A 55,140-nucleotide genomic window follows, 5' to 3' on the forward strand; every position below is an offset into this window, starting at 1 on the left:
ATCGACCTCCGAACACAGTGTTTCGACGTCGGTGTACGCCTCGGCCGCCAGCCCGGACGCCTCGATGAACGGTTCGGGTCCGCTCGGCGAGGCGACGGCGGCGACCTCGACATCCATCTCGGCGTACGCGTCGGCGTGGGTTTCGGCCATGAAGCCGGCTCCCGCGATACCAACCCTCATGGCACGTCCTCCGCTCTGCCGAGCAATAATATTTCGGTACAGGGACAATCATGAATTGAACGCGCCCGTGTCGCGATCACGTCACAGTCGCTGTTTGTGTGTCTCGTCCGAGTGGGTGGGAACCACAATCGTTTCGGCAACGCGTCGTGAGTGGCCACCATGAGCGACGATCACAGCCTCCTGGTGGTGGGCGCCCACCCCGACGACTGTTCGATCAAAGCCGGCGGTATCGCTGCGAAGTACGTCGAGGCAGGGCGGGACGTGACGTTCCTCTCGGTCACCGACGGCAGCGCCGGCCACCACGAGATGGGGCGTGCCGAACTTGCGGCTCGCCGGAAACGCGAGACCGAGGCGGTCGCCGAGACGTTAGGAATCGACTACGAGGTGTTCGATATCCGCGACGGCCTGCTGGAGGCGACTCTCGAGAACCGCCGACGGCTCATCCGGTTCATCCGCGAGGTCGAACCGGACCTCGTCCTCGGTCCACGGCCGAACGACTACCACCCCGACCACCGCTACTGCGCGGCCGTACTCCAGGACGCCGCCTACACGCTGATCGTCCCGAACGTCTGCCCCGAGGTGCCCGCCCTCTCGGAGAACCCCGTCTTCGGCTACGTCGCAGACCACTTTCAGAAGCCCGCTCCCTTCGAGCCGGACGTCGTACTGGACGTAAGCGACGTCGAAGACCGGAAGGTCGAGGCCTTACACTGCCACGAGTCCCAGATGTACGAGTGGTTGCCCTACACCTTTGGCGAGCTCGGTTCGGTACCAGAGGGCGAGGCCGAGCGACGCGCATGGCTCGCCGACGACGGTCTGAGTCACCTCTCAGAGAACACCGAGATGAACGTCGCCGATCGGTTCCGAGACGAGCTCGTCGAGCGCTACGGCGAGGATGCAGGATCGGCGGTCGAACACGCTGAAGCGGTCGAAATATCAGAGTACGGCGCGGCGCTGACCAGCGAGTTGCGCGAGGACCTGTTCTTCTTCTAACCTCGAATCTGGCGGACTACCAGAGACGGCTTTTTGCTTCAGATGTGGTGGGTTCCCCGGATCGGCTCAGACGATCTCGATATCACCGACCATCGTTCCTTGGTGTGGATCGCAGACGTACTCGACCATCTCCTCGCTGGCCTCGAACTCGAGAGTTTGGGTCTCACCCGTTCCTGAGATGACGTCGGTTTCGTAGTCGTCGACGACCTCACCGTCTTCGTCTCTGATCTCGATGTTGTGCCCGACGCCGTCCTGGTTCTCCCAGGTGATCTCGTAGGTCTCTCCCTCTTCGAGAATCAGCGTGGGATTGTCCTCGCCGGCAATCTCCTCGGGCTCGACGCCCTCCCAACCTGGCGTCCGTCCGTCTAGTAGGATCTCGCCGGGCTCGATCGCGTCACCGTTTTCTTCGTCGTCCTCGTCCTCATCCTCCTCGTCCTCTTCCTCTTCTTCGTCTTCGTCCTCTTCCTCTTCCTCTTCGTCCTCTTCATCTTCCTCGTCTTCTTCATCCGGGTCATCGGTTTCTTCGTCCTCCTCATCCTCTGGGTCGTCTGTTGCTGGATCCTCTTCGTCTTCTGGATCGTCTGCTGGATCCTCCTCCGGGTCGTCACCGGGCCCTTCGTCCGTACAGCCGGCGATGAGAGCGCCAGCAGCAGCGATACCACTCAGTTCGAGCATACGTCGGCGGGAGAGCGAATCGTCTGGAGACATCGTTTCAGTGTGTTTGAGGGTTCTCAGACGCATAGGTAACTGGCCGTCACTTGCATGGTCCTCTAGCGCGGTAGACAGACGACGAGCAGACCGTTGCGGTAGCGTGACTGTCTCGATTGGGGCTACTAGCATCTTTGGAGGTGTGGTTAATGCGATCCTCCAAGAAAGACAGTATACGACCATGACTGCAATCGCAGATCTCGAACTTGCGGCGGGGACGGCGGGACTCGGCGAACTCTTTGACCGAGTGCCGGACATCAGATGCGAGATGGAACGCGTCGTCGCTTCCGGGGAACGGAATCTCTGGCTGTCGGGTCGAGATCGAGACGCGGTCGAAGCGGCGCTCGACCGGTCCGACCGGATTGTCGACTGGACCCACCTCTGTGAGCGAGACGATCGCCGACTGTACAGCGTCGCATTCGACGGCGAAACCGTCGACATCTTCGATCAGGTCGTCGACGCTGGCGGAACTGTCCTCCGAGCGACGGCCACTGACGGATCGTGGCAACTTCGGGCCAGGTTCAGCGAACGGGAACGAGTCAGCGATCTCTACGAGAGTCTTCGTGCCGCCGAAACACGACCGCGAATCGTCCGTCTGGTCGATCTCGATACGGCGGTCTCTTCGCGCGCCGGGCTGACGCCCCAGCAACACGAGACGCTCGTGGCCGCGATCGACCACGGCTACTTCGAGATCCCGCGGGAGACGTCGATGCAAGAGCTCTCCGATGAGCTCGGAATCTCCCACCAGGCCCTCTCAGAGCGTCTCAGGCGGGCGTATCGATCGATCGTCGCTGCCGAGCTGGACGTGACCGACGATCGACGCTCCACGCCGTCGATGCCGTCGGACTGAAGCGGTACCCGCGTTCCCACCCCGAGTCTTCGCATCGACACGCATGATGCGTGCGCCGAGATGTAACGTGAGACTACGTAGCACGGGAGGTGTCACACGCAAGCATCACCGGCTTGCCGCAGGTCGTCGTTTCTGTGTTTGCAATGTGTGCACAGTTCAGTGACGACGACGTTGGGAAAAGCGTCGTCAACGAGAACGGCGATGAAGTTGGAATCGTCACCGCAGTCGAACACGGTACTGCCCATGTCAAACCGGACCCAGGTGTGACGGACACGATCAAAGCAAAGCTGGGCTGGCAGGGGACTGACGACGAATCCTATCCCCTTCAGGAGCCGGCAATCGCTAGTGTGACCGACGATGCGGTCCACCTCCAGGGAGACCTCGGCGGGACGAGTACGGGCCGTGGCACCGATACGACAGGAAGCAGGGAGGGGACCACCTCGGTCGGCGACGACTCTGGAACGAGAACGGACGAACCGGGATCGATGACTGGACAACCCGGAATTAGCGACCACGATTCACAGACAACTGGAAGCGAAGCAGCCGGTGGCAGTAGCGTCATCAGTAGCGACGACGATGACAGCATGCTCGGCGATGACGATGACAGCATGATCGGCGACGACGATGACAGCATGCTCGGCGATGACGATGACAGCATGATCGGCGACGACGATGACAGCATGCTCGGGGACGATGATAGTCGTGTTGGAGACGATGACGACGGTCTCATCGGGGACGACGATGACAGCATGATCGGCGATGACGACGACAGCATGCTCGGTGACGATGATGATAGCCGAATTGGGGACGACGACGACAGCATGATCGGGGACGACGACAGTCGTGTTGGAGACGACGACGACGGTCTCATCGGTGACGATGACGACGACCTCATTGGCGACGACGATGACAGCATGCTCGGCGACGACGATGACAGTCGAATCGGGGACGACGATGACGACGACCTCATCGATGACGATACTCGATAAGACGAGTCGAGAATCACTCGAGTGACGGGAACGCGTGGACGAACTGGTTTTACGCGTGGGGCGTCGAGAGGGGTGTATGCACGGCGTGGTCACGCGCAACGCGGCGGAACTGGAGTGGGGATCGTTCGACCGCGGATTCTTCGAGGCCAAAGACGTCGCAGGCCGGCAGGAACAACCGGTCGAGAACGGCGTGAACATGGTCTCGTGTTTCGCCGACAACGCCGCCGCCGACGCCGAGCCGTCGCTCGTGCCGGTCGACGACGAGGGAAATCGAGCGACGCGCGAACAGCCCTACTTCGACTGGGCGTACATCTGCCCGAGCGATCCTGACTACCGTCGCGGACTGCTCGAGATCGTCGAGGAGTGTGGGGCAGCAAGCGGCGACGTCCGTCTGGACGACGTCGGCTTTCCGCGCGGAGAGTACTGCCACTGCGAGCGCTGCCGGGAGGCGTTTGCCGCCTCCGAGTACGACGATCGCCACGAGTGGCGCGCGAGCGTCATCACCGCTTTCGTCGCCGATGCCACAGCGCGGATTCCGGGTCGAACCTATCTCACACTGTATCCCGACCCCTATCCAGGCCACCTCTACGAGCGGGCAGGACTGGACCTGGAGGCGCTCTCAGCTCACGTCGACGAATTCATCGTTCCAATTTACGACACTCACTACGGAACGACCTACTGGCTCGAGACGATCGCGAAGGGGTTCCAGAGCGCCCTTTCGAAGCCGTTCAGCGTCGAACTCTACGCGGTCGACGTCGACATCGACAATCTGGTTCGCGCGACAGCCGTCGCCGAGGCGTACGCAGACGCCGTCCTCTTTGGCTACGATGCGAGCAACGCCCGCGCGACAATCAGGCGAATGCAGGCCGACGAGCGAGACGGCGTCTCTCATGGCTCACCGTCCTAACGGCTGTTACCCAACCAGCGATACTCGGCAGCGAAGAATAGTTCGAGCGCCACGCGACCGCGAACGGCGCGGGGATCGGGGTTACTCGGTCGGTTCGTATTCGACGTCGATTTCGGAGGGGCCGCTGAAGACGACCTTCCAGAGGACGGCAACTACCACCAGCGCGACCAGGATTTTGAGTGTCCGGGACATATCAGTTTAGTCAACGCAGCGAGTGTACTTAGGAATTCTGTTAGTTCACGCACGATGAGGGGCAGTCAGGCATCGATCAGCGACGCAAACGCCTCTCTGACGATCGTCCCACAGTACGCACAGCGGACGCCGCCCTCGAGGACGTCAAAGCGCGAGTCGACCGGTTCGTTGCCGCCGGTGATACAGCCGGGGTTCGGACACGAGAGGACGCCCTCGACGACATCGGGGCGCTCGACGCGGTGTTTCCCGACGACTTCGTACTCGCGGACGATGTTGATCGTCGCGTCGGGCGCGATCAACGAGAGAACGTCGACCTCGTCCTGGCTCAACTCGCGCCCCTCGACTTTTACGATGTCCTTTCGACCGAGTCGCTCTGAGGGGACGTTCATCCCCACCGAGAGCTCCTCACCCTCGCTGCCGTCGATCCCAAGAATCGCGAGTACGTTTAATGCCTGGCCGCCACGGACGTGGTCGATGACGGTTCCGCTGTGGATCTTGCTGACCCGCAGGTGCTCGTCGTCAGCGCTGTGTTCCTCAGTCATCGGAATCACCCAGAAGACGGTCGAGCAGCGCCATCCGAACGGGGACGCCGTTGTGTGCCTGATCGAAGTACGCCGCGTGATCGGTGTCGTCGATCTCGGGGGCGATTTCGTCGACCCGGGGGAGCGGGTGCATCACGGTCAGATCGTCGCGCGCTGATTCGAGCGAGTCGGCGTCGATCTGGTACTGGCCGGCCACGTCGTGGTACTCGCTTTCGTCGGGAAAACGCTCGCGCTGGATCCGAGTGACGTAGAGCACGTCCAGCTCGGGAAGAATCGCCTCGATCTCTTCGTGCTCTTTGATAGATGCGCCTTCCTGGTGGAGGTCGTAGACGACCTCACGGGGCAGCGAGAGACTCTCCGGGCTAATAAAGTGCTGCGTGGCGCCGAAGTTCGTGAGGGCGTACGAAAGTGAGTGGACCGTCCGCCCGTACTTCAGATCGCCCATGATGCCGATCGTCAGATCCTCGAGACCGGCGTTTTCCCGGATCGTATAGAGGTCGAGTAGCGTCTGGGTCGGGTGCTGGCCCGCGCCGTCCCCGGCGTTGACCAGTGGCACGTCGACGAACTCGCTGGCCATCGTCGCCGACCCCTGCTTGGGGTGGCGCAAGACGAGCGCGTCCGCATAGCCCTCGAGGACCCGTACCGTATCGGCCAGCGTTTCGCCCTTCGTGACGCTCGACGATTCGAGTGCGCCCATATCCAGGACATCGCCACCCAGGCGCTTCATCGCCGTCTCGAAGCTGAGCTTCGTCCGCGTGCTCGGTTCGAAAAAGAGGAGCCCGAGCAGCCGCCCCTCGTGGCGGGTCGCGACGGCCGAGGGATCCTCGGCGATCGCCGCCGCGTGGTCGAGGACGTCCTCGATATCCGCCCGCGAGAGTTGTTTGCTCGTGATGAGATCTTCGTGTCGCATTCGTTCGAGTAGGCAGGTCCAGTCACCTTCAATCCACCCGTTCGCAGTCGCATTCGTCCCAATGGACTCCCGCGCGCTCGGGCCACTGCCGAGCGCTTCTCTCAGTGGTTGTAGGGCGGCTTCGGGACGGATCGGCCGCGCACTAACGCACACCGTGAGCAAAATACTTGAGATCATACCTACATTTTTCCGTGTGAACGAGAACTCCGCTACTGACGAACGCGACGAACTCGCGGGACGGGTCGAAACGTTAGAAACGCGTATTAACACTCAAACCACACAATTGCGGATTCTCTGGGGGATTGTACTTCTCGTCGGTATGTTCCGTATCACACCTCCCGGTGTCTGGTGGGCGCTGTTTCTCGTGCTTGTCATCGTTTTGGGTCTGACTCACGCCAGGTCAGATATCGTGTAGGCCTGCTCCGAGGAGGATATCCGTCGAAAATCGGCGTACGGCCTCGTCACCCGTACCGACCATCGCTCGGACGGCGCCGAGAGGTGCTACGGAAGTCCCATACTCTCGTATCAGAGATTCCCCAACGTGCTGCCTGCGGAACCGTTTTTTGCCTCGCCTGCGACCGCGCCCGTATGGGAGACATCGTCGTCCTTCGACGCGGAACGCACGGCGCGCCGGTATCCGAGTACGCCGAGGAGTTGCGAACGCGCCTGCCCGATTCGACCGTCTCGCTCGCCCGTACCCCGGACGAGGAGCGCGAACTGATCGAAGACGCGCAGTTCGTCACCGGGATGTCACTCGATCGCGAGCTGCTCGAGCGCGCCGAGGAGCTTCGGGTCTTCGCCTGCGCGTACGCCGGAACTGGCCACCTTCCACTCGACGCGCTCGCCGAGCGCGACGTAACCGTAACCAACGCATCGGGCGTCCACGGGCCGAACATCGGCGAGCACGTTCTGGGATCGATTCTCTACTTCACGCGGCGCTTTCACGTCGGCGCGCGCCGACAGCGCCGCCGGGAGTGGCGCCACTACCAGGCTCACGAGCTCCAGGGGTCGACGGTCACCGTCGTCGGCCTGGGAGCGATCGGGCAGGCGGTCTGCCGGCGCCTGGAACCGTTCGGTGTCGAGACGGTCGGCGTCCGGTATTCGCCAGCAAAGGGCGGCCCAGCCGACGAGGTCCTCGGCTTCGACGCGATCGACGACGCACTGGCCAGGACCGATTATCTCGTACTCGCCTGCCCGCTGACCGAGGAGACGCGGGGACTCATCGATCGCGAGGCGTTTCTCACCCTTCCGCCGAAGGCTGTGCTCGTAAACATCGCCCGAGGGCCCGTCGTCGACACCGACGCTCTGGTTGGGGCGCTGCGATCGAACTGGATCCGCGGGGCGTCCCTCGACGTCACCGATCCGGAGCCGCTTCCGGAGGACCATCCCCTCTGGACGTTCGAGAACGTCCAGATCACACCCCACAACGCAGGCCACACCCCCAGATACTACGAACGACTGGCCGATATCGTCGCAGAGAACGCCGGCCGAATCGACGAGTCGGGGTGGGACGCGGACCTCGAAAACCGCGTTCGAATCTGAAGACGAGCGTCTCGCGTTGTGACTGTCCTCCCAGCCATCGGTCCGAAAGGGGGGCAGTAGATACCGGACCCAAAGCCCGAGCCGAAACCGGCTCGGCTTCGGAGCTCCCCTCGTGCGTCACTCACTGGAGCGATTGCCTGACCACCCTCCCCCCAGTGAGTATGCGACGTTCTCTCAGGAATCCCTTAATGTTCGCGGTCCCGGAAATTCGGTTGCAGTTATCGACGCGGCCATCTGCCGGCAGTACGAAAACACCTTTTACCCAGCGGTCCGCACTGCAGAGCCGATGGCCGACAGCCCCGATGATCGCGTCTACTACGTAATCAGCGACCTCCACATCGGCGGTGACGAGCAGCTAGAAGAAGTGGAGTTTCTGGACGAACTGCTTTCGTTCCTTCGCGGCTTAGAAGAGACCGACGAGAACGCGGAGTTGCTCATCAACGGCGACGCCTTTGGGCTCTGGGAACTCACCACGATCTCCGGACTCGAGAAGTTCGACGCCCTGGTAGAGACCTACCCGAAGCTCTTCGAACAGTTCCGTGCCACCGGTGAGAACGTACCGATCACGCTGTTGCCGGGGAATCACGACCACGAACTGGCGGCCTACGACGAATACGTCGAGCGGTTCACCGAGTACAACGTCGACCTCGTGCAGGAACAGACGCTCAGCCGTCCCGTTGGCGACCGGACAATCCATTTCGAACACGGACACCAGCACGATTCGAACAACCGGATCGAGGACTGGGAGAATCCCCACGCCTCGCCGCTTGGCTACTACTACAACACGCTCGTGACGAGCCGGGCGGGACAGCTCTCAAACCGTGGACGGTACAACTGGCTCAAGGATGTCCAGGCCGTAACGCCCACCGAACGGATGCCCGTCTGGCTGTTCTCGAAGTACTTCTACCGGGAGATGAACCCGTTACTTCGGTACGCGCTGGTCCCGTTTCTCCTGCTGTTCAACATCAGTGCGCTGCTCGCAATTGGGACCGGGCTCGATCTGGCTGGCGTCTGGGAGATGCCCGTCGAGCGAACCACGGAGCTACTCAGTGGCTTCGGCCTCGCTGGCACGGCGGTGTATAATCTTCTCGTCGTCAACGTCGTCGTTGCCGGGCTGCTGGTGTTGTTGTACATCCCGTACTTCTTCATCAAACACGACCTCAAACGGACTATCGAGCGCTTTGGCGTCTTCGAGACCGATCTGACCGTCGACCCCGAGACACCATACGAGGATGCCGCCCGCGAGGTCTTCGCGGAGAATCCGGAGACGGCGGTCTTCTGTTACGGACACACACACAGACCGAGCGTCCGCGAGGTTGACGGCGGCATGCTCGTCAACACCGGAACGTGGCTCAAACGCCTCCACCGTCGTGACGGCGTTACCGGCCTCTTACCGCCGGTGTTCTACCCGTCTTACCAGCTCTGTGCCGTTCGGATCGCCGCCGAACCCGAGGGGATCACGATCGAACACCAGGCGATCGAGAAGCCAAGCCCCGGCCCCGAGGAGTTAACGCTCACCGAGCGACTGCTGACCCTGGGGCGGACGCCGAATCCCGAGCTACCAGAACCTGCGGTACTCGAGCGCGAGTCGGCACCACAGGAACCGGAACCACCGGAGGAGCCATCCGGGGCGACGGCTGCTGCAAGCGAGCGTTCGGACGGAGCGGGGCGGTAACCAGGTCTTTTGTACGGGCTCCGTACCGACGCTCTGGCTGCTTTGCCCCTCGTGTTATTGCTCCTGGCAAAAGCGGGCCGGGCGCGATTTGAACACGCGACCGTCTGATTAAGAGTCAGACGCTCTGCCTAACTGAGCTACCGGCCCTATACCCAGAATGTTCCCGCAGGCATTGAAATACGTTTCCCTTGGAAACCGCTGTGCCACACCGCCACACCGCCTCCGTCTCCCGGTCGTTCTCGGAACCTTCCACTCTTCGGGAACGTTAAGTGTTGTGGGTCCGACCACACGATCAATGAGTACGGGGGTTACGATTTCGTCGATATCTGACTACGCCATTCTGGGTTGTGGGAGCGTCGGCTACGCGGTCGCCGAGGAGCTCGTCGAACAGGGGAAAGACGTTCGCATTATCGATCGCGACGAGAGTCGCGTCGAATCGCTTCGGGATCAGGACTTAGACGCACGGACTGCCGACATCCGCACGGCTGCCTCGGCCGAGCTGGTCGCCGATCGGGACGTCGTCCTTATCCTGGCCTCCGACGTCGAGGCGAACAAGCAGGCTGTCGAGCACATCCGTGAGGCCGACGCCAACCAGTTCGTCGTCGCCCGCGCCAGCGACCCCGTCTCCGGCGACGAGCTGTCGGCAGTTGGTGCCGACGTCGTGATCAACCCCTCGGCCGTCATCGCGGACTCGGCGCTCCGAGCGCTCGAGTCGGGCGAACTCGAGTACAATGCGACCCAGCTTGCAGCGCTCGTCGAGAACGCCTCCGACCGGCTCGCGATCGTCACACAGGACAGCCCCGATCCCGACTCTATTGCCAGTGCAGCCGCGCTGCAGGCGATCGCATCCCACCTCGGCGTCGAGGCGGATATCCTCTATCTCGGCGATATGGGCCACCAGGAAAACCGGGCGTTCGTGAATCTTCTCGGAATCGAGCTGGTACAGTGGGACGAAGTGGATGACATCTCGGTGTACGACACCGTTGCGCTCGTCGATAATGCGACTTTGAGCACCGTCGACGTCGACGTCGACATCGTCATCGATCACCACGAGCCAGAGGCCGATCACGAAGCCGAGTTCGTCGACATCCGACCGAACATGTCCTCGACGTCGACGATCATGACGAAGTACATCCAGGAGTTCGACGTCAACGTCTCCGAGGAGGTCGCGACCGCGCTGCTCTACGGTATCCGCGCGGAGACGCTCGATTTCAAACGCGACACCACGCCTGCAGACCTCACTGCCGCCGCGTACCTCTACCCCTTCGCTAACCACGACACCTTAGAGCAAGTCGAGTCGCCGTCGATGTCACCCGAGACGTTAGACGTGCTCGCGGAGGCGATCGCAAACCGAGACGTCCAGGGGAGTCATCTCGTCTCGAATGCCGGCTTCGTCCGCGACCGCGAGGCGCTCACGCAGGCGGCGAACCACCTGCTCAATCTGGAGGGTGTGACGACGACGGCCGTCTTCGGTATCGCCGACGAGACGATCTTCCTCGCAGCGCGCTCGAAGGACATCCGGATCAACATCGGCAAGATTCTGGGCGACGCCTACGGCGAGATTGGCGAGACAGCGGGTCACTCGACGCAGGCCAGCGCGGAGATCCCACTTGGCATCTTTACCGGTATCGAGATCTCAGAGGATACGCGATCGACGCTGCTTCAGCTAACCGAGGAAGCGGTCAAACGGACCCTGTTCGACGCGATGGGCGTCGACGGGACCGAAGGATCGAACGGAAACTGAGGCCGGTCAGGCGACGATCTCTTCGTGTTCTTCGTCCGGATCGCGAAAGCGCTCGACGACGTCGTTGATCAGGATGACGTCGCCGACGGCCCGGACCCAGCGGTAAGGGAGGATAATTCCCGTCGAGCCCTGTGATTCGGCTTCGAACAGCTCCGAATTCAGTTTGCCGAGCGCGAGGCCACTGACGGCCGCCCCCTCGATGTTCAGTCGCAGATCTTCGACTTCGCCGACGAAGACGCCGTTGTTCGAGTAGACCTCGCGACCGACGATCGAGGTGATCTCTTGTGGAGTATCGTCCATGGCGTGACTCTCTCGCGGCGGACTCTTAATTCTTAGTCAGACGGATCGGCTGGCATCGCCGAGGATGTCGTCGACGGCCGCATGGTCCGTGAGCAGCGACTCCATCCGATCGACGGTTCGTTCGTCACGCGTCCGACCGCTTCGGACGACCGCCTCTGCGCGATCGATGGTCGAGACCGTGTCCGTCTGCACCGAGAGGATCGGGACGCCCTTCTTCGCGGCGCGCCCGAGAATCGCCTCCGACGGGCGGTGACCGCCGGTGAGGATCAGACACCGGACGCCCGGTGCCTCGAGGGCCGCCGTCTGGATCTCTGCGCGGTCGCCGCCGGTGATGACGGCGGCGTCTTTCGTCCGGCGGAAGTGTCGCAACGCGCTGTCGGCGCCCATCGCGCCGACGGTGAATCGCTCGACGTACTCGTCTGCCCCCGCCTCGGCGAGGACACGCGCGCCGAGTTCATCGGCGAGTTCGCCGACGGTCACGCCCGCGAGCGTCTGCTCTCGCGGGAGCACGCCGTAGACCGAAATGCCGCGCCCCTCGAGGAAGGGAACGGCGTCGGTCTCGAGTTCGTCGTACGCTGCGTCGGCGACGTCGTTGAAGATGACGCCGTGGAGGCGATCTCCGAGTAGGCGAGCGGCCGCCAGCACGTCGTCTACATCGCCAGCGACCTCGTAGGGCGCGAGCAGCAGGATCTGTGCGTCGAGCAGGTCGGCGACGTCGGCGTCGGTGAGATCGACGATCCCGCCGACGTCGAGATTGCCGCCGCCCTCGACGAACATGCGGTCGGTTCCCTCCGCGAGCGTCGCGTACGCCTCGCGGACGCGCCCGTGGATCTCCGCGGGCGTCTCGCGGCCGCGGATCGCCTGTTCAACGAACGTCGGCGAGTAGACCACCGGCTCGAAGTCGTGTAACTCGGCCTCCAGGCCGAGTACCTCGCGGGCCAAAAGCGGGTCCGAGTCGACGATTTTCCCGACGTTGCTCTGTAAGCGCGTTCCCTTTGGCTTCATATAGCCGACGCTGTCGCCGTCCTCGCGGGCCAGTCGGGCCAACGCGAGGGCGACGGCCGTCTTGCCCGTCGCCTCCTCGAGAGAGGCCACGACGAGCGGTGTCGTCTCCGTCCCGTCTGCGTGATCAGTGTCTGTGCTGTCTGCCGTATCGGTGCTGCCGTCCGGATCGGTGTCGGTGTCTGTCATGGTTCCTCCGTATCCACGGTGAGTCTGAGGTCGATCGCCTGTACGCCCTCGGGGCCGACGACTAACGGATTGACGTCGAGTTCGAGGATCGAGGGGAAGTCGGTCACGAGCTGTGAGAGGCGCTGGATCGCATCGACGACGCCCTCGACGTCTGCGGGCTCACGGCCGCGAGCGCCCCGCAACAGCGGTGCCGCGGTGATCTCGTCGACCATCTCGCGGGCCTGGTCCTCGCCGATCGGTGCGACCCGAACCGACGTGTCCTCTAAGATTTCGACGAAGATACCGCCCAGTCCGAACAGCAACAGTGGTCCGAACTGCGGATCCCGGTTCATCCCGACGATGGTCTCGGTCGTCCCCTCCAGATCGAGCATCTCCTGGACCTGGACGCCCAAGATCGTCGCATCGGGCTGGTAGTTTCGTGCCCGGGTGACGACGTCCTCGTAGGCGTCGTACACCTCCTCGTCTTCGACACCGACGCGAACGCCACCGATGTCGGACTTGTGAGAGATGTCGGGGCTGACGATCTTCAACACCACGTCGCCGTCGATTTCGGCAGCGACCTCGCGGGCCGCCTCGGGATCGTCGACAATTTCGCCAGTCGGCGTCGGGATGCCGTAGGCCTCGAGCAGGTCCATCGATTCGACCCCGAGGCGGGTGTCGCCCCGGTCTCGCGCTCGGTCTATCACCGCACGAGCACGCTCGCGATCGACGTCGTCGAAGGCAGCCGGCTCGTCGACCCGTCGATCACGGACCTCGCGGTACTGGGCGAGTGCGTCGAGCCCGGAGACGGCCCGCGCCGGATCGAAGTAGTTCGGGATGCCGAACTCCTTGAGGACCTCGCCTGCGAGACGGGCGCGCTCGCCGCCCATCATACTCGTGACGACCGGCTTCCCGTGTTTTTCGCGGATGTCGATGACGACCTCCGCGAGGCGATCGTACTTGAGGACGGCCGTTGGCGCGGCGACGACCACCGCGCTGCCGACGTTCGGGTCGGCAAGCGCTGCATCGAGAGCCTCGCCGAACCGGTCGACGTCGGCGTCGCCGATCGCGTCGATCGGGTTATGCAGGTTCGCTTCTTCCGGGAGCGACTCTGAAAGGCGCTCGACCGTCTCCGAGGCGAACGACGCCATCCGCAGTCTGGAGTCGCCGACCGCGTCTGTCGTCAGCACGCCTGGGCCTCCGGCGTTTGTCACCACTGCCACGCCGTCGGAGTCGGGGACCGGCAGGCCCGAGAGCGCGCGGGCGTAGTCGAACAGTTCCTGGACCGACTGCGCCCGGACGACGCCGGCCTGTTCGAGCCCCGTCTCGTAGGCGCGCTCGCTGCCGGCGATCGCGCCGGTGTGTGAGGACGCCGCCTGCGCTCCGGCGTCCGTCCGGCCGGACTTGACGAAGACGATCGGCGTCTCGTCGCTCACCTCGCGTGCCACCCGGAGGAACTCGTCACCCCGGTCGATATCCTCCAGGTAGCCGATGATGACGTCCGTCTCGGGATCGTCACCCCACTCACGGACGAAGTCGGTCTCGTCGAGCACCGATTTGTTGCCAAGCGAGACGACGTCGCGAAAGCCGACGCCCTGCTCGTTGGCCCAGTCCAGGACGGCAGTGATGAACGCCCCCGACTGGCTCATAAACGAGATCGAGCCCTCGCGAGCGCCCTCGGGACCGAACGTCGCGTTCATCCCGACCGGAGTGCTCATCACGCCCAAGCTGTTCGGACCAACGACGTTCAGGTCGTACTCGTCGGCGATCTCGCGAAGCTCTCGCTCACGGCTCGCGCCCTCGCTGCCGGTCTCTGCGAACCCGGCCGTGATGACGACGACGTTCTCAGTTCCTGCCTCGGCGATCTCTCTGACTGCCGCTAAGACGATCGGTGGCGGGACGACGACGACGGCCAAGTCGGCCGCCGGTGCGCTGGCCATATCGGGATAGCAGCTAAAGCCGAGGACCTCTTCCCGGTTGGGGTTGACGGGGATCACCTCGCCGTCGAAGTCGCCTCGGAGATTCTCGAGGACGGCTCGTCCAACCGCGCCCTCGCGGTCGGTCGCGCCGACGACAGCAATCGTCTCGGGTGCAAACAGCGCCGATAACCCTCCCATCGTGTGAGCCGTGGTTCCGCGGGGTGTTAAACCCGACTCCTGTTCCCGCGGGGTCGGAACATCGAACCAGAAGACGGAACCGCCGTCCAGCGAATTATCGTGTCGAAAGCGGTGCGAACCGACCCGACGCCGCGATCGCGAGGAGGTAACAGGTGATTGCGGCGACGATGATCGAGCCTCCGGTCGGAAGGCTTGCGCGCAACGCGAACGCGAATCCAGCGAGGACCGCGAACTGACCGATCAGAATCGAGAGATACAGCGTCTCACGGAAGCTGCGTGCGATCTGCGTGGCGGCGGCCACGGGGATGACGAGCATGCCGGCAACGAGGATCACGCCAAGAATCTGCATGGCACCAACGACGACGACAGCCGTCATCACGACCAGTAAGGTGTTATATCGGTCGACGTCGAGCCGGGCGACTCTGGCTGCCTGTTCGTCGAACGTGATGAACAGCAGCTGTTTGTAGCTGAGGACGACGATAGCGACCACGACCACGCTCAGGACAGCCATCAGGCGCGCGCCGCTGGGTGTGACAACCGTGATGTTCCCAAAGAGGAATGCCTCGATATCGGTGGCAATCGTGGTGACCCCACGCCCCCAGCTGATGAGCAACGTCCCGACGGCGAAGCTCCCGGTCAGAACGATGGCGATTGGCACGTCGCCGTAGGTCCGGGTTCGATCGGCGAGCCACTGGACGCCGAGCGCTCCAAGGACGGCGACGACGAGCGCGACGAGCAACAGCGAGCCTTCCCAGCCGGTGACGCCGATGATCAACAGCCCGACGGCGACGCCGGCGAACGCCGTGTGAGCGAGCGTTTCGCCGATCAGCGCCATCTCCCGGTGAACGAGATAGGAGCCGACTAGTGGCGCGACGACGCCGATGAGCACCCCCGTCGCCACCGACCGCCAGATAAACGGGTGGCGCAAGGCGTCGACTCCCAGCGCGTAGTCGATCCATGCACCGGCGATGAGTAGCTGCTCGAACGCGATTCCGGCGGCAGGGTCGAGTCCTGTCGCTGCGTACACCGATTCGATCACTGGATGCGCATCGGCGTAGGGGTAGAGTCGGAGCCAGTCGAGGGCGAGAAACGCGATCATGACGGCTGCGAGGGCGCCGACGACGGCGAGTCCGAACAGTTCGACGCGTTCTCTGGTGTCGGTGGTCGGAAACCGACTCGCACGCTGGACGTCGCTTCGATCTGTCTCAGCGATGGGGTCTGAGCCGTCGGCAGTGTCTGTGTCGCTCATCAGTGGTGGTGGTGGACGACCCGTCCCGCCGCGCCGTAGGCTTCGCTCAAGGCGTCGCTCTCGACGAATGACTCGGTGTCGCCGTGGTGGTACAGTTCCGTGTTGATACAGGCTATCCGGTTGGCGCGGTCGGTGACGACGCCGATGTCGTGTTCGATGAGGACGATCGTGATACCGCGCTCGTTTAGCGAGTCGAGGAGTGCATAAAAGTCGTCTCTGGACTCGGCGTCGACGCCGACGGTCGGCTCGTCTAAGGCGAGCAGGTCGGCCTCCGACGCCAGCGCCCGCGCGATGAACGCCCGCTGGCGCTGACCGCCAGAGAGGTCGCCGACGCGGCGGTCAGCCAGATTGGTGACGCCGACAGTCTCCATTGCTTCTTCGGCGATCTCGTGGTCTCGTTCGGAGAGGCGGCCGTAGCCGGTATGGGCGAACCGCCCCATCCGTACGCACTCGCGGACGGTCACCGGCATCGTCTCGCCGCGGCTCGTGGCCTGCTGGGAGACGTAGCCGATGCGCTCGCCCTGATCGAACTCGTGGATGGGCTCGCCGAAGAGTTCGATCGAGCCCGAGTCTGGCTTGAGTAGACCGAGCATCAGGTGCAACAGCGTCGTCTTCCCGGAGCCGTTCGGTCCGATCAGGCCCAGGAAGTCGCCGGGCTCGATTTGCAAGGAGACGTCTCTGACGGCGTCGCTGCCGCCGTAGGCGAACGATACCTGATCCACGTCGACGACTGCGTTCACGGTCGATTCACCCTCCCCTCTGATGCCGACGGATTTAGTTCTTCCATCTCGCCGCTCGTCAGTTCCGCCTCGTGGGTCGGTACCGTCATGGTCTTCAGTCGGCACGCAGCGCCTGCCGGAGCGACGGGATATTGACTTCTTCCATCTGCTCGATCCAGCCCCAGTCGTTTTCGTCCCATTCCTCGGTCGTTCCCTCGACCGGTGTCAGCGGCGCGGCTTCGGTCGCATCGGTATCCTCGAGCAACACCTCGACCATCGGCGGATAGCTGCCGCCGTCGGTATCCTCGAACGGATCGTAGAGGATCGTATCGAGGTCGTTCTCGGAGACGACATCCATCATGTCGGTGATATCGGAAGCGGAAACGTCCTCGTCCGCAGAGACTCCCGTCGGGGTGTGGAGTTCGAAGTCGTACCGGTGTTCGACGTACTGGAAGGAGTCGTGGCCGGCGAAGACAGCAATATCCGACTCGGCGTCGGCCGCAACCGCTTCGAGTTCCTCGTCGACGGTCGCGAGTCGCTCGACGTAATCTGCTGCGTTTTCCTCGTACGTGTCGGCGTTGTCGGGATCGATGTCGGCGAGCGCCGCTGCGATCGTCTCGACGACGTCCTGAGCGATGACCGGGTCGACCCAGACGTGTGGATCCGGGGACTGTGGAGCCTCGCTGTCCTCGAGTTCTTCGACGACGTCGAGCGTGATGTTGTCGTTGCTGGTATCCCAGATCACGTCGCCGTCTGCGACGAGTTCGATGACGACTCGCGTTCGCCCCTCTTCGGTTGCCTCGAAGACGAGATGGTCGCCCCGGGCGTCGATCTCGACGACCTCGGCCGCGCCGTCGACGATGTAGGCGTCGACCTGGAACTGTTCGTCCTCGCCCAGCGGAAGCACGTTCCCATCTGCATCTTCGAAGACGGGAACGACGCGGGAAGACTCGTCACGAAGCGTCTCGGGTAGATTTCCGTGCCAGTGGTCGCCGTGCCAGTAGGCGATTTCCTCGTCGGTGCGTCCGTCATAAAGGTCGAGCCCACCGACCTCTACGGTGTCCGGGTCGAAGTCGTGGTCGTCGTCCGCCTCGCGGTCGCCGTTTCCACGCCCCATCGGTATCAGATGGTGCTCGAGGCCGGCCATCGCGTCGACGATCTCGACGTGGTCGTAGTCGGCTTCGAGCGAGGTAGCGGCGTCCTGTGCCCAGCTAAACTCCGGCGTATCGAGGTAGAGGAAGATGCCGGCGTCGGCGATGTTTCGCTGTAAGTCGCCTTCGGGCTCCCAACCGTGTCCCATTCGACCGGTCGGAACCGGATTCTCGAACTCCATGGCGTCGCCAGAGATTTCTTCGGCCCAATCCCATAGCGCAAAGAACGCGGCGTAGCCGCTGTCAGGCGTTTCCTCACCAAAGGGGCTGTCGAGGCAGCCGGCGACTGCGCCGAGTGCCATCGCACCGGCGCCGGTCTGGAGTAGTGAACGGCGTGAGTAATTCATATCAACTCATTCTGCTGGAGTGGGTAAAAGCGTTATTATCTAAATTAAGTTTTTTAATAACGAGTGTTGGTGGACGACATCCCCGCTAGTAACCGAACCGACGGTTCGAAGGAGTTGCACCACAAGCGGTTGCTCGGAAACACGAACAGTCAAATCGGAGAGAGGCGCAGGACAGCGGTCAGTTACGCGTCGACTGGAGGCAGATCAGTGGTCGTCGACCGAGATTGCGATCGGTTCGGTCTCCCAGTCAGCGTGGTCGTCGTGCCAGAGCATGAAGACCACTTCCGTCTCGCCTTCCTCCTCGCCGTGGATGTGGACGTGGTCACCGTGGAAGTCCTCGTCTTCGTCGATCGAGACGATTCCTTCCTCGGCGTCGTCTGCGACTCGGACGCCGAGTTCGTACTCCTCGTCGTGACCGATGTGAATCTCGTGTTCGTCGTGGTCGTAGAACTCACCGCCCAGAGAGACGTTGTCGCCGGGGTGGATGTGGGGCAGTTCGCCGTGCCAGTGGCCGTCGTGGTAGTCGGCAACCTCTTCGTGGGGGTCCTCGGCGCGGTCGAGAATCACCAGTTCGTCGACGTCGTCGCTGCCGTGATCGTGGTCGTGATCGTGGTCGTCACCGACCTCGACTTCGAGCTCGGGTGACTCGTAGACGACCTCGCCGTCCTCCGTCAGCTGGAAGACGATGTCGGTAAAGCCCTCCTCCTCGCCGTAGAGGTGGACGTGGTCGCCGTGGAAGTCCTCGTCCGGATCGCTCTCGACGATGCCCTCTTGGGCGCCGTCGGCAACGTGGACTTCGAGCTCGATTCCGTCACCGAGTTCGACCGTGTCGCCGTCTTCGTCTTCGACGTCTGCACCCAGTGAAAGGTTGTCGCCGTGTGGGACCAGCAGCGGATCGCCGTGCCAGTGGTCGCCGTGGACGTAGACCGGGACGCTGTCGTCGTCTCGGTCGATAACCTCGAACTCTTCGACGTCGATATCCTCCGGCTCGTCTTCGCCACCGAGACAGCCAGCGAGGCCCGCAATCGCGAGTCCGCCCGTCGCAGTGAGCACGTGTCGCCGCGGAACCGTTCGGCGTTCGTTGTTAGACATCACTCGTTCTTTGGCCCACATTACTAATTAAGCCATCGATCTTATTAATGGTGGGCGTGAGTGAGCGCCCTGTCTAGCACGCCGTCGGTTCCAATTACGGTGAGCGCGTGCTCGTGTCGTCCGACACCAGCGAAACAGTTGTCTCGACGCCGTCGACGCGCTCGTACGTCTGAGTATCGCCGTCGTCTACAATCGTGAACACGTCGAGACGGACCACAACGCGTCCGGGCGCGATCGTCGCTCGCAACACCGGGCCGCGACTCGTCACGACGACGTACGGTGGTGACGGGACAGGTGGTGCCGGCAGCGAGAAGCCGGCCGATTCCACCGTATCTGTCAGCACGGTCGCGAACGCACGCTTGAGCCCTGCCTCCGCGAACACCGCTCGGAGCCGGTTTCGGAGATCGGCGCCGTCGGAGAGCGGTCGCGCATCTTGAGATGCCACCACGTCTGCACACGCGGCCGTCTCGGCCAGCACCTCAGCGTGTCCATCGAGAAGTCGGCCCTCGATCGTCGCCTCGATCCCAGTCACAACCGAGTTAGAGGATGATGCTCTTGGTCTGCATCAGCTCGTGAATCGTCGCGTCAAGCCCCTCTCGTCCGATGCCCGATTTCTCGTTGCCGCCGAAGGGAACGTCGCCGAGACCGTGACTTGGCGCTCCGTTGACACGGACGGAGCCGGCGTTGACGCGTTCTGCCACGTCGAGTGCTCGGTCGTAGTCGTTCGTGAAGACGGCGGCGTCCAGCGCCAGGTCGTCGTCGTTTGCGATCCCGATCGCTTCCTCGCGATCGGTAAAGGAGGTGACGACCGCAACGGGGCCGAACTGCTCTTCGTTGATGAGTCGCGCGTCGTGGGGAACGTTCGCGAGCAGCGTCGGCTGGAAGAACTGATCGTCGAGTTCGTCCGGAACGCCGTCGGGACCCTCGCGCTCACCACCGAGTACGAGGTCGGCGCCGCGATCGACGGCGTCGTCGACGAGCTCTTCGACCCACTCAGCCTGTCCCTCGGAGATCAGCGGCCCGAAGGCGGTCTCCTCGTCGAAGAGGTCGCCGGCCTCCCACGTACTCATCGTCGCTTCGAGGCGATCGACGAGGTCGTCGTGGACACTCTCGTGGGCGAGGATCCGCGAGACAGCCGAACAGCGCTGGCCGCCGTACTTGAGCGACCCCTTCGTGCAGTCGGTGGCTACAGTGTCGAGATCGGCGTCCTCGAAGACGATCGCGGGAGCGTTCCCGCCCAGTTCCATGTGGAGATTGACCATCCCGCTCTCGCGGGCGATGTGCTCGCCTGCGGCGGAGGAACCCGTCATCGCGATGGCGTTGATCCGGCCGTCGCCGGCGAGGACGTCGCCGATCTCGCTGCCCCGACCGGGGACGAAGTTGAACGCGCCGTCGGGAATTGCCTCGACGTCGGCGACGATCTCGGCGAGGATCGACGCCGAGACCGGCGTCTTGCTCGCGGGCTTCAAGAGGACGCTGTTGCCCGCGGCGAGCGCCGGCGCGACCTGCAGCGCCGTCGTCGCGAGGGGGTAGTTGTAAGGGGTGATACACAGCACCGCCCCGATCGGTTCGTGTTTGACGATCGCCTTCCAGCCCTCGTGGCCGGCCGTCGATCCCTCGCGGAACTCGCCTTTGCTGACGAAGTAGCGTGCCTCCTCGGCTGCCCGATCGAACCGTTCGGCGGCCGAGTCGACCTCGCCGCGCGCGGATGAGATCGGCTTGCCAGCCTCGCGGACGATCGTCTCGGCGAGTTCCTCCTCGCGGTCGCGAAGTCCGGCTGCAATCTCTTCACACCAGTCTGCACGCTCGACGACCGTCGTCTGCCGGAGCGTCGGCTTGATCTCGTGGGCCGCCGCAAGTGCCGCCCGTGCCTGGTCCGGGTCAGCTGCACCGATCTCCGTTAACTCGCCGCCGTCAGCCAGGTCTGACACCGTCAACGATTCGTCCGTTCCGATCCACGATCCATCGACGTAAACGTCTCCGTGTCGCTGTGTGTCGTTGAGTCCCATACGTGGAACAGATTCTCCTGCTTAAAAACCGTTGGCAACTGTGCAAAAACAGGCGGTTCTCGACCCCGGTTTTCTTGCGAACGTACTGTTGGGGACGAACGCGCTCAGTCGTCGTCCATCCGGGCTTGTGCCTCGTCGAGGGCGTCGACGCCGACCAGCGGTTCGCCGGTCAGCGCTCGGAGGTAGGAGCCGCCGGCGATCGAGAGGTGGTCGAACTGCGTCTCGTCGAGGCCGTACATCGGCACCGTTCGCGACGTGTCGCCGCCGCCGACGACGGCGAAGGCGCTCGACTCGCCGACCGCCCGCAGCACCTCGACGGTCCCGTGGCTAAAGCGCTCGTCCTCGAAGACGCCCAGCGCGCCCTTTACCAGGACGGCTGCGGAGTCAGCCAGAGCTGCCGCGTAGTTCTCGGCGGTCTCGTGGCCGATGTCCATGTAGGAGACGGTCTTCTCGTCGATTTCGTCGACGACGTGCTCGGCGCGCTCGCCGTCGTCGTCCTCGTAGGCGAGGTCGACGGCGGTCTCGATCCGATCGCCGAAGCGATCGAGTACGTCTGCGATCAGTTCCTCGTTCTCCGCGTAGTTGTCGTCGTACAGCGCCGGCCCGTCGGGCAGGTCACGTCCGACGGGGTGTCCCTGTGCGCGCAAGAAGAGTTCGCCGACGACGCCGCCAAGGAGGAACTGGTCGACGTCGTCCTCTAAGTGGTCCATCGCAGCGATGACGTCCTCGGCTTTGGTGCCGCCCAGTATCATCGTCACGGGACCGTCGAACTCGCGGCGCTCGACGGAGGTATTGAACTCGTACTCGACTTCCATTACCGGGCCGGCGTAGGCGTCCATCACAGCCGGGAAGCCGACGACCGAGGCGTGGGCACGGTGAGCAACCGAGTAGGCGTCGTTGACGTACGCGTCGAACTCGGGAGCGAGCGTCTGGACGAACTCGCTTTCTGCGTGCTCGTCGGCCGGCTTTTCCGGTAGCTCGTCGTCGGTCATGCGGGTGTTCTCGAGCAAGACGACGTCACCCGATTCGAGCCCGTCGATCGCTTCCAGAGCCTCCTCGCCGTAGGTGGAGGAAACGTACTCGACGGACTGACCGAGATGATCGGAAAGGATGTCGGCGTGCTGTTCGAGCGTGACGAACGTCTCCCGTCCCGGCCGCCCCTGGTGGGCCAGCAAGGCGACCGCGTGGTCGTCGGCCAGGAGCGTCTCGATCGATTCGGCGTGGCGCTCGAATCGGCGGTTGTCCTGTACGTCGCCGTCCTCGACGGGGGCGTTGACGTCGATTCGGGCCAGCAACGTCGCTCCGGACTCGAGGTCGTCAGTCGTGTACATATCTCAGTGCTCGTTCCGTGGCGAATAAAACCCGTCGATCAGCCGTCGTACTCGTTGGGATGCGTGACCGGGAAAATTCGCTCGCCGTCCAGTATGTCGTCGCGACGTCAGTCCAGGACGTACTCTGCGAGGTCGAGCATCCGGTTTGCGAAGCCGTACTCGTTGTCGTACCACGCGAGAATCTTGACCTGACCCGCGGTCGCCATCGTGGAGTCGGCGTCGACGATCGAAGAGTACGACTGCCCAATGACGTCTCGTGAGACGATTTCGTCCTCGGTGTAGCCCAGCACGCCCTCGAGTTCGCCGGTCGACGCGGCCTCGAGCGCCTCGTTGACCTCGTCCTCGGAGACGTCTGCGTCTAACGTGACGACGAGGTCGGTGATCGAACCGTCGGGGACGGGAACGCGCATCGCCATCCCGTCGAGTTTGCCCTCGAGGTTCGGGAGGACCTCGGTGGTCGCCTGTGCGGCGCCCGTCGAGGTCGGGATGATGTTCTCGGCAGCGGCGCGGCCGCGGCGGGTCTTCTCCAGCGGACCGTCGATGAGATTCTGCGTGCCCGTGTACGCGTGAGTCGTCGTGAGCAGACCGGACTCGATGCCGAACTCCTCGTCTAACACCTTCGCGACCGGCGCGACGGAGTTCGTCGTACAGGAGGCGTTCGAGACGACGGCCTCGCCGTCGTACTCGTCGTGGTTCACGCCGTAGACGACCGTCAGGACGTCCTTCTCGCCTTTCGGTGGCGCGGAGATGAGCGCGCGGTCGGCACCGGCCTCGACGTGCTTGTACGCGTCGTCGTAGGTTCGGAAGAGACCGGTACACTCGAAGGCGACGTCGACGCCGAGTTCCTCCCACGGTAGGTCGGCAGGATCGCGCTCGCTCAGCGTCTGAATCGTCCGATCGCCGACGATGAGATCGTCGCCGTCGGTCTCGACGCCCTCGGTGCGGCCGTGGACACTGTCGTATTTGAGGAGGTAGGCCATGTCCTCGATGTCCATGATGTCGTTGATCGCGACGACGTCGATGCGATCGTCTTCGAGGCTGGCGCGGAGCACGTTGCGACCGATGCGACCGAACCCATTCAGACCGACCGTGATCGTCTCGTTCGCAGTTTGACCACTCATATCTGAATCGTTCGTAACCATCGCTTTTGTTGTTGTCGTCTTGCGTTCGTGGCGATCGGTGTGAATGGACAGCCGAGGGACTTCTTCCATGAAAATTATTCTTCCCTTTTCGAAAACATAGATGGAGTATATGGGAACAAAATCTCTGACAGGCCAAGGTTTAAGTGTAGTCGACGAGTACGTGGATGTGATGAGCACCCAGAAGACCGTCCGTCAACAGGCCAGCACCGTCGAGGAGAACGAGCTCCGGATAGACCAGGAGAAGGCCGAGCAGATCGTCGACGCGTTAAACACCGAACTGGCGAACGCGTACGTGCTGTACCACCAACTCAAAAAGCACCACTGGGTCGTCGAAGGGGCGGAGTTCCTCCCGCTTCACGAGTTCTTAGAGGAGGCCTACGAGCACGTCGAGGAAGGCGCCGACGTCATCGCCGAGCGCGCCCAGGCGCTGGGTGGCGTCCCCGTCTCCGGCCCGACCAACCAGGAGCGCCGCGCCACTGTCGAGTTCGAGGGCGAGGACGTCTACGACATTCGTACCTCGTTCCAGCACGATCTCGAGATGTACGGTGACATCATCGAGTCGATGCGCGATACCATCGAACTCGCCGACAACTTAGGCGACTACGCCACCGCCGAGATCCTCCGGGAGATCCTCGTGACCCTCGAAGAAGACGGCCACCACTTCGAACACTACCTCGAGGACGACACCCTCGTACTCGAGGACGCGACGCACTGACGGCGCAGGCGACGATCAGAATCGACGACGGGCTTTTTCGCGGAGGCGAGCAGAGAATCGGTGGGCGGAGCCTAGCGGTGAAGCCAAGCGAACTGTCGCCTGTGTACTGACGCGTTCGAGCCGGAGAGCGATCTATCGGGCCCGGATTCTCCTCTCCAGAAGCACCTACCGTTCGAGATCGACGGCGTGATCGGTCGCAATCCAGCCGTCGACGTTGTCTCGTTCGGTCAGTACCAGCTTTCCGGGGCGGGGTTCGTGGCTGGCCACGACCGAGGAGCCCTCGGGCTCCTCGTCGGTGACGGGTTCGCTGCGTCGCGCGTGTGCGTCCATCGAGATGACTTAGGTGGGCCTAAATCTAAAAGTGTTTTGGTCCGCCTAGACCCCTGTCGCGATCTCAATTTTCACACCGTCACTGCTACTGCGGCCGGCTCGCGACAGATTTGTCGACCGTCACGACGTCGAACCCAGCCGACGGACGCGACACTGCGTAGCCCATCGTCAAGTGTGATCGTCCCCGTACGTCCGCACATGGAGTACGACCTCGTACAGGGCGACATCGCCGAATAGTCAGCCGACGCGCTGGTCAACGCCGTCGGGACGAGCCTGACGATGGAGTCGGGTGTCGCCGGCTTCGATCTCGCCGAGTGCGCCGCGATCATCAACGAGACGATCTACGCGGCGACCGGGCGAGCAGCGGCCTCGGAGCAGGGAAGCGACGAGGCGGCTCGGTGAGTCGCGGATTCGGCGGGACCGAGTGACCGGCGGCCGGGTAGATCTTCCAGTTACCAGCTGAGATACCCGCCGTCGACGCCGAGGGCTTCGCCAGTGACGAACGAGGCCTCGTCGTCGCACAACCAGACGACGGCGTTTGCGACCTCTTCTGGCGTCCCCAGCCGATTCATCGCGTGCCGACGCTCGATCTGCTCGCGCATCTCCGGATCGCTCGTGATCCCTCCCTCGTCGAGGAGGGGCGTCTCGATGAACGCGGGACAGACTGCGTTGATACGGATACCCGTCTCGCCATTTTCGAGGGCAGCCGACTTCGTCAGGCCGAGAATCCCGTGTTTCGCAGCGGAGTATCCCGATGAGTTCTCGAACCCGACTTTCCCAAGGACCGACGAGTTGTTGACGATGACGCCGCCCTCGCTCTGGGCGTGCATCTGTTTTAGCTCCGACCGCATACAGTTGAACACGCCGACGAGGTTGACGTCGATGACGGTTTGCCACGCTTCGGGATCGTACTCGCCAACTGGCGCCTGTGCACCGCCGACACCGGCGTTGTTGAACGCGTAGTCCAGACGTCCGTACTCGTCGACGGCAGCGTCTACCATCGCGTCTGTCGCCGCGGGATCAGTCACGTCGGTTTCGACGAAGTGGGCCTCGTCACCGTCAGCTGTGATCTCTGCAACGGTCTCCTCACCGCCTTCGGTATCTACGTCCGCGACGATCACACTCGCTCCGCGATCTGCAAACGTCCGAGCAGTCGTCCGCCCGATCCCAGAGCCGGCTCCCGTTACGACAGCGACCGCATCACTGAACGAATCCATACCGAGAGATGACCCCCGTTCGAGAAAATAGTATGGCTCCGTTCGGCGTCGACAGGGGAGTCAGCTTCTGAGGTAACGACAGAACCCACAGCCGTCTCGCGAAGAGACAGAAGTGAGGTGACTGGTAACCGACCGACCCGTCTCAGGACAGCGAGAGCCCGCGAATCTCGACGGACGCGCCCTCCTCGACGCGCCCGATAATCTGGCCGTCCGTCTCGGCGGCGAACGCCTCGGCTCGGTCTTCGGGCAGCGCCACGACGAAGCCCGTTCCCATGTTGAACGTCCGGTGCATCTCGGCGTCGGAGACGTCTCCTTCCTCCTGGACGAACTCGAAGATCGGCTGGGCCGGCAACGGGTCGTCGACCACGTACGTCCGGTCGCCCATTCGGAGCAGGTTCGTCCACCCGCCGCCAGTAATGTGGGCCGCGGCGCGCACGCCGTGTTCGGTCATTGGGCCGAGCAGGTCGGTGTAGATCCGGGTCGGGCGCAGCAGTTCCTCGCCGATCGTCCGCTCGGAGTCGTACGGGAAGGTATCGTCGTACTCGTGGCCGCGGGTGACGGCCTCGCGAGCGAGCGTGAGTCCGTTCGAGTGGATCCCGTTCGAGGGGACGCCAACAAGCACGTCGCCGACGGCGGCCTCCCCATCGAGAATATCGCCTTTTTCCGCCAGACCGGCGCAGGTCCCCGCCAGATCGAATCCGGAGACGACTTCGGGCATGACCGCAGTCTCGCCGCCCAGCAGCGTCATTCCCGACTCCTCGAGTCCGACCGCGAGCCCCTCGCCGATCTCGTTCGTGAGCGCGTCGTCGGGCTCGTCGATCGCGAGGTAGTCGACGAACGCGACCGGTTCGACGCCCGCCGCGACGAGGTCGTTGACGTTCATCGCGATGCAGTCGATCCCGATCGTCGAGAAGTCCTCGATGGCTTCTGCCACCAGCAACTTCGTGCCGACGCCGTCGGTCGCAAGCGCCAGATAGCGGTCGCCAATATCGAGGAGTCCAGCGTACTCGGTCGTGAGACCACTGCCGAAGGCGGAGAGCAACGCGGCGGTCGCGTCCTCGCTTGCCTCGATGTCGACGCCCGTCTCGGCGTAGGTTAGTCCGTCGGCGTCGTCCGCGCCGGAGTCGGCGTCCGCGTTCCCGTCGGAATCGGCCGCGTGATCGGTCATATCTGAACGACCCGTCGGCGTCAGCAAAAGGCCACCGGTCCGCCGTCCGTCGGGCGGGGCGTCGGCGCTTAGAACCCGAACGAGAGGCCGAACGTGTAGAGGAAGCCAGCAAGCAACGCGACACTCAGCCCGAAGACCGCGGCGAAGGCTCCATTGTTCCAGTTCCAGACGGATTTCCCGTCGAGCGGGCCGAACGGGATCATGTTGAACGCCGCCAGAAAGAGGTTTATGAGCACGCCCATGTAGAACAAGAATCCGAGGAACCCGCTCGTTCCGAACAGGAGCATCGGCGGGAAAAAGAGCGCGGCCAGGCCGTGGTTCGTCAGCGGGCCGGCGACCGCGACCATCGCGTTCTCGCGCTCGGTGATGTGCCCGGCATGGTAGACCGCCCCCGGCGCGGCAAAGAGGAAGCCGATGAGGGCGCTCATGATCGCGATGAACAACATCTGGTAGTCCGCGCGAAACTCCGCGACCTGGCCGTAGTGAATTGCGACGACCTTGTGGGCCAGTTCGTGGAGGAGGAAGGCGACGCCGACGGTGACGAAGCTCAGCCCGATCATCAGCACGAAACCGCCGGTATCGGCAAGTCCGAGGTGAATCGGTGCGAGTAATAGCGCGAACGCCACGCTCAGGGCGATCCACGCCGCCGCAAGGTCGAACAGTTCCTTGTCGCTGAAACTGAGTTCTGGCTCCGGCGGTTGCCGGCGCTGGTAGTTCACTCCTGCACCCGGGGATCCGGCGCTCATGAATGCCACCCCCGCAGTATCTCGATCATCAGAGCAGCCCCCGCAGCAGTTCGAGGGTGTTCTGTGCTCCCTGGAACAGTTCGCCCATGAGCGCGTCGACGCCGCCGATCTCGGGCGCGAGCCACGGCAGGACGACGAGTGGGAACAGAATCGTGGCCACGAAGCTCCCGATGTTCGTCAACGCGACGATGAGGATCAGTCGGAACAGCGGGACGTCGATCATCTCCCCGAAGGCCTCGTCTATCGGGCGCTCGGTGTCGCCGACGATCTCGTTTAGCGTCTGGACGTCGGAGACGTTGACCGGCCGGTAACGCAGTTCGACGTAGCCAGCGAACCAGCCGGGCGCGAGCAACGGATTGATGCTCGTCAGCCAGGCAACGGAGCCGCCGACGCCGGCACTGGTCCAGCGCGCGCCGGCCAGGCGCGCGAGCGTGAACGCGAAGATGCCGTTGAAGACGAACCAGGCGACGAACAGCTGTAAGAGGAACGTGTCCTGGACGCCGGCCATGATCAGCAGGAAGAAAAAGCCCACAAAGCCGACCATAACGAGGTAGCCAAACAGCTTCATCACCGAAAAGCGCCGGCCGGAGGTCGTTCCGGAGATCGACTCCAGCTCGGGGATGCCCGACGGATTCTCGAGGTGGCGCTCGATGCCGGCTTTGTGCCCGGCGCCGACGACCGCGAGCACGTCGTACCCCTGATTCGCCAGCGCGTGGAGGTTGTGTGCGATGTAGGCGTCGCGTTCGTCGATCAACGCGTTCGCGCCGTGGGGGCTAAACTGGCGAAACTCCTCCATCATCGCCGCGACCACGTCGCCGTCGGTCATCTCCTCGATGTCGATCTCCTCGATCTCGTCGACGTCGGCGGTCAGTGCGTCCAACAGCAGGCCGAAGACGGCGCCGACGAGCGCACCGAGTCCCAGACCGGCGAGGATCCCGACCGCTCCGCGAATCGTGTACTCGCCTGCACTCTCGAAGGCGCCCGCCGAGAACGGCCCGACGAACGTCTCCGTGACCACGAGCACCAGTGCGCCGGCGACGCCGATGACTGCACCGCCGACCAGACGGCCGCCGAGCCCGCTTCCGCCGGCGACGTTCTCGAGAGAGGGGAGAAAGAGCAGCCCGAGCAACACGCCTGCCAGCGCGCCACCGCCGACGGCGCCGACGTACTGCAGCGTCCCGGGGTCGGTGACCCCGAGCGTCAGCGCTTCGCCGAACCCGAGCATCGGGCCCAGAAACGCGGCGAAGAGGACGCCGAGAAAGATACCGATCGCCGTCCCGAACGCGAGACCGATCGTTCGGGGATTGGTGACGCCGAGGGCCAGCCCTCCGACCATCTTCACCTTCTCGGAGAAGGACAGCCGCGCCCAGAACCGCTGGATCGTCACCTGGATGTCCCGGTCGACCAGCGCGACGCCGTGGCCGCCCGCCTCGGCTGCGTCGATCGCCGCGCGCATATCGGCACCGGGCTCGATGTCGAACTGGTCGCCGAGGCGCGACTGGACGTACGAAAGCATCCAGTAGGCTAAAAACTGGAAGACCGTGTTGCCAGAGAGGAGGTCCTCGGCTTCGATGTCGTCGGGCGTCCCACCCTGCATCTGTCGGTACCGTCCCTCGTCGAGTTCGACCGCGACGACGTCTGGTTTCTCGGCCTCGATCGTCGCTTCGACTTCGTCGACGCTCGCCTGGGAGACGTGTGCGGTTCCCAGAACCGTCACGGAGCCGGGCTCGCCGTCGGGCGCCGCTGGCGGCTCCGGCGTGTCAACGTCGCCTGCATCGCTCATTACCGGTCACACTCGGTGACGACTTTTACCTGTATCGAAGCCGGTAGGAAGACGTGGATCCCGCGATCGATACTGTTAGCACACCCACTCACAGCAACTCCTCGATGTCGCCCAGAGAATCGAGGACGTAGTCGGGTTCGATGGGGGCGTCTTCGTGGTCGTCGCCGTCGGCGATTCCGGTCTGTACGAGCGCGGTGGCTGCCCCGGCTCGAGCGCCGAGAGCGATATCCGTATCGAGCCGGTCCCCGACCACCAGCGTTCGCTCGGGGGTGGCGTCGAGTCGTTCCATCGCCATCGTTGCGGCGATCTGAGAGGGTTTGCCGAGGATCTCGTCCGGCTCACGATCGGCGACGGCCGACATCGCCGCGAGGATCGCGCCCGATCCGGGGATCGTGCCGTCGTCGACGGGGATCGTCGTGTCGGGGTCGGTTCCGTAGAACGGGAGCCCGCGTTCGAGTGCGGGGAGAACGTCGTGCAGCGTCGAAAACGAAAAGTCGCGATCGAACGATCCGAGGACGGCGTCGGCGTCGTCGGGGTCGGTCGTCAGCGAAAGGCCCGCGTTTTCCAGGATTGCGCCCAGCCGATCGCCACCAACCAGATAGATACGCCCGTCCGGATACGTGTCTGTGAGGTGCGCCGCGGTGACTGTCGCCGACGTGAGCACCCGCGCTGGCTCCACGGCGATGTCGTGGGCGGCGAGCTTCTCGCCGTAGTGGTCTGCGCCCCGAGTCGGATTGTTCGAGAAGAGGAGTCGATCGACGCCCGACTCGTCGAGCGCCCGCAGTCCGTCGGTCGCTCCCGGGATAACCGTCTCTCCACGGACGATCGTTCCGTCGACGTCCAGTATCGCCGCGTCGTAGGCTGCCATGTGCTACCAGAGGGAGGGAACTCGATTGAGCGTTGGGGTTCCAGCATCACAAAACAATAGTGGCCGGAGGTGGCTGACAGCGAGGGGGGAAGACGAATCCTTATCGGGTGACGGTCCGTACGCTCGACTATGACTCTCGAGGTCGAGCCACCGGCGCCGCCTGAACTCTCGTTCGTCGATCCCAACGAGTACGACGACGCGAGCGTCGACGCTACCGGCGACGTCGATTACCGGCGCGAGGAGCTGCAGGCGTTTTTCGACCAGGGCGCCTGGGAGGAGGCGTTCGAGCAGTGGGCCAGCGACACCGATCTCGAGTATCGTGAGTACGAGATCGCCCGTGAGCTCGATCTCTTTGCCGAGTTTGACTTCTTCTGGGACGACTTCGCCGACCGGGTTGGCTACCACGCACCCGGCATCCCCGAGGACTGGCAGGAACGTGAGTACCATCCCGACCTCGACTCTTGGGGAACCGTCTCCGCGATCAACGCCGAACTGACGGAGTTCGGACAGATCGTCTCAGAGCTACTAAAGGAGTCGTACGTCGACTGGGAAGCCGAGTACGAGCCGCCGGAAGATCTGCCAAATTTCGGCTGAGTCGGTACTCGCTCGACCAGCCAGTTCGCGGCCGACAGCCGACATTCCCCCGGTTTCCGTCACTCGCGAGCGACGCTGATGTTCATCACGGCGCCCTGACACACAGGACAGTAGCCGATCGGTTCTGCCGTCTGGGTACGGTGGCCACAGGATCGACACTCGTACGTTCGATTCGATCCATCTGGGTCGTATGGGTCTGAATATACCATGGGGTATCGCCACCATTTCGATACAAAAGCGTTGCTCTAACCCACTATGGTGTTTGTATGTACAATATTGTATCGGTAAAGAGGATTTAATACTGACTGAACGTCCACCTCTCCGTCAGCGACGGGTCACCGGCGCCCCGCGCCTTACTCGACTTCCTCTGCGATGGGAGGCTCGATCGCGACCACATCACCCACGGCGAGTTCGCGACCCCACGACGCACGCGGGACGCGCGTGTTCACCATTAGCCGGAAGAAGTGGTCGAACTGCTCCCGGGTCGCCCACGGTGGGAGCGTCTCCTCACGACGCTCGACGAACCGCTCTCTGAACCCGGTCGTCTCGGCGCCGGTATCTGGCTCTCGGATCGGGACGACACAGCGCTGACACGGATTGACGCCGCGAAACTCGACCTCACCGACGGTAAACGGTACGACGCGTCCCGGACGGTCGTAGAGTCGATCCTCCCAGAAGGGGTCGACGCCGCCGACGACCAGGTTCGGGCGCAGTCGTCGGCGCATCTCCGTGGCGTCGATCTCGTCGTACCAGGTGGCGACCGCGCGGAGCGTTTCGGCACCGATCACCGTCGGCCCCGCCGCGTCGGTATCGTCCGGAAACCCACCCGCCTCGTTGCGTCGAATCGAGACCGGGTAGCCGAGAAACGCCGACAGCCACGCGGCCAACTCGTCGCGTTCGTCCTCGAGACCGAACGTCTTCGTGGGCGCGTCGGGTGCGGTCACGGTCACAGTCTCGGCCACGAGGTCGTACGCCGCGTCAATCCGGTGGATCGCCCGCTCGCGCTTTCCGTTCACGTATTCGCCCGCGTCGTCGACCACGGCGTACCGGCGATCCCACGCCAGCCCGCCGCCCTCAGCGACGGTTGCGCGCTCGACCGTCGTTCCGTCGAGTGACTTGATCGGGTAGACGATCGCCGATTGAAGACGGCTCATCAGACGACACATTGCTGGTTTCGACCAAATATCTGTCCGTTCGTCGTGAGATTGGCGTGGGAAGTCAACGAGTCGTGTCGTGGGGATGTGTCACGCCTCCCGAATCGGCCCTTGACACACACAGTCACGGTTATATACCCCCGGTTCACATAGCACTGCAATGAGCGTGCAGCTGCGAACTCCAACAGCCCGAACCTGCGAACGGTGCAGTCGCGCCGAACGATGGGACGACTACCTCGAAGCCTGGCAACTCGTCGTCGAAGACGGCGAGAAGTGCGTCGGAAACCCCCACTGTATCCACGAGTGGGACATCAACGGGACGTTCAATCCGACGAACAATAACTGAACGTTCGACGCCGAACGCTCCGACGGCCAGCTTTTTCAGCGCCAGCGCCGTATCCCAGCCCATGCCGACCGCGTACGTTACGTCGCCCCCCGACGCCGCCGAGGAGATCGCGACGACGCTCGTCTCCGAGCGTCTGGCTGCCTGCGTCAATCAGGTTCCCTGTACCTCGACCTACCGCTGGGAGGGGGACATTCACCGCGACGACGAGGTCGTTTTGCTGGCGAAGACGACCGACGACGCCTACGACGCGCTCGTCTCCCGCGTTCGCGAGGTCCACCCCCACGAAGTGCCCTGTATCGAGCGATTCGACGAGACACGCGTCCTCGACTCCTTCGCGGAGTGGCGAGACGAGAGCGTGCGGTAGGTTCGCGTCGGGCTGGCGTGACTGCCTCGAAAAGCAACCCTTAAAACTCGAGCGAGGCTTCGTTCGGGTATGGCTGGAACCATCGAAGTGCTCGTTCCGGGTGGCCAGGCCAACCCTGGCCCACCGCTCGGTCCCGAGCTCGGACCGACGCCCGTCGACGTACAGGCGGTCGTCAGCGACATCAACGACCAGACGGCAGCGTTCGACGGCACCGAAGTGCCCGTAACCGTCGAGTACGAGGACGACGGCTCGTTCTCGATCGACGTCGGCGTCCCGCCGACGGCCGCCCTCGTCAAAGACGAGGCCGGTTTCGATACCGGCTCCGGTGTCCCACAGGAGGAGTTCGTCGCAGACCTCTCGATCGATCAGGTCAAAACGATCGCCGAGCAGAAACACCCCGACCTGCTCGCCTACGATACGAAAAACGCCGCCAAGGAAGTCGTCGGTACCTGCGCCTCGATGGGTGTCACCATCGAGGGCGTCGACGCGCGAGAGTTCAAGCAGAAAGTCGACGACGGCGAGTTCGACGACGCGCTCGTCGAGTAACGAGAGACTCGCGGCCCACGTTTCTGGGTCGTCGTACCCACTTCCGTAAGCGGTGCGTCTGTCGATGGCTGTAGCACAATCGACAGTTGTGGCACAATCGACGCTGGCTACGATCGGTGAGCGGTGACGTCGGTCGAGGACACCATCCCGACGTAATCATCGTCGACAACCGGGAGGTGTTTGATGCCGTAGGTGGTCATCATCGCCGCGACCTCTTCCATGTACAGATCCGGAGTGGCAGTCTCGACGTCGGTCGTCATCACGTCGGCGACCCGGAGTTCGGTGACGTCGCGCCCTTCCGCGACGGCGTCTAAAACGTCCGTACTACTGATGATCGCGCGCGGCGAGGTCGGGACGACCAGCGCGTTGATATCTTTCGCCCGCATCTGCTGCGTGGCTTCCATTACCGTCGCATCCTTCGAAATCGTTTCCAGCGGTGTGGACATCACGTCTTCGACGGTCGTCCGGTTGGAGTCTGCCATACAGTGAAGACGGAGCGGGTACGTATCATATTTTCCACTGAACGCTACTGTGACGGATCGGGAGCGAGCCCGAGCACGTCGAGGTGGTGGGCGACGAGCACCAGTTCGCCCCGTTCGAGCTGTTCCCGTCTCGTCTCTCGCCACTCCCGCCGATCGGCCGGATCGAGTGTTTCGGGCGGATACTCCGCCAGTGCCCCGTCTATCGTCGAGAGCAGCGCCTCGAGGAAGGCGGCCTCGTCGGCCGGATACCCGCCCTCGCTATTCGGGCGGACGATCCAGTCTGACCCGCCGGCGGCCCGAACGTCGACGCCGGCAGCCGGCAGCGCGGTCAGTAGTGTTCGACCAGCCCGGCTCCCGCCCGGCTCGTCCCGGATCTCGTCCATGTGTCGGTGGTAGAGCCTGGTGATCCGATCGTCGGCGGGGTGAGAGGGCGAGAATCCCGTCTCGCCGTCGAACGTAACCGGCGCGTAGAGGGCGCCGCCGGGAACGAGGACGTCCCGAATCGCCGACAGCGCGCGGTCCAGGTCGACGATATCGAGGACAGCGGCAGCCACCACGGCGTCTGCTGTCGCGTCGACTGTGAAGGCGTCGGCGACCTCGAGCGAGATCTCGAGGCGGGTCGGCTGGCGGTCATCATCCACCTCCTCGCCGTCGCACGTGTTGAGTGCCGCGAACCCTGCTGTGGTTTCCTCGACGGCGTACCCGGCTGACTCGAGCCACGCTGGAAGCGCTTCGTGCGCGTGATCGATACTCGCTGCGTCGCGGTCGATCGCTCGATACCGAACGGTTCCCGACGGGAGCGCGTCCCACGCTGCGAGCCGGGCGATCATCGTCCCGGTCCCGGCCCCGAGTTCGAGGATTCGAACCGGCTCGTCACCGCGTTCGCGCGCCCGCTCGTCGAGTACGTCCACAAACGCCTCCCAGACGCGCCGGTTCAGCGCTCGGTCGTCAACGGTCCGTTTCGCGGTCAAGTACCGCTGCATCGAGTCGGTCACGGCGATCCCCTCCCCTGTCGGTCGTCGGATTCTGCCGGCTGTGCTGCGACGCGTTCGTAGAGAAACTCCCTGATCCGGGCCATTGACTCCGCCCACGTTGGGTGGGTGTCGGCGGTTTCGAGGGCTGCTTGTCCCATCGCGGCGAGGCGCTCACGATCCGCTGCTAGCTCCGCGAGGGTGGCGGAAACGAGCTCGGGACGGTCGGGTGCCAGCAGAAATCCGTTCTCGCGGTGGCTGACGAACTCACTGGCGCCACCCGCGGTCGTCGCGACCGGGACGGTTCCGTACTCCATCGCTTCCAGATAGACCATGCCGAAGCTCTCGTAGGTCGAGGGACCGACCAGAACGTCCGCGCGGTCGAGTTCGGCCTCGACGACTCGGTCGGGAACGCCCCCCAGAACTGACGTTCGAACCGTCTCGAGGCGCCGAATTCGCTCGCGCATGCGGCGGGCGTACTCCGGGGCGGCGTCTGTGGGTCCGATCGCGACGAACTCCCACGACGTCCCGGAGTCGTCCGCACGTCGCTCGAGGGCGTCGACGAGTGTGTGCAGCCCCTTTCGCGGGACGAACGAGCCGAGAAAGAGCACCCGAAATGGATCGGCGCGCGCTCGATTCGCCACCGCCTCGGCCGACACCGCAGCTCCCTCGGTGCGGCCAGCCGGCGGCGCGATCACCGACGGCGGGCCCCGATCGCTGTGCCCGGATGATCGGCGTCCGTCGCCGCTCGTGAGAGCTCGAACACGGCGCCCGAGGTCGGCACTCGGGCAGACGACGCCGTCGACGGTCGCGAGGTATCGACGCTCGATCGGCTTGGCGATCGAGCCGGTCAGCCCAGGCCCGGGCGACGACCGCAGAAGGTGGACCAGCGAGACGATCGCCGTCGGGCGAGTCAGCCGGCGGTTGTGTCGCCACAACACAGGGTGACAGAGCTCGTCTTGCAACAAGACGTCGTAGGGGCGATCCAGCCGGGACCGGACCGTCGGTGAGAGCCCGTCGACGAGACTCCGGCCGTAGGACCGCCAGGGGAGCGCGACGACCTCGACGGTGTGGCCCGCGTCCTCGAGTGTCGCCGCGAGCCGTCGATCGTACCGGAATCCCCCGGAGCGTTCGGAGAGTCCGCCGTAGACGACCAGTCCGACGTACACGGTTAGAGCGCCCGCTCGTGGCTCACCGTCGCGACGTCGTCCTCCTCGATCGCGACCCGCAACCGGGTCGCGCCGACGGGATCGAACCGTTTGAGGAGGCGATCGCCGAGGGTCTTCGCGAGCAACTCGACGCTCGGATTTCGCCCGTCGAACGGCGGGAGTTCGTTCAGTGTCTCGTCGCGAAACGCGTCGACGGTGTCGTCGACGGCTGCGGTGAGGTTGTCGATATCGACGAGGTACTCGTACTCGTTGCGCTCCGGTCCGGCGACTTCGATCTCGACGTCGAAACAGTGGCTGTGGAGCCGTCCCTCGGGCCCCGGATCGGGTACCGTCAGGTAGTGCTGGGCGACGAACGACCGGGAAACGGAGACTGCGTACATTCTGCGTGCGTCTACAGTCTGGTGGAGTAACCAAAACGTTAGCGCCAACCGTCGTCGGCTGACGGCTGCGTCTCGTGGCGACCGTACTCGAGGAGGACGCCGACCGCCTCGTGGGGGCGGTCCGCGACCAGTTCGTAGGCCTCACGCGCGCGCTCGAACGGAATCCGGTGGGTGATGAGCTCCTCGGCTGGGATCTCTGCGAGGAGGTCGAGCGCGAGGTCGTGGCGTCGCTCGCGGCTCCACCGGCCGGTGTACTCGGGTGCGATCGTGCTCACCTGACTGCTCTCGATCGAGATCCGACTCCGGTGAAAGCGCCCCCCGAGATCGATCGGTGCGGTTCGAGACCCGTACCAGGAGCCGACGACGACGCGTCCGTCGTAGCCAGTCGCCGTAATCGCGTCGTCGAGTGCAGCCGGCGAGCCGGTCAGTTCGTAGGTGAGATCGGCGCGGTCGTCCCCCTCGAGAACGTCTTCTGCGGACGCCTCGGCGGGATCGATAGAGAGGTCTGCGCCGAGGCGCTCGGAGAGCTTCCGGCGCCGCTCGTGGTGATCGACGGTCACGAGCGTATCCAGCGGGTACCGGGAGAGGACAGCCGTGGTCAGCAATCCCACGACACCCTGGCCAAAGATCGCGACGCGCTCGCCGACGACGGGGGCGCCGTCGAGCGCGAGCGTGACGGCCGTCTCGATGTTCGCGAGCAGCGTCGCCGTCTCGGGTGAACACGCCGGCGAGAGCGGGACGACTGCCGATGGCTCGACGGTGAACCCGCTCTCGTGTGGATTGTACGCGAACACGCGCCGATCCAGCCACTCGTCGTCGACGGCACTCCCGACATCCATTACGTGCCCGACGGCCGCGTAGCCGTACTTCAGCGGGTACGAGAAGTCGGTTGCGATCGCGTCGATAGGATCGTCCGGTTCGGATTTCGTCGGCACCTCCCCCTCGAAGAGCAGTCGCTCCGTCCCGGCGCTGATCGCCGAGTAGGCGGTTCGGATCTGTATCTCGTCTCGGTCCGGTTCCGGAAGCGACTCCTGGCGGTGTGTCACCTGCCCCGGTCCGGTAACGTAGAGGCTGCGCCTTTCGTCGACGTTCGTGGTCATCTGGGGATCCGTGGGGTGGCTCCGTCGGTCGGTTCGTGTACCCGCGTCACGACACCGTGTTCGCGTCGCTGACACTTGGTCGTTCGCCTCCCGGCGACCGCCTCACCGTCCGAGTCGGCCGCTGACCGCCAGCCAGTCGCGACCGAAGCTCGCGAGCAGCGGTGCCAACGCCAGGGTCGTCACCAGCCGCGACGCTCCCGTTCCAAGAAGCGGGGAAAGCGCCAGAAAGATCGCCACCAGCTGGCAGACGCCGACGACCCGCCGCAGCTGGCTGGGCGGCAGCGGGTAAACGGGTCGGTCTCGGAACTCGCGGTAGCGAATGCCACCGACGAACGCGTACCGTGCAGCGCCGGCGGCGAGGTAGACGACGGGGGCGAACCCGACGCTTACCGCGACGACGGCGCCGACGAGGACGGTGAGTGAGTCTCCGCTCGCATCGAGCTTCTCGCCGAGGACGGTGGTCGTTCCCGTCGCCCGAGCGAGGGCTCCGTCGACGCCGTCGAGCGCCGCGGCGACGCCGAACAGCATCGCCGGAAGCCACGCGGTTGTTCCTTCGGGGTAGGCGACGAGCGCGAACCCGCCTACCCCCGCGACGAGCCCGACACGTCCCAGCGTCAGGATCGTGGCCGTCGTAAGCGGTGTCGGCGGGCTATCCTTGGTAGCCCGGCTTTCGGCGTCCGCGTTTCCGCCGCGGATGCGGGTGATGGTCCACGCGGTCGCCCCGAACGCGGCGATCGCGGTGGCTGTGACACCGGCGAGATACGGCGGGCCGATGGCGGCCGGGTGGCTCAGTCGCGTCGCGACGAGCGCAATGGCGGCGCCGAGTGCGATTGCGCCCGCGGCGCCAGCGAGCTGGGTTCGGGAGGCACGAAGCAGCCGAATCGTTCCCAGCTGTCGGGCGTCCCGTTCGACGGCGGTCACGGGGCTGTCTTCGGGATCCCGGCTCACACCGTCTCACGGCGGTACAGCACCACCAGGATGGCGAGTAACAACAGCTGGGCGACCTTATCGACCACCTCGATCGTCGAGATCGCTCCGAGCGCGGTCGGCTCGTTGACGGCGTACCAGCCGACGAGCTGGACGCCGACGAACGGGATCCCGACCAGATACAGCAGGCGACGGCGGTAGTTCACCAGCAACAGGACGATCGCGCCGAGAAAGCCGCCGGTCGCGAGCAAAAAGAGGACGCCCATCCAGTGGGGGAGAAAGCCGATTCCGAGGACGAGGTGAACGGCGGCGCTCACCAGCGCGAGGACGACCCCGACCCAGTGAAGCGGTCCCAGTGACGCGAGGTCGATTCCGGGTCGATTCGTCGCCATACTCCCACCAATTTCGCCGAGCGAGTTAGCCGTTCCCCCGCGTTCGACGGATTCGGGGCCCGTCTCGACCGTCCACCGGAATCTCGGTTCGACGGGTTTAAGTCCGCGATGACACTCGTTTCAATGGAGACAGGCTTCGCCTGTTTCACTGACCCGTAGGAGCATCCCTGCGTACTACGGAGGTGAACGATGGCAGATTCGGATATTGAAACCGCAGTGGCTCGCGCACTCGAGGAGTCGCCCGATCGGAACTTCACCGAGACGGTAGACCTCGCGATCAACTTGCGCGACCTTGATTTGAACGAACCGTCGAACCGTGTAGATGAATCCATCGTCCTGCCGTCCGGAACCGGCCAGGAGACGATCATCGTGGTCATCGCCGAAGGCGAGACCGCGGTCCGCGCCGAGGAGGCTGCAGACGACGTCCTCTCCGGCGACGACGTGGCCGATCTGGACGACGACGACGCCAAGGATATGGCAGACGAGACGGACTTCTTCATCGCCGAGGAGGCGATGATGCAAGACATCGCCCGACACCTGGGTACGATCCTGGGTCCTCGAGGGAAGATGCCCGATCCGCTCGCGCCCGACGACGACGTCGTCGAGACCGTCAACCGGCTCAAGAACACCGTGCAGCTGCGCTCTGGCGACCGGCGAACGTTCCACACGCTCGTCGGCGCCGAGGACATGTCCGCAGAGGACATCTCGAGTAACATCGACGTGATCCTCCGCCGCCTGCACGCCGACTTAGAAAAGGGTCCACAGAACATCGACGGCGTCTACGTCAAGACGACGATGGGGCCGTCCGTGGAGGTGGCCTAACATGAGCGCCGGAGCCGAACGAAAGACCGAGAACCTCCCCGAGTGGAAACGCGAGGAGGTCGACGAACTCGCGACGCTCATCGACGAGTACGAGAGCGTCGGCGTCGTCGGCATCGCCGGCATTCCGTCGAAGCAGCTCCAGGACATGCGCCGTGGCCTCCACGGAACCGCGGTCCTGCGCGTGAGCCGCAACACGCTCCAGACGCGTGCGTTGGACGACGCCGGACTCGACGATCTCGTCGAACACGTCGAGGGACAGGTCGGACTCATCGCGACGAACGACAATCCCTTCGCGCTCTACAAGGAACTCGAAGCCTCGAAGACGCCCGCCCCGATCAACGAGGGCGAGGTCGCCCCGAACGATATCGTCATTCCCGAGGGCGACACCGGCGTCGACCCGGGTCCGTTCGTCGGCGAACTCCAGCAGATCGGCGCGAACGCACGCATCGAGGACGGCTCGATTCAAGTCATGGAAGACTCGACGGTTCTGGATGCCGGCGAGGAGGTCTCCGCTGACCTCTCGAACGTCCTGAACGAGCTCGGCATCGAGCCCAAGGAGGTCGGACTCGACCTTCGGGCTGTCGTCGCCGAGGGCGTCCTCTTCGACCCCGAGGATCTCGACATCGATGTCGATGCCTACCGCAGCGACGTCCAGGCGGCCGCCGCCGGCGCCCGAAACCTCTCGATCAACGCGAGCTACCCGACCGCAAGCACGGCGCCGACGCTCATCGCGAAGGCGACCGGCGAGGCAAAGAGCCTCGGTCTACACGCCGCGATCGAGGACGAAGCGCTCATGCCCGACCTCGTCAGCAAGGCCGACGCGCAGCTTCGCGCGCTCGCGGCCCAGATCGACGACGAGGAGGCACTCCCCGAGGAGCTCCAGGGTGTCGAGGCCCCGGCCGCGCCCGCGGCCACTGAGGAAGCCGACGAAGACGAATCGACAGACGACCAGCCCGACGACGACGCTGAGGCAGATGCCGACGCCGACGATGACGACGAAGACGACGGCGACGGCGCGGAAGGTCTCGGCGCGATGTTCGGATAACGACACTACACACAGATTACAATGGAATACGTTTACGCTGCACTCATCCTGAACGAATCGGACGCAGAGATCACCGAAGAGAACGTCACCGACGTGCTCGACGCCGCCGGCGTCGACGTCGAGGAGTCCCGTGTCAAGGCGCTCGTCGCCGCGCTCGAGGACGTCGACATCGAGGAGGCCGTCGAGGAGGCCGCCGCCGTCCCCGCTGCCGGTGGAGCCGGTGGCTCGGCTGGCGCCGCCGACGCCGACGAGGGCGGTGACGACGAGGAGGCCGACGAGGCCGACGCCGCAGAGGAAGACGACGACGATGACGAAGAGGAAGAGGCCAGCGGCGAGGGTCTCGGCGAACTCTTCGGCTAACTCGGCAACCACGCGGTAACCGACACGCGATTTTTTGGCCACTGACCGTCGAGCCGTGGCGCTGCCGTCCCCGTCTCACTCCCGACGAGCACGAGTTTAAAAGCGAGAGCGCGGCCAGAGACTCGCGATGGCCGTCCCTTCGTTCGAACTCGTGTCGGACCCGGTGCTCGTCGTCGAGCTCTGTCTATGGGTGCTCGCCGGGGCGGCGCTTGGCTCCTGTAGCGGCCTCGTTCCGGGGCTGCACGCGAACAACTTCGCGCTGTTGCTCGCCGGAATCGCGCCCTCGCTGCCGGGCGAGCCGCTGTTCGTCGGCGCGGCCATGCTCGCGGCGGGGGTCGTCCACACGTTCGTCAACGCCGTCCCGGCGATGGCACTGGGCGTTCCGGACGCGGAGATGGCCGTCACCGCCTTGCCGGGCCACCGACTGGTCCAGCAGGGACGGGGCTACGAGGCGATCCGGCTCTCGGCGCTGGGGAGCCTGCTTGCGGTCGTCGCCGCGATCCCCCTCGCGATTCCGATCACCTGGTCTGTGCTGGCGGTGTATCCGACGGTCCGAGCGAACCTCCCGCTCGTACTGGCGGTGGTCGTCGTCGCCCTCGTTGCCTCCGAATTTACCTGGCGCCGGCGCGTCGGCGCGGCGATATCGTTTGCTCTGGCTGGCGCACTCGGTCTCGCGACACTCGATCTCTCTCCGGAGTCGCCGCTCTCGGCCGGCGGGATGCTCGCGCCGCTCTTTGCGGGCCTGTTCGGTGCGCCGGTCCTCATCGACGCGATCCGGGGCGGCGGCGTTCCCCCACAGTCGGACGCCCACATTCGGCTCTCGAAACCGCTGCTCCTCGCGACGGCGCTGGCCGGCGCGCTTGCCGGCGCAGTCGTCGGCTACCTGCCGGGGATTTCGGCGGCAATCGCAGCCGTCGCCGTGCTGGTCTTCGTGCCCGGAAACGCGGGCGATCGGGGCTACATCGTCGCGACCAGCGGCGTCGATACGTCGAACACGATCTTCGCGCTGGTCGCGCTGGCGGCGATCGGCCAGCCCAGAAGCGGCGTAATGGTCGCATTCGAGAACGCAAACGCCCCGCTCGAGTTACCGATACTGCTCGCGAGCGTGCTCGTCGCTGGTGCGATCGGCTTCGTACTGGTGCTGGTCATCGGCGACGTCTATCTCGAACTGGTCGGACGGGTCGCCTACTGGAAGATCTCGGCTGCGGTGCTGTCGCTCTTGCTCGTCCTCTCCTACCTATTTACCGGCTCCCTCGGCGTTTTCGTCTTCATCGTCGCCGCCGCAATCGGGATGGTTCCGGTCCGATTTCGGGCTCGGCGCGTCCATCTGATGGGCGTACTGATCGGTCCCCTGATGCTCTCGGGCTAACGGATTTCGGTCTGTCTCAGAAACTAATAGATCAGCGAACGTTTTCTTCCGGTCCCGGTGAACGCGAGGTATGTCACGCGGTATCGGCGAGTTCGAGCCGATTCAGAACCTGGTTCCCGAGTGGGTAGCGGTGGTCGTCGCCATGCTCACGCAGCTGGGATCGATCTGGTTTCTTGCCCTCCTGCTCGGCGCCCTCTACTGGGCTGGCGCGTCGGATCGGGACGGAATTGCGACCGTCGCTGGCGTCTGGCTGGCCGGGCTCGGGCTCTACAAGGGGCTGAAGGAACTGTTCGGCCTCCCTCGTCCCGAGGAGGCGCTACTGGACCCCGCGTTGCTACCGGGACTCGTCCAGCCGCTGTACGAACTGACGGCGACGGCGAGTGGCTACGGCTTTCCGAGCGGCCACGCCGTCGGTGCGACGCTCGTCTACATTGGGCTCGCGAACGTCCTCTCCGTCGGGACGCGCCGGCTGCGCCACCTGGCGGCTGCGGTGATCATCGCCATCGTCAGTCTCTCTCGGGTCGCGCTGGGCGTCCACTACCTCGTGGACGTCGTCGTCGGCGTCGCGCTGGGGCTGCTCATCTGGCGCGTCGCCCGACAGCTGCTTCACCGTCGAACCAGCGACCAGCCGACGATCGCGTTCGCCTTGGCCGTCGGTGGCGCCGGCATCTTCGTCGGTACAAGCGGCGGGAGCTGGGAATCAGTCGTCGTCGCGACGGCAGCGCTGGGCGCCTTCGCCGGCTGGCAGCTGGTCACACTTGGCCGCTGGCTCCAGCGACCGCGAGTCGGCGTGCGCCCCGTCTTCTGGGTCAGTGCTCGGTTCGGACTCGCCATGGTCGCACTTGCACCGCTGGCGCTGCTCGTCTGGGAGGCGCCGATCTCGTCGCCGGCGGGGGCCGGCGGACTCGTCGGACTTGGGATCGCAACGCTGCTCGTCTGGCCTGTCACCCGCTGGCACTACGAGACGAACGGCGCGCCTGCCTGAGTGCGTCCAAAACGGCTCGCGATTACTCGTATTCGATCCACTTGATCGAACAGCCCTGGGAGGGCTGCCACTCGAGTTCGACCGGCTCGTCGGCGAGAATCGCGTCGATGGCCTCCCTGACGTGATACCGGCTCGGTTCGTCCTCTGGATTCAGCGCGTCGTCGAGCCGGCCCTGGTAGGCCAGACGAAAGCTGCCGTCGTCGGCGGCTTCGAAGAGGAACGGATCCGGAGTACAGACCGCACCGTACTCCGCGGCGACCGATTGGTCTGCATCCCGGAGGTAGGCGTCGAACGCAATCCGACCGTCGGCGACGAACTCCCGCATCTTCTCCAGAGAGTCTTCGGGGTACTCCTCGGCGTCGTTCGGGTTGATGCCGACGACGGCGGCGTCGTCGTACTCGTCGGCCAGCTCGTTCATGAGGTCGAACTTGGCCTGGGCGTACGGGCAGTGGTTGCAGGTGAAGACGAGCAGGAGGGCCTCGGAGTCGGCAAACGAGTCGAGCGTGTAGGTGTCGCCGTCTGTGCCCTCGAGCTCGAAGTCGGGGGCTGTGTCGCCGGCGTCCAGTTCGGGTTCGGATTCCAGTAGCGCCATATGCGACGCTTGCGCGTGCCCCGGCTTAAATACCGGGTTCGGTGTCGGCTCGACGGACAGTCAGCTGTGACCCACCTATATGTACTCCGACCCAGTATCGACGGAGTATGAAGTCCCTCGAAGTCACGGACGAGCAGTACGCGCTGGTACAACACCTCCGCGAGGCCATCTCCGAACAGGTCGTCGGCAAGTACGGCCACGTCAGAGAGCGCGACGTCATCCAGTTCTTACTCGATAACGTTGGCGAGGACCTCGATGTCGAGTTGGACGTCGACGACGTACCGACCGGTGCAGACGCCGAGGGACTAGCCGCCGTGGCGTACGACGAGAGTTCGACTGCCACTGAATCTGCAGATCCAGTTGAGTCCGTAGACGGAGCAGACGGCGATGAGACGGATGAGAGGGAGGAGCCGGAGGCGGAGGCGGAATCGTCGGACGCGGAGACGTCGGACGCAGATTCCGAGGAGTCGTCGGGTTCCGACGAGGGCGCTGCCGACGACGACGACATGTTAAACGAGATGATGAATCTCCTCGATACCCACGACGACAAGTGGGAAGAGTCCTCCTCGGCCGATTACCGATACAGTGTGACGCTTCCCGACGGCACCGTCGAAGACGTGCAGACGAAAGACGACGTGCGGGCGCTGCTGTTCAAGAATTACCGATAGGTCGTCCCATCGACTGGCTTACAGCGGGGCGCGTACGAGGGCCGGTCCGCTGCGCTGGCTGCTGTCGACGTCCACTTGGAACCACGCGTCCTCGACGTAGGGATGGTTTCGGTACGTGACGGAGTGTGTCTCCGAGTCGTACTCAATCAGTCCCGCATCGTCGAGCGCCGGGAGGTGGTGGTGGTGCAGCGAGATGTGAACTTCCTCGGCCGAGATAGACTGTTTGCCTTCAGAGCGTTCGCGCTGCGTGACCTGTCGAGCGATGGTCTTCGATTCGATCTGATCGCTCGCCTCGCTTACGACCGAGAGGACGAGCTGGTTGCGTCGTTTCGATAGCGTGGATGCGATGACTTCCCAGTCGGTCTCGCTCCCAGCCCGGGAGCTCTCGCTCGATTCGTCAGCGGGTAAGCGATTGCCGCCGGAGACGGATCCAGCGTCCCGGTTCCAGTCGACGAGGTCCGCCTCGTCGAGCATTGGGAGGTGGACGTGTACGAGGGCAGTTCGGATCGCGACATGTCCGGTCGCGGCCGCGTCGTCGGCATTCGTCTCTTCGAGTTGCGAAGCGAGCGTCTCGGTTTCGACGACCGACTCCGTCTCTGTGACCGTCGCGAGGATCCGGCGTCGGTAGGGGTGGGACAGACAGCGATACAGTGTGTCTCGCAGCGCCGAATCCGCATCGTCGATTCTCTGTGACATCGTAGTTCTGTGTAGTGGGGCTCTCCCCAAAGGGGTAGCTCCAAATTGTTTTAGAACCGTCACTATCTGTGGACAATCTGGGTAGCTTTAACGTGAGGCGTAGGTATTGATTACTCTCTGTTTGGGGCTGTTGAGAGACAATTTACCGGCGAAACACGGGGAATTTTCGTGTGTCATATACTCCTCCTACCGTGCGGAAACACGCTGTTATCAATTCACACACCTCACAAACCGTGCGTAATACCTCACAAACTGTGTGTAAGATCGTACTACTCGGGTGATAGCCTACCTATCGGTCACAATCAACCCGGTTTCCCCTCATGGTGGCTACTCCGGAAGAAATTTACTCGCGCTCGCGCTTCGAGCCTGTATGAGCGAACGCGAGGTTCTCGAACTACTCCGTGAGAACGCGCGGTACGAGACAGCCGACATCGCGCGAATGACCGATATGGAGGAGGCGGAGGTCGAGGCGACGATCGAGGCCTTAGAGGACGCCGGCGTCATCCACGGCTATCAGGCAGTCGTCGACTGGGACGCCTTAGAGGACGAACGCGTGCGCGCCGAGGTCGAACTCAACGTCCGCCTCGACCGCGAAACCGGCTACGGCGACATCGCAGAGCGTCTCGCACGATTTCCGCAGGTCACCGCCCTCAGACTCGTCAGTGGCGACTACGACTTCGATATGGAAGTCGAGGGCGACTCGATCCGCGAGGTCTCGCAGTTTATCAGCGAGAAGGTCGCACCCGTCCCCGAGATCACCCAGACGGTCACCCACTACGTGATGACCTCCTACAAAGAACACGGGATCGAGTTCGGCGATGGCGACGAGGACGATCGGCTCTCGATCTCTCCATGACGATCGAGCTCTCGGATCGCGTCCAGTCCGTCGGTCCCTCCGGAATTCGGCGGTTCTTCGAGATCGCAGAGGAGCGCGAGGACGTTATCTCGCTTGGTGTCGGCGAACCCGACTTCGCGACACCGTGGGCCGCCCGCGACGCCGCGATCGCCTCTCTGGAGCAGGGAAAGACCTCCTACACCGCAAACCGCGGCAAGCGTGAGCTCCGCGAGGCGATCGCCGGTTACGTCGACGAGCGCTTCGGTCTCGAGTACGACCCCGACGACGAAATCCTCGTCACGGCCGGCGCCAGCGAGGCCGTGGACCTCGCCTTTCGTGCCGTTGTCGATCCCGGCGACACGGTCGCGGTCGCCCAGCCCTCCTACATCTCCTACGGGCCGGGTGTCACCTTTGCCGGCGGGGAGGTACTCCCCGTGCCGACCCGTGAGGAAGACGAGTTCAGACTGACCGTCGACGCGCTCGAATCGGCTGGGGCAGCCGAGGCGGACGTCCTTGTCCTCTGTTACCCGAACAACCCGACGGGGGCGATCATGACGCGATCGGAGTTAGAACCGGTCGCCGACTTCGCCCGCAAGCACGATCTGGTCGTCTTCGCCGACGAGATCTACGCGGAGTTGACCTACGTCGCCAACGACGAGCCGGAGACCGCCTCCGAGCAGTCAGCCAGCACGACCCAGAAAGCGACGGGAGGGACGGCAGATCACGCCTCCATCGCGACGCTTCCCGGGATGGCCGAGCGCACGATCGTCTTCAACGGCTTCTCGAAGGCCCACGCGATGACGGGACTGCGTCTGGGCTACGCGCTCGGGCCGGCCGAGGTCATCGGTGCGATGAACCGAATCCACCAGTATACCATGCTGTCGGCCCCTACGACGCCTCAGTACGCGGCTATCGAAGCACTCGACAGCTGCGGACCCGACGTCCGCGAGATGGTCTCCCAGTACGACCGGCGCCGACGATACGTTCTTTCGCGCTTTCGCGAGATCGGCATGCCCTGCTTCGAGGCGAAAGGTGCCTTCTACGTCTTTCCGGAGGTGCCAGGCGACTGGGACGCAGCCGAGTTCGCCGAAGCACTGTTGCGCGAGCAAGGCGTCGCCGCCGTCCCGGGTGACGTCTTCGGCGAGGGTGGGGCGGGACACCTCCGAGTCTCGTATGCGACTGGGCTCGAAGACCTTCGGAAAGCGCTCGACCGGATCGAGGAGTTCGTCAACGAGAGCGCGTAGCGCGGCTCTCTCTGCGACGATCGGCACACCGCGAGGGCTGTGTGTCTAGCTCCGGATCTGCTTGTGTGCGATCTCCCGCCAGAGCTTCCGATAGGCGCCTGTCTCGATGAGTTCGCTGACTGTTTCATCCACATCAGTGCGGACGACCGCGAGTTCGTCCTCCAGTCGGCGGTACTCCTGGCTCGCATCGATCTCGGCGTCGGATTTGGTCGCGTCGAGCGTTGCCTTCTTCGAGACGAGAGAAAAAAACTGCTGGAGCTGCTCGTCGTACGTCGACCGGAGCAGCAGCTGGTCGATTAGCGCCCGAAGCTCGTCTCGTGACACTGGTTTGACGAGGTAGTCGTCGAACCCCATCTCGACGATATCGAAACCGGGTTCGACGGCCGTCACCATCGCGACCCGACAGTCTGCCTCGCGGTTTCGAACTGCACGCAACACCGAGTCGCCCGAGAGATCCGGGAGCTGGCGATCCAGCACGACGACGTCGGTGTCTCGGTCGATCGCCGCGAGCGCCCCGGCACCGTCGTAGGCTGGCGCAACTCGACAGCGGTCCTGGAGCCAGGTGGCGTATAGCTCGGCGAGATCGCGGTCGTCCTCTGCGATCACCACCGACGGCGTCTCCGACGACTCGTCATCTTCCGATTTCACGTGTGTTCGTCGAACAGATTGGTCTACCGATACATCAACATTCCGGCGGTTAGCAACATTCGTCTGTTTGCGTTTCGATAGACAGTCGAGCAACCGAGAGCTCCGAGTTACTCGAGTGCTCGCTCGATCGTCTGTCGCAACTGCTGGATCTCCGCGGCGTCGGCCTCGATCGTTTCTTCGCCGATTGCGATCTGCAGGCTACCGCCGTCGGTCGCCGAGCCGAGTTCGACAACCGGTGCGATCCCGTCGAACGCCTCGCGGACCGAGTCGGGGTCACGCGTCTGAATCAACGCGCGACCGGGCTGTTCCGAAAAGAGCGCGGCGGCCGCCTGGTCGCCAGCAACCGGAACCTCGACCGAGAGGCCGGCTGCCGGCGAGACCATCTCCGCGAGTGCGACCGCGAGCCCGCCGTGGCTCACGTCGTGGACCGCCGCCGTCGCCTCGTCATCTGCGACGGCCGCGAGCGTCTCGACCAGCGCTGCCGGATCCTCGGGCAGTGCCGGGAACCGGTCGCTGCCGCCGAACTGCGCCAGATACTCGGAGCCACCCAGCGGTGCGTCCCCGGTTTCGAGACCAGTGTCACCGACGAGCAGGAGCGTTCCGTCGGATTCGACCGTCTGGGGCGGCGCGTCGTAGCCGTCTTTGGTGCCGACCACGGCGAGCGTCGGTGTCGGTGGGATCGGGCCCGTCACCGAGTCGTTGTACAGCGAGACGTTGCCGCCGACGACCGGCGTCGAGAGCGACTCGCACATGTCTGCCAGCCCGTCAACGATGGCCCGGAAGCCACCGTAGACGTCAGGCTTCTCGGGGTTGCCCCCGTTGAGGCAGTCGACGGCAGCCAGCGGCGTCGCCCCCTTTGCGGCGAGGTTCGTCGCGTTCTCCAAGGCGACCGCACGCGCACCCTCGTAGGGTGCAGCGCTCGTCCAGTTGGGTGCCGCACCCGAGGAGATGGCGAGCCCCTGCTCGGCTTCCCTGACGGCGATCACTGCTGCGTCGTCGCCCGGACCCACGCTCGTGCGGACGCCGACCTCGTGATCGTACTGGCGGTAGATCCACCGCTTCGAGGCCGTGTTCGGGCTCGAGACGACCGTCTCGAACGCCTCCTCGAGATCGGTGTCGGGTAGGTCCGTCTCGGGTGTCTCGGGATCCTCGTCCGGGAGGTCGTTCATCGGCGCGCCCTCCCCGAGGAAGTAGGCGTCGACGTCGACCACGGTCTCGCGCTCGCCGGTCTCGGGATCGTCGAACGTGCAGGTGTAGTTCCCGTCGGTGACCTCGCCGATGACCGAACAGCCGAGATCGAAGCGGTCGGCGATTTCGGCGACGCGATCGACATTTTCGGGCGCGACCTCGTAGCACATCCGCTCCTGGGACTCGGCGAGCAGGATCTCCAAGGCATTCATGTTCGGCTCGCGCTGGTGGACGCGCTCGAGTTCGATGTCGGCGCCGAGGCCGCCCTTGGCGACCAGTTCGCTCGAGGCGCCGCCGAGGCCGGCCGCCCCGAGGTCCCGTGCGGACTCGACGAGTTGCTCCTCGACGAGGACCTCGTTGGCCTCGATCAGGAGCTTCTCGGCGTAGGGGTCGCCGACCTGGACTGCGGGGCGATCTTCGGTCTCGGCGTCCTCCGCCAAGTCCTCGCTGGCGAAGCTGGCGCCGCCCAGGCCATCGCGGCCGGTCGCATTGCCGACGAGCACCAGCTTGTTGCCCGGCTCCTGGGCGACAGCGGTGACGAGCCGTTCCTCGTCGGTGAGCCCGACGCAGGCGACGTTTACCAGGGGGTTCCCCTCGTAGTCGGGGTGGAAGTCGACGCTGCCGGCCACGGTCGGGACGCCGATGCAGTTTCCATAGTGGCTGATTCCCTCGACAACACCATCCAGAAGATACTGGGAGTGTTCCTCGTCGAACTCGCCGAAGTACAGGGAGTCCGCAAGTGCGACTGGGTAGGCGCCCATCGAGAGCGTGTCGCGGACGATACCGCCGACACCGGTCGCGGCGCCGTCAAACGGGTCGACGTAGGAGGGGTGGTTGTGGCTCTCGATACCAAGCGTGATGTAGGTGTCACTGTCTTCGTCTCCATCGCTGGGCAGTGCGACGACCGCCGCGTCGTCACCGGGTCCAACGACGACCTGTTCGCCCTCGCTGTCAAACGCTGACAGCAGGGGTCGCGAGGAGCGGTACGCGCAGTGTTCACTCCAGAGGTTTTCGAACAGGGCCGCCTCGGCCGGCGTCGGCTCCCGTCCGAGCTCCGCGACGACGAGTTCGCGGTCCGAATCGGCAAGACTCATTCATCTAGGTGGTGAAAGTGGGGGAGTAAATGGGTTTCTATATGCACGTTCGTGCCTTCTCAGCGGTGGTCCCCGAGTTTCCCGTCGTCGCCCCCGTACCGAGGCGCTTTTGATCAGTCGCGAGGTATGTACACCCGTGCTGTCGGTCGAACTCCACGTTCACTCGTCGCTCTCGTACGACGGTCGGGATCCGGTCGAACTCATCTTAGAGCAGGCCGCAGCGATCGGACTCGACGCCATCGCGGTCACCGACCACGACGAGATCGACGCCAGCCTCGAGGCGGTCGAGCGCGCTCCCGAGTACGGACTCGTCGCCATTCCGGGTATGGAGGTCTCGAGCAAAGCGGGACACATCCTCGGACTGGGGATCGACGAGCCCGTTTCGCCCGGCCTCCCCTACGAGCGAACCATCGAGACGATCCGCGATCGGGGCGGAATCGCCGTCATCCCCCACCCCTACCAAGAGTCACGCCACGGCGTCATGGCACGGATCAGCCGCGACCAGTTAGCCGAGGCCGACGCGATCGAGGTGTACAACTCGCGGCTCTTGACCGGTCGTGCGAACCGACAAGCCGAGCGATTCGCACGGGCCCGAGGCCTCCCGATGACCGCCGGTAGCGACGCTCACATCAGCGAGATGGTCGGACAGGCGGTCACGCGCGTCGATGCCCCGGAGCCGACGCCGGACGCGATTCTCGCGGCGATCCGAGAGGGGGAAACCTCGGTCGAGGGGAAGCGAACGCCCTGGCGGATCAGCTTCCGCCAGGCTGCCGGCGGCGTCACGCGCCGTCTGCGAAAGGGCGTCGGAGAGTTCATCCCATGACGCTACGCGGCGCCGATCCGACGCTCGTTCGAGCCGCACTGGATACTGGGGGTCCCTTCCCCGGGACGATCGGATTCGCCGGCCGGATCGACGATCTCCTCGTTCGCGACGTTCTCGGCAGAGTCCCGTTGTACGTCGACGCCGCGAGCGTGGCAGATGCCGATCGTTCGCCAGACGATGCGTGGGCGTTCGAGCCGGGTTCGCTCGATGAGCCAGCGCTCGTTCCGGCTGGGACCACCATCTCCGTCACGGACGGTCGACCGACGGCCGCGGACGCGACCCGTCGCTGGGTGCTTCCCGACCTGACCCCTGAGCCGGATCCGAATCGTTCCCTCGCAGCTCTCTCGGATGCGATCGACACCGCTGCCTCGACCGTCAGCTCGGATTCGAGCGGTGAGAGCAGTGCCGGCGATGGGACCGCGGAGGCCAGTTCCGCGGACCAGACTGTGGCGACGGGCTCCGCCAATCGGACCGCGGTCGCCTTCTCCGGCGGCGTCGACTCCGCGCTCGTCGCGGCGCTTCTCGATGTGCCCCTCTACGTCGTTGGCTTCCCGGACAGCCACGACGTCAAGGCGGCCCGGAGCGCGGCCGCGGCGATGGGTCGAGACCTGACCGTGGTCTCCCTCGAGCCGGCGGATCTGGAACGTGCCGTCCCACGGGTCGCGCGAGCGATCGGCCGGACGAACGCAATGGACGTCTCGATCGCCCTCCCGCTCTTTTTGCTCGCCGAACGCGTCGCCGCAGACGGCTTCGATCGACTCGCGCTCGGACAGGGTGCCGACGAACTCTTCGGCGGCTACGAGAAGGTCGTCCACCTCGACCACCGCGTCGAGGCCGACACCGTTCGCGGGGCGGTCCGGGAGAGTATCGCCACGATCCCCGAGCAGCTACCGCGAGACGTCTCCGCGGTTCGAGCCGGGGGCGTCGAACCGGTGGTCCCGCTGCTTCACGACGCCGTCGTAACCGCGGCACTTGCGCTCCCCGAGGAGTTGCTGGCCGACGAGACAGAACGGAAGAAGGCGCTTCGGGCCGTTGCTGGCGACTATCTCCCAACCGAGATCGTAACCCGCGACAAGAAAGCGCTGCAGTACGGCAGTCTCGTCAACCGAGAGCTCGACCGATTGGCTCGCCAGGCCGGCTACAAGCGCCGTATCGGCGACCACGTGAGGAAGTATATTACTGCCCGACTTGACTCAGCTTGACTCTGTTTTCGCTGTTGCCGACCTGTTGTATCGTAGCCGGTAACAACAGACTACTGTCGTGATCCGCGTACTATCAATCGGGTGGGCTGTACATACTAATACCGGCTGGTATCACTTCCCCTGATATGGACCGACTCCGACCGACGCGACGGGGCTTCGGTGCGCTCGTAGCCCTCGGTGCACTGGGATTGAGCGGCTGTCTTGACGACGACGAGGCCGACGATATGGATGACGAGGCCGACGACATGGATGACGAGGCCGACGACATGGATGACGAGGCCGACGACATGGATGACGAGAACGACGACGTCGACGTCGATGATCAGCCCGACGACGCGGCGGCGATGTTCGTCGTCCCTGAGGACGGCGAGACGGTTACCTCACCGGTCGAAATCGAGGCCGACGTCGAAAACGTCGACCTCGCGCCGGCCGGCGAAGCAGTCGTCGGGGAGGGCCACCTACACGTCCTCGTCGATCAGGACTGTTTCGACGACGGTGAGACCATTCCAGGCCCAAGCGACGACGCCGAGGACGACGGAATCTTCCACTGGGGGGACGGCCAGTCCGAGGGCGAACTGGACCTCGAACCCGGCGAGTACGACCTGTGTCTTCAGCTCGGCGATGGTCCCCACCGCGCATTCGGCGAAACCGACGAGATAACTATCACTGTCGAAGACGAATAGCACGGTCTTGGTGTGATAGTGCTGCTCTGTTTATAACTCCGTCTCGGAGACCGCCGATCTGACGGCAGGCAGCCCCAACGTCTCGACTCAGCCGTCGAGTTCTGTCGGAACCGCGTTGCCGGTCGCGTCGCTTCTGGCGTCGGCAACCTGCCGGCGGTTGATCTCGCCAACCCGATCGGCGGCGGCGCCGACGAAGTCGTTGACCGCGTCGTAGACCTGACTCTCCTCGTTCTTTGCGACGGCGCCGTCGGTGCCGTCGGCACCGAAGTCCGAATGCATCGGAATCCGGCTCAGGACGGGGACGTCGAAGTCCTCGGCGATGCGCTCGACACCGCCACTACCGAACAGTTCGTGCTCGTCGTCACAGCTTGGACAGATGAACGTGCTCATGTTCTCGACGACGCCGACGATCGGCGTATCGTGCTTCTGGAACATGTTCAGCCCCTTGCGGGTGTCGTCTAGGGCCATCTCCTGGGGCGTCGAGACGATCACCGCGCCGTTTACCGGCATCGACTGCAGCAGGTTCAGCGAGGCGTCACCGGTCCCCGGTGGGAGGTCGACGATGAGATAGTCGAGTCGGCCCCACTCGACGCCCTCTAAGAACTTCATCATGAACTTGTTGACCATCGGTCCGCGCAGGATGGCGGGGTCGTCTTCTTCTTCCATCATGAAGCCCATACTCATGATACGGACGCCGTCGGAGCGCGGCGGGACGAGGTTCTCGTTAGGTGTGACGCCGGGTTCGCCCTCGATCGGCAGAATGCGGGGAACGTTCGGGCCGTGAATGTCTGCGTCTAAAATACCGACCATCGCGCCGCGGGCCTCGAGCCCGGCGGCGAGGTTGGCCGCGACGGTCGTCTTCCCGACGCCACCCTTCCCGGAGGCGACGGCGATGACGTTGCGAACGTTCGGGAGGACGTCCTCGTCGAATCCCATGCTGGCGTCGACGCGAGCCCGGAGGTCCGCCGTGAGTCCGGCCTCTGAAACGACCTCGCGGATCCGGTTGCCGATCTCCATCTCGGCGGGTGCGTACGGTGCGTTAAACGCAAGCGAGATCCGCGCGGTCTCGTCTTCGATCCGAAGATCGTTGATCAACCCGAGCGAGACGATATCCTCGCCGAGTTGTGGATCCTCGACCCCTTCCAGCTCGATCGTGAGTTCGTGTTCGGTGATGCTCATGGTCGGAGGCGTTCTCGCGCGAGCTAGGGAATCGACGGGGATACGTGTGATGGTTCGGGGCTACCTTTGACAGCGAGAGAGTCCCGCTCTTCCCGTGAGGGACGAGTGTTCCGACTCCAAGTCGGAACCGAGGACCGAACAGGGCGGGCGTGAATCGCGTAAGCTCCGGTGAGAAATCGCCGCGTTACTACTTGTCTTGAGTCTCCAACGCTTCCAGTCCGGCTTCTAACACCTCTGAATAAGCTCCTGAGAGATCCATGTCGTTCGCTTCTGCGTAGTCTTTGATTCGTCCGTGGATTGCCCAGTCAATGTCGATGTTTGGCCTCATCGGTGGACTTATTAGATATTGGGACTGATTATACTTTGGATGAAGCGTACCAACACGTTCGCCGTGCGACCGCTCTCCAACGATGGTGAGCAACTGCTACGGGACCTGTTGGACGCTTCCGCCGCTCTCTGGAACGAAGTCAACTACGAGCGCCTCATGCGGTATAACGACGAAGACGGCTTCGAGGGCGATGTTTGGGACGCCGATACCGGCGCTCTCGGAGGGAAATACAAAGGCGTGCTTGGCGCGTCCACTGCCCAACAGGTGATAC

The 55,140-nt window shown here is 64.2% G+C and carries 61 protein-coding genes and 1 tRNA gene (2 of these 62 cut by a window edge); 25 read left to right on the top strand and 37 right to left on the bottom strand.

Annotated features, from left to right (window positions below):
• Nucleotides 1–180, bottom strand: partial view of a Gfo/Idh/MocA family oxidoreductase gene (locus OB905_02065; protein ID MCU4924769.1) — the start only. It extends 783 nt beyond the left edge of the window; only the first 180 of its 963 coding nucleotides appear in the window; its start codon is at nt 178–180; its stop codon lies off the left edge, out of view.
• A gap of 159 nt (nt 181–339) precedes the next feature.
• Here OB905_02065 and OB905_02070 point away from each other — a divergent pair, with 159 nt between their 5' ends.
• Nucleotides 340–1,170 (top strand): PIG-L family deacetylase, encoded by an 831-nt coding sequence (locus OB905_02070; protein ID MCU4924770.1) that lies wholly within the window; start codon nt 340–342, stop codon nt 1,168–1,170.
• A 66-nt stretch (nt 1,171–1,236) separates the two neighbouring features.
• Here the strand turns inward: OB905_02070 and OB905_02075 are convergent, their stop codons facing one another.
• Nucleotides 1,237–1,845: a plastocyanin/azurin family copper-binding protein gene (locus OB905_02075; protein ID MCU4924771.1), complete on the bottom strand. Its 609-nt coding sequence runs from the start codon at nt 1,843–1,845 to the stop codon at nt 1,237–1,239.
• Between the two features lie 214 nt (nt 1,846–2,059).
• Between OB905_02075 and OB905_02080 the strand changes: the two genes are divergently transcribed.
• The 3 genes from OB905_02080 to OB905_02090 all read left to right on the top strand — a co-directional run bounded on the left by OB905_02080 (nt 2,060) and on the right by OB905_02090 (nt 4,624).
• Nucleotides 2,060–2,728 carry a helix-turn-helix domain-containing protein gene (locus OB905_02080; GenBank protein ID MCU4924772.1) on the top strand — a complete coding sequence of 223 codons (669 nt, stop codon included), beginning with the start codon at nt 2,060–2,062 and terminating at the stop codon, nt 2,726–2,728.
• Nucleotides 2,729–2,871: 143 nt separating this feature from the next.
• The gene (locus tag OB905_02085) at nt 2,872–3,717 is read left to right on the top strand and encodes a PRC-barrel domain containing protein (GenBank protein ID MCU4924773.1); all 846 of its coding nucleotides are present in this window, start codon (nt 2,872–2,874) and stop codon (nt 3,715–3,717) included.
• Between the two features lie 76 nt (nt 3,718–3,793).
• Entirely contained in the window at nt 3,794–4,624 is an 831-nt protein-coding gene (locus OB905_02090) for a hypothetical protein (protein MCU4924774.1), read from the top strand.
• Between the two features lie 257 nt (nt 4,625–4,881).
• Here the strand turns inward: OB905_02090 and pyrI are convergent, their stop codons facing one another.
• Together pyrI and pyrB are read right to left on the bottom strand one after the other, a co-directional pair.
• Complete coding sequence (gene pyrI / locus OB905_02095; GenBank protein ID MCU4924775.1) at nt 4,882–5,358, bottom strand: aspartate carbamoyltransferase regulatory subunit; 477 nt, start codon at nt 5,356–5,358, stop codon at nt 4,882–4,884.
• Nucleotides 5,351–6,268: an aspartate carbamoyltransferase gene (gene pyrB, locus OB905_02100; GenBank protein ID MCU4924776.1), complete on the bottom strand. Its 918-nt coding sequence runs from the start codon at nt 6,266–6,268 to the stop codon at nt 5,351–5,353. The genes pyrI and pyrB overlap by 8 nt, the downstream gene beginning before the upstream one ends.
• A gap of 588 nt (nt 6,269–6,856) precedes the next feature.
• On the opposite strand from pyrB, the gene OB905_02105 reads away from it, so the two are divergent.
• Nucleotides 6,857–7,810, top strand: a complete 954-nt coding sequence (locus OB905_02105) for a D-2-hydroxyacid dehydrogenase (protein MCU4924777.1) — start codon at nt 6,857–6,859, stop codon at nt 7,808–7,810.
• A 286-nt stretch (nt 7,811–8,096) separates the two neighbouring features.
• A complete protein-coding gene (locus OB905_02110; GenBank protein MCU4924778.1) occupies nt 8,097–9,485 on the top strand; it encodes a metallophosphoesterase in 1,389 nt (462 codons plus the stop codon).
• Between the two features lie 73 nt (nt 9,486–9,558).
• Here OB905_02110 and OB905_02115 read toward each other — a convergent pair.
• Nucleotides 9,559–9,632: transfer RNA gene (locus OB905_02115), tRNA-Lys, on the bottom strand.
• A gap of 148 nt (nt 9,633–9,780) precedes the next feature.
• On the opposite strand from OB905_02115, the gene OB905_02120 reads away from it, so the two are divergent.
• On the top strand, nt 9,781–11,229 hold the full coding sequence (locus tag OB905_02120) for a DHH family phosphoesterase (GenBank protein MCU4924779.1): 1,449 nt from the start codon (nt 9,781–9,783) through the stop codon (nt 11,227–11,229).
• Between the two features lie 6 nt (nt 11,230–11,235).
• Here the strand turns inward: OB905_02120 and OB905_02125 are convergent, their stop codons facing one another.
• From OB905_02125 to gap, 11 genes are all read right to left on the bottom strand, one after another.
• Complete coding sequence (locus OB905_02125) at nt 11,236–11,529, bottom strand: PRC-barrel domain-containing protein (protein MCU4924780.1); 294 nt, start codon at nt 11,527–11,529, stop codon at nt 11,236–11,238.
• A gap of 36 nt (nt 11,530–11,565) precedes the next feature.
• Entirely contained in the window at nt 11,566–12,720 is a 1,155-nt protein-coding gene (locus OB905_02130) for a phosphotransacetylase family protein (protein ID MCU4924781.1), read from the bottom strand.
• Nucleotides 12,717–14,816: an acetate--CoA ligase family protein gene (locus OB905_02135; GenBank protein ID MCU4924782.1), complete on the bottom strand. Its 2,100-nt coding sequence runs from the start codon at nt 14,814–14,816 to the stop codon at nt 12,717–12,719. Before OB905_02135 ends, OB905_02130 begins: the two co-directional genes overlap by 4 nt.
• 94 nt (nt 14,817–14,910) lie before the next feature.
• Nucleotides 14,911–16,065: a metal ABC transporter permease gene (locus OB905_02140; GenBank protein ID MCU4924783.1), complete on the bottom strand. Its 1,155-nt coding sequence runs from the start codon at nt 16,063–16,065 to the stop codon at nt 14,911–14,913.
• Complete coding sequence (locus OB905_02145) at nt 16,065–16,805, bottom strand: metal ABC transporter ATP-binding protein (protein MCU4924784.1); 741 nt, start codon at nt 16,803–16,805, stop codon at nt 16,065–16,067. The genes OB905_02140 and OB905_02145 overlap by 1 nt, the downstream gene beginning before the upstream one ends.
• Nucleotides 16,806–16,899: 94 nt before the next feature.
• The gene (locus tag OB905_02150; GenBank protein MCU4924785.1) at nt 16,900–18,282 is read right to left on the bottom strand and encodes a zinc ABC transporter substrate-binding protein; all 1,383 of its coding nucleotides are present in this window, start codon (nt 18,280–18,282) and stop codon (nt 16,900–16,902) included.
• A 204-nt stretch (nt 18,283–18,486) separates the two neighbouring features.
• Complete coding sequence (locus OB905_02155) at nt 18,487–19,374, bottom strand: hypothetical protein (protein MCU4924786.1); 888 nt, start codon at nt 19,372–19,374, stop codon at nt 18,487–18,489.
• Between the two features lie 94 nt (nt 19,375–19,468).
• The gene (locus OB905_02160; protein MCU4924787.1) at nt 19,469–19,906 is read right to left on the bottom strand and encodes a hypothetical protein; all 438 of its coding nucleotides are present in this window, start codon (nt 19,904–19,906) and stop codon (nt 19,469–19,471) included.
• A gap of 7 nt (nt 19,907–19,913) precedes the next feature.
• Nucleotides 19,914–21,383 carry an aldehyde dehydrogenase family protein gene (locus OB905_02165; protein MCU4924788.1) on the bottom strand — a complete coding sequence of 490 codons (1,470 nt, stop codon included), beginning with the start codon at nt 21,381–21,383 and terminating at the stop codon, nt 19,914–19,916.
• 104 nt (nt 21,384–21,487) lie between these two features.
• On the bottom strand, nt 21,488–22,714 hold the full coding sequence (locus tag OB905_02170; protein ID MCU4924789.1) for a phosphoglycerate kinase: 1,227 nt from the start codon (nt 22,712–22,714) through the stop codon (nt 21,488–21,490).
• A gap of 107 nt (nt 22,715–22,821) precedes the next feature.
• A complete protein-coding gene (gap, locus tag OB905_02175; protein ID MCU4924790.1) occupies nt 22,822–23,835 on the bottom strand; it encodes a type I glyceraldehyde-3-phosphate dehydrogenase in 1,014 nt (337 codons plus the stop codon).
• Between the two features lie 190 nt (nt 23,836–24,025).
• Here gap and OB905_02180 point away from each other — a divergent pair, with 190 nt between their 5' ends.
• Nucleotides 24,026–24,571, top strand: a complete 546-nt coding sequence (locus OB905_02180; GenBank protein ID MCU4924791.1) for a ferritin-like domain-containing protein — start codon at nt 24,026–24,028, stop codon at nt 24,569–24,571.
• A 165-nt stretch (nt 24,572–24,736) separates the two neighbouring features.
• Here OB905_02180 and OB905_02185 read toward each other — a convergent pair whose 3' ends face one another.
• Complete coding sequence (locus OB905_02185) at nt 24,737–24,901, bottom strand: hypothetical protein (protein MCU4924792.1); 165 nt, start codon at nt 24,899–24,901, stop codon at nt 24,737–24,739.
• 279 nt (nt 24,902–25,180) lie between these two features.
• On the opposite strand from OB905_02185, the gene OB905_02190 reads away from it, so the two are divergent.
• Nucleotides 25,181–25,303: a hypothetical protein gene (locus tag OB905_02190; protein MCU4924793.1), complete on the top strand. Its 123-nt coding sequence runs from the start codon at nt 25,181–25,183 to the stop codon at nt 25,301–25,303.
• Between the two features lie 50 nt (nt 25,304–25,353).
• On the opposite strand, the gene OB905_02195 is transcribed toward OB905_02190, so the two are convergent.
• The 5 genes from OB905_02195 to OB905_02215 form a co-directional block, all read right to left on the bottom strand.
• Entirely contained in the window at nt 25,354–26,118 is a 765-nt protein-coding gene (locus tag OB905_02195; GenBank protein ID MCU4924794.1) for an SDR family oxidoreductase, read from the bottom strand.
• Between the two features lie 142 nt (nt 26,119–26,260).
• Entirely contained in the window at nt 26,261–27,286 is a 1,026-nt protein-coding gene (gene purM / locus OB905_02200) for a phosphoribosylformylglycinamidine cyclo-ligase (protein ID MCU4924795.1), read from the bottom strand.
• A 68-nt stretch (nt 27,287–27,354) separates the two neighbouring features.
• On the bottom strand, nt 27,355–28,032 hold the full coding sequence (locus OB905_02205; protein MCU4924796.1) for a metalloprotease: 678 nt from the start codon (nt 28,030–28,032) through the stop codon (nt 27,355–27,357).
• 28 nt (nt 28,033–28,060) lie between these two features.
• Nucleotides 28,061–29,815 (bottom strand): TraB/GumN family protein, encoded by a 1,755-nt coding sequence (locus tag OB905_02210; protein ID MCU4924797.1) that lies wholly within the window; start codon nt 29,813–29,815, stop codon nt 28,061–28,063.
• A gap of 88 nt (nt 29,816–29,903) precedes the next feature.
• Nucleotides 29,904–30,683 carry an HAD-IIA family hydrolase gene (locus OB905_02215; protein MCU4924798.1) on the bottom strand — a complete coding sequence of 260 codons (780 nt, stop codon included), beginning with the start codon at nt 30,681–30,683 and terminating at the stop codon, nt 29,904–29,906.
• A 129-nt stretch (nt 30,684–30,812) separates the two neighbouring features.
• Between OB905_02215 and OB905_02220 the strand changes: the two genes are divergently transcribed.
• On the top strand, nt 30,813–31,277 hold the full coding sequence (locus tag OB905_02220) for a hypothetical protein (GenBank protein MCU4924799.1): 465 nt from the start codon (nt 30,813–30,815) through the stop codon (nt 31,275–31,277).
• A 59-nt stretch (nt 31,278–31,336) separates the two neighbouring features.
• On the opposite strand, the gene OB905_02225 is transcribed toward OB905_02220, so the two are convergent.
• A complete protein-coding gene (locus OB905_02225; GenBank protein ID MCU4924800.1) occupies nt 31,337–31,486 on the bottom strand; it encodes a rubrerythrin-like domain-containing protein in 150 nt (49 codons plus the stop codon).
• Between the two features lie 144 nt (nt 31,487–31,630).
• Complete coding sequence (locus OB905_02230; GenBank protein ID MCU4924801.1) at nt 31,631–32,431, bottom strand: MOSC N-terminal beta barrel domain-containing protein; 801 nt, start codon at nt 32,429–32,431, stop codon at nt 31,631–31,633.
• A gap of 160 nt (nt 32,432–32,591) precedes the next feature.
• Between OB905_02230 and OB905_02235 the strand changes: the two genes are divergently transcribed.
• The 3 genes from OB905_02235 to OB905_02245 all read left to right on the top strand — a co-directional run bounded on the left by OB905_02235 (nt 32,592) and on the right by OB905_02245 (nt 33,687).
• Nucleotides 32,592–32,777, top strand: coding sequence for a hypothetical protein (locus OB905_02235; protein MCU4924802.1), 186 nt, complete (start codon nt 32,592–32,594; stop codon nt 32,775–32,777).
• A 61-nt stretch (nt 32,778–32,838) separates the two neighbouring features.
• A complete protein-coding gene (locus OB905_02240; protein ID MCU4924803.1) occupies nt 32,839–33,141 on the top strand; it encodes a divalent-cation tolerance protein CutA in 303 nt (100 codons plus the stop codon).
• A 69-nt stretch (nt 33,142–33,210) separates the two neighbouring features.
• Nucleotides 33,211–33,687: a 50S ribosomal protein L11 gene (locus tag OB905_02245; GenBank protein MCU4924804.1), complete on the top strand. Its 477-nt coding sequence runs from the start codon at nt 33,211–33,213 to the stop codon at nt 33,685–33,687.
• Between the two features lie 107 nt (nt 33,688–33,794).
• Here OB905_02245 and OB905_02250 read toward each other — a convergent pair whose 3' ends face one another.
• From OB905_02250 to OB905_02280, 7 genes are all read right to left on the bottom strand, one after another.
• On the bottom strand, nt 33,795–34,169 hold the full coding sequence (locus tag OB905_02250) for a CBS domain-containing protein (protein ID MCU4924805.1): 375 nt from the start codon (nt 34,167–34,169) through the stop codon (nt 33,795–33,797).
• Between the two features lie 44 nt (nt 34,170–34,213).
• Entirely contained in the window at nt 34,214–35,164 is a 951-nt protein-coding gene (locus OB905_02255) for a methyltransferase (protein MCU4924806.1), read from the bottom strand.
• Nucleotides 35,161–36,309, bottom strand: a complete 1,149-nt coding sequence (locus OB905_02260; protein ID MCU4924807.1) for a glycosyltransferase family 4 protein — start codon at nt 36,307–36,309, stop codon at nt 35,161–35,163. Before OB905_02260 ends, OB905_02255 begins: the two co-directional genes overlap by 4 nt.
• A 2-nt stretch (nt 36,310–36,311) precedes the next feature.
• The gene (locus tag OB905_02265) at nt 36,312–36,689 is read right to left on the bottom strand and encodes a 6-carboxytetrahydropterin synthase (protein ID MCU4924808.1); all 378 of its coding nucleotides are present in this window, start codon (nt 36,687–36,689) and stop codon (nt 36,312–36,314) included.
• A gap of 38 nt (nt 36,690–36,727) precedes the next feature.
• Entirely contained in the window at nt 36,728–37,789 is a 1,062-nt protein-coding gene (locus OB905_02270; protein MCU4924809.1) for a zinc-binding alcohol dehydrogenase, read from the bottom strand.
• A gap of 102 nt (nt 37,790–37,891) precedes the next feature.
• Nucleotides 37,892–38,737, bottom strand: coding sequence for a CDP-alcohol phosphatidyltransferase family protein (locus OB905_02275; protein ID MCU4924810.1), 846 nt, complete (start codon nt 38,735–38,737; stop codon nt 37,892–37,894).
• Nucleotides 38,734–39,108 (bottom strand): hypothetical protein, encoded by a 375-nt coding sequence (locus tag OB905_02280; protein MCU4924811.1) that lies wholly within the window; start codon nt 39,106–39,108, stop codon nt 38,734–38,736. The genes OB905_02275 and OB905_02280 overlap by 4 nt, the downstream gene beginning before the upstream one ends.
• A gap of 189 nt (nt 39,109–39,297) precedes the next feature.
• Between OB905_02280 and OB905_02285 the strand changes: the two genes are divergently transcribed.
• The 5 genes from OB905_02285 to OB905_02305 all read left to right on the top strand — a co-directional run bounded on the left by OB905_02285 (nt 39,298) and on the right by OB905_02305 (nt 43,689).
• A complete protein-coding gene (locus OB905_02285) occupies nt 39,298–39,930 on the top strand; it encodes a 50S ribosomal protein L1 (protein MCU4924812.1) in 633 nt (210 codons plus the stop codon).
• Between the two features lies 1 nt (nt 39,931).
• The gene (locus OB905_02290) at nt 39,932–40,975 is read left to right on the top strand and encodes a 50S ribosomal protein L10 (protein MCU4924813.1); all 1,044 of its coding nucleotides are present in this window, start codon (nt 39,932–39,934) and stop codon (nt 40,973–40,975) included.
• A 21-nt stretch (nt 40,976–40,996) separates the two neighbouring features.
• Nucleotides 40,997–41,335 (top strand): 50S ribosomal protein P1, encoded by a 339-nt coding sequence (gene rpl12p / locus OB905_02295; GenBank protein MCU4924814.1) that lies wholly within the window; start codon nt 40,997–40,999, stop codon nt 41,333–41,335.
• Nucleotides 41,336–41,462: 127 nt separating this feature from the next.
• The gene (locus OB905_02300; GenBank protein ID MCU4924815.1) at nt 41,463–42,704 is read left to right on the top strand and encodes a tripartite tricarboxylate transporter permease; all 1,242 of its coding nucleotides are present in this window, start codon (nt 41,463–41,465) and stop codon (nt 42,702–42,704) included.
• A 70-nt stretch (nt 42,705–42,774) separates the two neighbouring features.
• Complete coding sequence (locus tag OB905_02305; GenBank protein ID MCU4924816.1) at nt 42,775–43,689, top strand: phosphatase PAP2 family protein; 915 nt, start codon at nt 42,775–42,777, stop codon at nt 43,687–43,689.
• Between the two features lie 22 nt (nt 43,690–43,711).
• Here the strand turns inward: OB905_02305 and OB905_02310 are convergent, their stop codons facing one another.
• Nucleotides 43,712–44,281 (bottom strand): thioredoxin family protein, encoded by a 570-nt coding sequence (locus OB905_02310; GenBank protein ID MCU4924817.1) that lies wholly within the window; start codon nt 44,279–44,281, stop codon nt 43,712–43,714.
• A 107-nt stretch (nt 44,282–44,388) separates the two neighbouring features.
• Here OB905_02310 and OB905_02315 point away from each other — a divergent pair, with 107 nt between their 5' ends.
• Complete coding sequence (locus tag OB905_02315; GenBank protein MCU4924818.1) at nt 44,389–44,949, top strand: hypothetical protein; 561 nt, start codon at nt 44,389–44,391, stop codon at nt 44,947–44,949.
• 18 nt (nt 44,950–44,967) lie between these two features.
• On the opposite strand, the gene OB905_02320 is transcribed toward OB905_02315, so the two are convergent.
• Nucleotides 44,968–45,645, bottom strand: a complete 678-nt coding sequence (locus OB905_02320) for a hypothetical protein (protein MCU4924819.1) — start codon at nt 45,643–45,645, stop codon at nt 44,968–44,970.
• A gap of 370 nt (nt 45,646–46,015) precedes the next feature.
• Here OB905_02320 and OB905_02325 point away from each other — a divergent pair, with 370 nt between their 5' ends.
• Nucleotides 46,016–46,501, top strand: a complete 486-nt coding sequence (locus OB905_02325; protein MCU4924820.1) for an Lrp/AsnC family transcriptional regulator — start codon at nt 46,016–46,018, stop codon at nt 46,499–46,501.
• Nucleotides 46,498–47,724 carry an aminotransferase class I/II-fold pyridoxal phosphate-dependent enzyme gene (locus tag OB905_02330; protein ID MCU4924821.1) on the top strand — a complete coding sequence of 409 codons (1,227 nt, stop codon included), beginning with the start codon at nt 46,498–46,500 and terminating at the stop codon, nt 47,722–47,724. Before OB905_02325 ends, OB905_02330 begins: the two co-directional genes overlap by 4 nt.
• 45 nt (nt 47,725–47,769) lie before the next feature.
• Here OB905_02330 and OB905_02335 read toward each other — a convergent pair whose 3' ends face one another.
• Both OB905_02335 and purL read right to left on the bottom strand, forming a co-directional pair.
• Entirely contained in the window at nt 47,770–48,372 is a 603-nt protein-coding gene (locus OB905_02335; protein MCU4924822.1) for a HalX domain-containing protein, read from the bottom strand.
• 107 nt (nt 48,373–48,479) lie between these two features.
• Nucleotides 48,480–50,654: a phosphoribosylformylglycinamidine synthase subunit PurL gene (gene purL / locus OB905_02340; protein ID MCU4924823.1), complete on the bottom strand. Its 2,175-nt coding sequence runs from the start codon at nt 50,652–50,654 to the stop codon at nt 48,480–48,482.
• Between the two features lie 136 nt (nt 50,655–50,790).
• On the opposite strand from purL, the gene OB905_02345 reads away from it, so the two are divergent.
• The 3 genes from OB905_02345 (at nt 50,791) to OB905_02355 (ending at nt 53,362) form a co-directional block, all read left to right on the top strand.
• Nucleotides 50,791–51,477, top strand: a complete 687-nt coding sequence (locus OB905_02345; GenBank protein ID MCU4924824.1) for a PHP domain-containing protein — start codon at nt 50,791–50,793, stop codon at nt 51,475–51,477.
• Nucleotides 51,474–52,679 (top strand): asparagine synthase-related protein, encoded by a 1,206-nt coding sequence (locus OB905_02350; protein ID MCU4924825.1) that lies wholly within the window; start codon nt 51,474–51,476, stop codon nt 52,677–52,679. Before OB905_02345 ends, OB905_02350 begins: the two co-directional genes overlap by 4 nt.
• A 125-nt stretch (nt 52,680–52,804) precedes the next feature.
• Nucleotides 52,805–53,362, top strand: a complete 558-nt coding sequence (locus OB905_02355; GenBank protein ID MCU4924826.1) for a DUF4399 domain-containing protein — start codon at nt 52,805–52,807, stop codon at nt 53,360–53,362.
• 87 nt (nt 53,363–53,449) lie between these two features.
• Here OB905_02355 and OB905_02360 read toward each other — a convergent pair whose 3' ends face one another.
• Together OB905_02360 and OB905_02365 are read right to left on the bottom strand one after the other, a co-directional pair.
• Nucleotides 53,450–54,541: an Mrp/NBP35 family ATP-binding protein gene (locus OB905_02360; protein ID MCU4924827.1), complete on the bottom strand. Its 1,092-nt coding sequence runs from the start codon at nt 54,539–54,541 to the stop codon at nt 53,450–53,452.
• A gap of 187 nt (nt 54,542–54,728) precedes the next feature.
• Entirely contained in the window at nt 54,729–54,869 is a 141-nt protein-coding gene (locus tag OB905_02365; protein MCU4924828.1) for a hypothetical protein, read from the bottom strand.
• A 39-nt stretch (nt 54,870–54,908) separates the two neighbouring features.
• Between OB905_02365 and OB905_02370 the strand changes: the two genes are divergently transcribed.
• A protein-coding gene (locus tag OB905_02370) for a transposase (protein ID MCU4924829.1) crosses the window boundary here: on the top strand, nt 54,909–55,140 show its 5' portion. Its footprint extends 1,106 nt past the window's final position; the window shows 232 of its 1,338 coding nt (coding positions 1–232); the start codon lies at nt 54,909–54,911; its stop codon lies off the right edge, out of view.

The organism is Halobacteria archaeon AArc-dxtr1 (assembly GCA_025517425.1).
Taxonomy (GTDB): Archaea; Halobacteriota; Halobacteria; order Halobacteriales; family Natrialbaceae; genus Halostagnicola.

Bases quoted from the DNA above. Each gene is read 5' to 3' on its own strand.
- OB905_02070 (MCU4924770.1), top strand. From the start codon at position 340: ATGAGCGACGATCACAGCCTCCTGGTGGTGGGCGCCCACCCCGACGAC.
- OB905_02075 (MCU4924771.1), bottom strand. From the start codon at position 1,845: ATGCTCGAACTGAGTGGTATCGCTGCTGCTGGCGCTCTCATCGCCGGC.
- OB905_02080 (MCU4924772.1), top strand. From the start codon at position 2,060: ATGACTGCAATCGCAGATCTCGAACTTGCGGCGGGGACGGCGGGACTC.
- OB905_02085 (MCU4924773.1), top strand. From the start codon at position 2,872: ATGTGTGCACAGTTCAGTGACGACGACGTTGGGAAAAGCGTCGTCAAC.
- OB905_02090 (MCU4924774.1), top strand. From the start codon at position 3,794: ATGCACGGCGTGGTCACGCGCAACGCGGCGGAACTGGAGTGGGGATCG.
- pyrI (MCU4924775.1), bottom strand. From the start codon at position 5,358: ATGACTGAGGAACACAGCGCTGACGACGAGCACCTGCGGGTCAGCAAG.
- pyrB (MCU4924776.1), bottom strand. From the start codon at position 6,268: ATGCGACACGAAGATCTCATCACGAGCAAACAACTCTCGCGGGCGGAT.
- OB905_02105 (MCU4924777.1), top strand. From the start codon at position 6,857: ATGGGAGACATCGTCGTCCTTCGACGCGGAACGCACGGCGCGCCGGTA.
- OB905_02110 (MCU4924778.1), top strand. From the start codon at position 8,097: ATGGCCGACAGCCCCGATGATCGCGTCTACTACGTAATCAGCGACCTC.
- OB905_02120 (MCU4924779.1), top strand. From the start codon at position 9,781: ATGAGTACGGGGGTTACGATTTCGTCGATATCTGACTACGCCATTCTG.
- OB905_02125 (MCU4924780.1), bottom strand. From the start codon at position 11,529: ATGGACGATACTCCACAAGAGATCACCTCGATCGTCGGTCGCGAGGTC.
- OB905_02130 (MCU4924781.1), bottom strand. From the start codon at position 12,720: ATGACAGACACCGACACCGATCCGGACGGCAGCACCGATACGGCAGAC.
- OB905_02135 (MCU4924782.1), bottom strand. From the start codon at position 14,816: ATGGGAGGGTTATCGGCGCTGTTTGCACCCGAGACGATTGCTGTCGTC.
- OB905_02140 (MCU4924783.1), bottom strand. From the start codon at position 16,065: ATGAGCGACACAGACACTGCCGACGGCTCAGACCCCATCGCTGAGACA.
- OB905_02150 (MCU4924785.1), bottom strand. From the start codon at position 18,282: ATGAATTACTCACGCCGTTCACTACTCCAGACCGGCGCCGGTGCGATG.
- OB905_02155 (MCU4924786.1), bottom strand. From the start codon at position 19,374: ATGTCTAACAACGAACGCCGAACGGTTCCGCGGCGACACGTGCTCACT.
- OB905_02165 (MCU4924788.1), bottom strand. From the start codon at position 21,383: ATGGGACTCAACGACACACAGCGACACGGAGACGTTTACGTCGATGGA.
- OB905_02170 (MCU4924789.1), bottom strand. From the start codon at position 22,714: ATGTACACGACTGACGACCTCGAGTCCGGAGCGACGTTGCTGGCCCGA.
- gap (MCU4924790.1), bottom strand. From the start codon at position 23,835: ATGAGTGGTCAAACTGCGAACGAGACGATCACGGTCGGTCTGAATGGG.
- OB905_02180 (MCU4924791.1), top strand. From the start codon at position 24,026: ATGAGCACCCAGAAGACCGTCCGTCAACAGGCCAGCACCGTCGAGGAG.
- OB905_02185 (MCU4924792.1), bottom strand. From the start codon at position 24,901: ATGGACGCACACGCGCGACGCAGCGAACCCGTCACCGACGAGGAGCCC.
- OB905_02190 (MCU4924793.1), top strand. From the start codon at position 25,181: ATGGAGTCGGGTGTCGCCGGCTTCGATCTCGCCGAGTGCGCCGCGATC.
- OB905_02195 (MCU4924794.1), bottom strand. From the start codon at position 26,118: ATGGATTCGTTCAGTGATGCGGTCGCTGTCGTAACGGGAGCCGGCTCT.
- purM (MCU4924795.1), bottom strand. From the start codon at position 27,286: ATGACCGATCACGCGGCCGATTCCGACGGGAACGCGGACGCCGACTCC.
- OB905_02205 (MCU4924796.1), bottom strand. From the start codon at position 28,032: ATGAGCGCCGGATCCCCGGGTGCAGGAGTGAACTACCAGCGCCGGCAA.
- OB905_02210 (MCU4924797.1), bottom strand. From the start codon at position 29,815: ATGAGCGATGCAGGCGACGTTGACACGCCGGAGCCGCCAGCGGCGCCC.
- OB905_02215 (MCU4924798.1), bottom strand. From the start codon at position 30,683: ATGGCAGCCTACGACGCGGCGATACTGGACGTCGACGGAACGATCGTC.
- OB905_02220 (MCU4924799.1), top strand. From the start codon at position 30,813: ATGACTCTCGAGGTCGAGCCACCGGCGCCGCCTGAACTCTCGTTCGTC.
- OB905_02225 (MCU4924800.1), bottom strand. From the start codon at position 31,486: ATGGTATATTCAGACCCATACGACCCAGATGGATCGAATCGAACGTAC.
- OB905_02230 (MCU4924801.1), bottom strand. From the start codon at position 32,431: ATGAGCCGTCTTCAATCGGCGATCGTCTACCCGATCAAGTCACTCGAC.
- OB905_02235 (MCU4924802.1), top strand. From the start codon at position 32,592: ATGAGCGTGCAGCTGCGAACTCCAACAGCCCGAACCTGCGAACGGTGC.
- OB905_02240 (MCU4924803.1), top strand. From the start codon at position 32,839: ATGCCGACCGCGTACGTTACGTCGCCCCCCGACGCCGCCGAGGAGATC.
- OB905_02245 (MCU4924804.1), top strand. From the start codon at position 33,211: ATGGCTGGAACCATCGAAGTGCTCGTTCCGGGTGGCCAGGCCAACCCT.
- OB905_02250 (MCU4924805.1), bottom strand. From the start codon at position 34,169: ATGGCAGACTCCAACCGGACGACCGTCGAAGACGTGATGTCCACACCG.
- OB905_02265 (MCU4924808.1), bottom strand. From the start codon at position 36,689: ATGTACGCAGTCTCCGTTTCCCGGTCGTTCGTCGCCCAGCACTACCTG.
- OB905_02270 (MCU4924809.1), bottom strand. From the start codon at position 37,789: ATGACCACGAACGTCGACGAAAGGCGCAGCCTCTACGTTACCGGACCG.
- OB905_02280 (MCU4924811.1), bottom strand. From the start codon at position 39,108: ATGGCGACGAATCGACCCGGAATCGACCTCGCGTCACTGGGACCGCTT.
- OB905_02285 (MCU4924812.1), top strand. From the start codon at position 39,298: ATGGCAGATTCGGATATTGAAACCGCAGTGGCTCGCGCACTCGAGGAG.
- OB905_02290 (MCU4924813.1), top strand. From the start codon at position 39,932: ATGAGCGCCGGAGCCGAACGAAAGACCGAGAACCTCCCCGAGTGGAAA.
- rpl12p (MCU4924814.1), top strand. From the start codon at position 40,997: ATGGAATACGTTTACGCTGCACTCATCCTGAACGAATCGGACGCAGAG.
- OB905_02300 (MCU4924815.1), top strand. From the start codon at position 41,463: ATGGCCGTCCCTTCGTTCGAACTCGTGTCGGACCCGGTGCTCGTCGTC.
- OB905_02305 (MCU4924816.1), top strand. From the start codon at position 42,775: ATGTCACGCGGTATCGGCGAGTTCGAGCCGATTCAGAACCTGGTTCCC.
- OB905_02310 (MCU4924817.1), bottom strand. From the start codon at position 44,281: ATGGCGCTACTGGAATCCGAACCCGAACTGGACGCCGGCGACACAGCC.
- OB905_02315 (MCU4924818.1), top strand. From the start codon at position 44,389: ATGAAGTCCCTCGAAGTCACGGACGAGCAGTACGCGCTGGTACAACAC.
- OB905_02320 (MCU4924819.1), bottom strand. From the start codon at position 45,645: ATGTCACAGAGAATCGACGATGCGGATTCGGCGCTGCGAGACACACTG.
- OB905_02325 (MCU4924820.1), top strand. From the start codon at position 46,016: ATGAGCGAACGCGAGGTTCTCGAACTACTCCGTGAGAACGCGCGGTAC.
- OB905_02330 (MCU4924821.1), top strand. From the start codon at position 46,498: ATGACGATCGAGCTCTCGGATCGCGTCCAGTCCGTCGGTCCCTCCGGA.
- purL (MCU4924823.1), bottom strand. From the start codon at position 50,654: ATGAGTCTTGCCGATTCGGACCGCGAACTCGTCGTCGCGGAGCTCGGA.
- OB905_02350 (MCU4924825.1), top strand. From the start codon at position 51,474: ATGACGCTACGCGGCGCCGATCCGACGCTCGTTCGAGCCGCACTGGAT.
- OB905_02355 (MCU4924826.1), top strand. From the start codon at position 52,805: ATGGACCGACTCCGACCGACGCGACGGGGCTTCGGTGCGCTCGTAGCC.
- OB905_02360 (MCU4924827.1), bottom strand. From the start codon at position 54,541: ATGAGCATCACCGAACACGAACTCACGATCGAGCTGGAAGGGGTCGAG.
- OB905_02365 (MCU4924828.1), bottom strand. From the start codon at position 54,869: ATGAGGCCAAACATCGACATTGACTGGGCAATCCACGGACGAATCAAA.